Annotated in this window: 50 protein-coding genes, 16 tRNA genes and 1 rRNA gene (1 of these 67 running past the window's edge); 56 read left to right on the plus strand and 11 right to left on the minus strand. The window is 46.7% G+C overall.

Going from position 1 to position 57671, the window contains the following annotated elements; translation table 11 throughout:
* The 23 genes from rrf to BW931_RS00115 all read left to right on the plus strand — a co-directional run.
* Nucleotides 1-113: ribosomal RNA gene (gene rrf / locus BW931_RS00005) — 5S ribosomal RNA — on the plus strand; the annotation flags it as partial.
* Between the two features lie 11 nt (nucleotides 114-124).
* Nucleotides 125-199: transfer RNA gene (locus tag BW931_RS00010), tRNA-Asn, on the plus strand.
* 5 nt (nucleotides 200-204) lie between these two features.
* Nucleotides 205-296: transfer RNA gene (locus tag BW931_RS00015), tRNA-Ser, on the plus strand.
* Between the two features lies 1 nt (nucleotide 297).
* Nucleotides 298-372 (plus strand) — tRNA-Glu (locus tag BW931_RS00020).
* A gap of 10 nt (nucleotides 373-382) precedes the next feature.
* Nucleotides 383-458, plus strand: a tRNA-Val gene (locus tag BW931_RS00025).
* Nucleotides 459-478: 20 nt separating this feature from the next.
* Nucleotides 479-555 (plus strand) — tRNA-Met (locus tag BW931_RS00030).
* Between the two features lie 6 nt (nucleotides 556-561).
* Nucleotides 562-638: transfer RNA gene (locus tag BW931_RS00035), tRNA-Asp, on the plus strand.
* Nucleotides 639-653: 15 nt separating this feature from the next.
* Nucleotides 654-729 (plus strand) — tRNA-Phe (locus BW931_RS00040).
* A 5-nt stretch (nucleotides 730-734) separates the two neighbouring features.
* Nucleotides 735-810 (plus strand) — tRNA-Thr (locus tag BW931_RS00045).
* An 18-nt stretch (nucleotides 811-828) separates the two neighbouring features.
* A tRNA-Tyr gene (locus BW931_RS00050) sits at nucleotides 829-914 on the plus strand.
* Between the two features lie 5 nt (nucleotides 915-919).
* Nucleotides 920-990 (plus strand) — tRNA-Trp (locus tag BW931_RS00055).
* Nucleotides 991-1005: 15 nt separating this feature from the next.
* Nucleotides 1006-1081: transfer RNA gene (locus BW931_RS00060), tRNA-His, on the plus strand.
* 12 nt (nucleotides 1082-1093) lie between these two features.
* Nucleotides 1094-1168, plus strand: a tRNA-Gln gene (locus tag BW931_RS00065).
* A 1-nt stretch (nucleotide 1169) separates the two neighbouring features.
* Nucleotides 1170-1241 (plus strand) — tRNA-Gly (locus tag BW931_RS00070).
* A gap of 12 nt (nucleotides 1242-1253) precedes the next feature.
* Nucleotides 1254-1327: transfer RNA gene (locus tag BW931_RS00075), tRNA-Cys, on the plus strand.
* A 21-nt stretch (nucleotides 1328-1348) separates the two neighbouring features.
* A tRNA-Leu gene (locus tag BW931_RS00080) sits at nucleotides 1349-1431 on the plus strand.
* A 157-nt stretch (nucleotides 1432-1588) separates the two neighbouring features.
* Complete coding sequence (locus BW931_RS00085) at nucleotides 1589-2794, plus strand: ISL3 family transposase (RefSeq protein ID WP_076568978.1); 1206 nt, start codon at nucleotides 1589-1591, stop codon at nucleotides 2792-2794.
* 163 nt (nucleotides 2795-2957) lie between these two features.
* Nucleotides 2958-3407: a hemerythrin domain-containing protein gene (locus BW931_RS00090; RefSeq protein WP_076568980.1), complete on the plus strand. Its 450-nt coding sequence runs from the start codon at nucleotides 2958-2960 to the stop codon at nucleotides 3405-3407.
* Between the two features lie 103 nt (nucleotides 3408-3510).
* Nucleotides 3511-3584 (plus strand) — tRNA-Gly (locus BW931_RS00095).
* A 139-nt stretch (nucleotides 3585-3723) separates the two neighbouring features.
* Nucleotides 3724-5430, plus strand: a complete 1707-nt coding sequence (locus BW931_RS00100; protein ID WP_076568982.1) for an ABC-ATPase domain-containing protein — start codon at nucleotides 3724-3726, stop codon at nucleotides 5428-5430.
* Between the two features lie 21 nt (nucleotides 5431-5451).
* A complete protein-coding gene (gene queG, locus BW931_RS00105; RefSeq protein WP_076568984.1) occupies nucleotides 5452-6585 on the plus strand; it encodes a tRNA epoxyqueuosine(34) reductase QueG in 1134 nt (377 codons plus the stop codon).
* A 17-nt stretch (nucleotides 6586-6602) separates the two neighbouring features.
* On the plus strand, nucleotides 6603-7118 hold the full coding sequence (locus BW931_RS00110) for a methylated-DNA--[protein]-cysteine S-methyltransferase (RefSeq protein WP_076568986.1): 516 nt from the start codon (nucleotides 6603-6605) through the stop codon (nucleotides 7116-7118).
* 145 nt (nucleotides 7119-7263) lie between these two features.
* The gene (locus BW931_RS00115) at nucleotides 7264-7740 is read left to right on the plus strand and encodes a tRNA (cytidine(34)-2'-O)-methyltransferase (protein ID WP_008592170.1); all 477 of its coding nucleotides are present in this window, start codon (nucleotides 7264-7266) and stop codon (nucleotides 7738-7740) included.
* A gap of 243 nt (nucleotides 7741-7983) precedes the next feature.
* Here BW931_RS00115 and lipA read toward each other — a convergent pair whose 3' ends face one another.
* Both lipA and BW931_RS00125 read right to left on the minus strand, forming a co-directional pair.
* Entirely contained in the window at nucleotides 7984-8931 is a 948-nt protein-coding gene (gene lipA / locus BW931_RS00120) for a lipoyl synthase (RefSeq protein WP_008592171.1), read from the minus strand.
* A 14-nt stretch (nucleotides 8932-8945) separates the two neighbouring features.
* Nucleotides 8946-9764 carry a lipoate--protein ligase family protein gene (locus tag BW931_RS00125; RefSeq protein WP_076569608.1) on the minus strand — a complete coding sequence of 273 codons (819 nt, stop codon included), beginning with the start codon at nucleotides 9762-9764 and terminating at the stop codon, nucleotides 8946-8948.
* Between the two features lie 495 nt (nucleotides 9765-10259).
* Here BW931_RS00125 and BW931_RS00130 point away from each other — a divergent pair, with 495 nt between their 5' ends.
* The 15 genes from BW931_RS00130 to BW931_RS00200 all read left to right on the plus strand — a co-directional run bounded on the left by BW931_RS00130 (nucleotide 10260) and on the right by BW931_RS00200 (nucleotide 28261).
* Entirely contained in the window at nucleotides 10260-13070 is a 2811-nt protein-coding gene (locus BW931_RS00130) for a 2-oxoglutarate dehydrogenase E1 component (RefSeq protein ID WP_234972558.1), read from the plus strand.
* On the plus strand, nucleotides 13067-14383 hold the full coding sequence (odhB, locus tag BW931_RS00135) for a 2-oxoglutarate dehydrogenase complex dihydrolipoyllysine-residue succinyltransferase (protein WP_076568990.1): 1317 nt from the start codon (nucleotides 13067-13069) through the stop codon (nucleotides 14381-14383). The genes BW931_RS00130 and odhB overlap by 4 nt, the downstream gene beginning before the upstream one ends.
* 152 nt (nucleotides 14384-14535) lie before the next feature.
* A complete protein-coding gene (locus tag BW931_RS00140) occupies nucleotides 14536-16014 on the plus strand; it encodes a potassium/proton antiporter (protein ID WP_076568992.1) in 1479 nt (492 codons plus the stop codon).
* A 215-nt stretch (nucleotides 16015-16229) separates the two neighbouring features.
* On the plus strand, nucleotides 16230-17039 hold the full coding sequence (proC, locus tag BW931_RS00145) for a pyrroline-5-carboxylate reductase (RefSeq protein WP_040609862.1): 810 nt from the start codon (nucleotides 16230-16232) through the stop codon (nucleotides 17037-17039).
* Nucleotides 17040-17211: 172 nt separating this feature from the next.
* The gene (locus BW931_RS00150; protein WP_076568994.1) at nucleotides 17212-18150 is read left to right on the plus strand and encodes an ABC transporter substrate-binding protein; all 939 of its coding nucleotides are present in this window, start codon (nucleotides 17212-17214) and stop codon (nucleotides 18148-18150) included.
* 190 nt (nucleotides 18151-18340) lie between these two features.
* Nucleotides 18341-19336, plus strand: a complete 996-nt coding sequence (locus BW931_RS00155) for a FecCD family ABC transporter permease (RefSeq protein ID WP_076568996.1) — start codon at nucleotides 18341-18343, stop codon at nucleotides 19334-19336.
* Nucleotides 19333-20298 carry a FecCD family ABC transporter permease gene (locus BW931_RS00160; RefSeq protein WP_076568998.1) on the plus strand — a complete coding sequence of 322 codons (966 nt, stop codon included), beginning with the start codon at nucleotides 19333-19335 and terminating at the stop codon, nucleotides 20296-20298. The genes BW931_RS00155 and BW931_RS00160 overlap by 4 nt, the downstream gene beginning before the upstream one ends.
* A 133-nt stretch (nucleotides 20299-20431) precedes the next feature.
* Nucleotides 20432-21625, plus strand: coding sequence for a NupC/NupG family nucleoside CNT transporter (locus tag BW931_RS00165; protein ID WP_076569000.1), 1194 nt, complete (start codon nucleotides 20432-20434; stop codon nucleotides 21623-21625).
* Nucleotides 21626-21758: 133 nt separating this feature from the next.
* Nucleotides 21759-23189 (plus strand): aldehyde dehydrogenase family protein, encoded by a 1431-nt coding sequence (locus tag BW931_RS00170; RefSeq protein WP_076569002.1) that lies wholly within the window; start codon nucleotides 21759-21761, stop codon nucleotides 23187-23189.
* Nucleotides 23190-23373: 184 nt separating this feature from the next.
* Entirely contained in the window at nucleotides 23374-24447 is a 1074-nt protein-coding gene (locus BW931_RS00175; protein WP_076569004.1) for an undecaprenyldiphospho-muramoylpentapeptide beta-N-acetylglucosaminyltransferase, read from the plus strand.
* Between the two features lie 3 nt (nucleotides 24448-24450).
* The gene (locus BW931_RS00180) at nucleotides 24451-24795 is read left to right on the plus strand and encodes a hypothetical protein (RefSeq protein ID WP_008592195.1); all 345 of its coding nucleotides are present in this window, start codon (nucleotides 24451-24453) and stop codon (nucleotides 24793-24795) included.
* Nucleotides 24796-24810: 15 nt separating this feature from the next.
* Complete coding sequence (locus BW931_RS00185; protein ID WP_076569006.1) at nucleotides 24811-25635, plus strand: aldo/keto reductase; 825 nt, start codon at nucleotides 24811-24813, stop codon at nucleotides 25633-25635.
* Nucleotides 25636-25800: 165 nt separating this feature from the next.
* Nucleotides 25801-26601, plus strand: a complete 801-nt coding sequence (locus BW931_RS00190; protein WP_234972543.1) for a S1C family serine protease — start codon at nucleotides 25801-25803, stop codon at nucleotides 26599-26601.
* 215 nt (nucleotides 26602-26816) lie between these two features.
* On the plus strand, nucleotides 26817-27554 hold the full coding sequence (gene sigI / locus BW931_RS00195) for an RNA polymerase sigma-I factor (RefSeq protein ID WP_008592200.1): 738 nt from the start codon (nucleotides 26817-26819) through the stop codon (nucleotides 27552-27554).
* Entirely contained in the window at nucleotides 27551-28261 is a 711-nt protein-coding gene (locus BW931_RS00200) for an anti-sigma factor domain-containing protein (RefSeq protein WP_076569008.1), read from the plus strand. Before sigI ends, BW931_RS00200 begins: the two co-directional genes overlap by 4 nt.
* Before the next feature lie 154 nt (nucleotides 28262-28415).
* Here the strand turns inward: BW931_RS00200 and BW931_RS00205 are convergent, their stop codons facing one another.
* Nucleotides 28416-29138 (minus strand): SDR family oxidoreductase, encoded by a 723-nt coding sequence (locus BW931_RS00205; protein ID WP_076569010.1) that lies wholly within the window; start codon nucleotides 29136-29138, stop codon nucleotides 28416-28418.
* A gap of 280 nt (nucleotides 29139-29418) precedes the next feature.
* Here BW931_RS00205 and BW931_RS00210 point away from each other — a divergent pair, with 280 nt between their 5' ends.
* The 6 genes from BW931_RS00210 (at nucleotide 29419) to BW931_RS00235 (ending at nucleotide 35186) form a co-directional block, all read left to right on the plus strand.
* Nucleotides 29419-29883, plus strand: a complete 465-nt coding sequence (locus BW931_RS00210) for a hypothetical protein (protein ID WP_076569012.1) — start codon at nucleotides 29419-29421, stop codon at nucleotides 29881-29883.
* Between the two features lie 79 nt (nucleotides 29884-29962).
* On the plus strand, nucleotides 29963-30841 hold the full coding sequence (gene dat, locus BW931_RS00215; RefSeq protein ID WP_076569014.1) for a D-amino-acid transaminase: 879 nt from the start codon (nucleotides 29963-29965) through the stop codon (nucleotides 30839-30841).
* A 25-nt stretch (nucleotides 30842-30866) separates the two neighbouring features.
* Complete coding sequence (locus BW931_RS00220; RefSeq protein WP_076569016.1) at nucleotides 30867-31310, plus strand: hypothetical protein; 444 nt, start codon at nucleotides 30867-30869, stop codon at nucleotides 31308-31310.
* Nucleotides 31311-31496: 186 nt separating this feature from the next.
* Complete coding sequence (locus BW931_RS00225; RefSeq protein WP_008592206.1) at nucleotides 31497-32486, plus strand: TAXI family TRAP transporter solute-binding subunit; 990 nt, start codon at nucleotides 31497-31499, stop codon at nucleotides 32484-32486.
* A gap of 94 nt (nucleotides 32487-32580) precedes the next feature.
* Entirely contained in the window at nucleotides 32581-33090 is a 510-nt protein-coding gene (locus tag BW931_RS00230) for a DUF1850 domain-containing protein (protein WP_008592208.1), read from the plus strand.
* Nucleotides 33087-35186 carry a TRAP transporter permease gene (locus BW931_RS00235; protein ID WP_076569018.1) on the plus strand — a complete coding sequence of 700 codons (2100 nt, stop codon included), beginning with the start codon at nucleotides 33087-33089 and terminating at the stop codon, nucleotides 35184-35186. Before BW931_RS00230 ends, BW931_RS00235 begins: the two co-directional genes overlap by 4 nt.
* Before the next feature lie 43 nt (nucleotides 35187-35229).
* On the opposite strand, the gene BW931_RS00240 is transcribed toward BW931_RS00235, so the two are convergent.
* On the minus strand, nucleotides 35230-35862 hold the full coding sequence (locus BW931_RS00240) for a YczE/YyaS/YitT family protein (protein WP_076569020.1): 633 nt from the start codon (nucleotides 35860-35862) through the stop codon (nucleotides 35230-35232).
* A gap of 75 nt (nucleotides 35863-35937) precedes the next feature.
* Here BW931_RS00240 and BW931_RS00245 point away from each other — a divergent pair, with 75 nt between their 5' ends.
* Nucleotides 35938-36696: an SDR family NAD(P)-dependent oxidoreductase gene (locus tag BW931_RS00245; RefSeq protein ID WP_076569022.1), complete on the plus strand. Its 759-nt coding sequence runs from the start codon at nucleotides 35938-35940 to the stop codon at nucleotides 36694-36696.
* A 131-nt stretch (nucleotides 36697-36827) separates the two neighbouring features.
* On the opposite strand, the gene BW931_RS00250 is transcribed toward BW931_RS00245, so the two are convergent.
* The 3 genes from BW931_RS00250 to BW931_RS00260 form a co-directional block, all read right to left on the minus strand.
* Nucleotides 36828-37727, minus strand: a complete 900-nt coding sequence (locus BW931_RS00250) for a DMT family transporter (RefSeq protein WP_076569024.1) — start codon at nucleotides 37725-37727, stop codon at nucleotides 36828-36830.
* A 97-nt stretch (nucleotides 37728-37824) separates the two neighbouring features.
* Nucleotides 37825-39447 (minus strand): putative ABC transporter permease subunit, encoded by a 1623-nt coding sequence (locus BW931_RS00255; RefSeq protein WP_076569026.1) that lies wholly within the window; start codon nucleotides 39445-39447, stop codon nucleotides 37825-37827.
* Nucleotides 39440-40162, minus strand: a complete 723-nt coding sequence (locus BW931_RS00260; RefSeq protein ID WP_008592219.1) for an ABC transporter ATP-binding protein — start codon at nucleotides 40160-40162, stop codon at nucleotides 39440-39442. Before BW931_RS00260 ends, BW931_RS00255 begins: the two co-directional genes overlap by 8 nt.
* 141 nt (nucleotides 40163-40303) lie before the next feature.
* On the opposite strand from BW931_RS00260, the gene map reads away from it, so the two are divergent.
* Nucleotides 40304-41059, plus strand: coding sequence for a type I methionyl aminopeptidase (map, locus tag BW931_RS00265; protein WP_008592221.1), 756 nt, complete (start codon nucleotides 40304-40306; stop codon nucleotides 41057-41059).
* A 90-nt stretch (nucleotides 41060-41149) separates the two neighbouring features.
* On the opposite strand, the gene BW931_RS00270 is transcribed toward map, so the two are convergent.
* Both BW931_RS00270 and nhaC read right to left on the minus strand, forming a co-directional pair.
* Entirely contained in the window at nucleotides 41150-41350 is a 201-nt protein-coding gene (locus BW931_RS00270) for a cold-shock protein (protein ID WP_008592224.1), read from the minus strand.
* A 111-nt stretch (nucleotides 41351-41461) separates the two neighbouring features.
* Nucleotides 41462-42856, minus strand: coding sequence for a Na+/H+ antiporter NhaC (nhaC, locus tag BW931_RS00275; protein WP_076569029.1), 1395 nt, complete (start codon nucleotides 42854-42856; stop codon nucleotides 41462-41464).
* 202 nt (nucleotides 42857-43058) lie between these two features.
* On the opposite strand from nhaC, the gene BW931_RS00280 reads away from it, so the two are divergent.
* Together BW931_RS00280 and BW931_RS00285 are read left to right on the plus strand one after the other, a co-directional pair.
* Nucleotides 43059-43796 (plus strand): AzlC family ABC transporter permease, encoded by a 738-nt coding sequence (locus BW931_RS00280; protein WP_084193809.1) that lies wholly within the window; start codon nucleotides 43059-43061, stop codon nucleotides 43794-43796.
* A complete protein-coding gene (locus BW931_RS00285; RefSeq protein ID WP_076569031.1) occupies nucleotides 43793-44089 on the plus strand; it encodes an AzlD domain-containing protein in 297 nt (98 codons plus the stop codon). Before BW931_RS00280 ends, BW931_RS00285 begins: the two co-directional genes overlap by 4 nt.
* On the opposite strand, the gene BW931_RS00290 is transcribed toward BW931_RS00285, so the two are convergent.
* The gene (locus BW931_RS00290) at nucleotides 44086-44952 is read right to left on the minus strand and encodes a cation diffusion facilitator family transporter (RefSeq protein ID WP_076569033.1); all 867 of its coding nucleotides are present in this window, start codon (nucleotides 44950-44952) and stop codon (nucleotides 44086-44088) included. The two genes, BW931_RS00285 and BW931_RS00290, sit on opposite strands and share 4 nt — an antisense overlap.
* A 271-nt stretch (nucleotides 44953-45223) precedes the next feature.
* On the opposite strand from BW931_RS00290, the gene wrbA reads away from it, so the two are divergent.
* The 3 genes from wrbA to BW931_RS00305 all read left to right on the plus strand — a co-directional run bounded on the left by wrbA (nucleotide 45224) and on the right by BW931_RS00305 (nucleotide 47237).
* Complete coding sequence (gene wrbA, locus BW931_RS00295) at nucleotides 45224-45826, plus strand: NAD(P)H:quinone oxidoreductase (RefSeq protein ID WP_076569035.1); 603 nt, start codon at nucleotides 45224-45226, stop codon at nucleotides 45824-45826.
* Between the two features lie 155 nt (nucleotides 45827-45981).
* Nucleotides 45982-46224, plus strand: a complete 243-nt coding sequence (locus BW931_RS00300) for an IDEAL domain-containing protein (protein ID WP_076569037.1) — start codon at nucleotides 45982-45984, stop codon at nucleotides 46222-46224.
* Between the two features lie 140 nt (nucleotides 46225-46364).
* Complete coding sequence (locus BW931_RS00305) at nucleotides 46365-47237, plus strand: M15 family metallopeptidase (protein ID WP_076569039.1); 873 nt, start codon at nucleotides 46365-46367, stop codon at nucleotides 47235-47237.
* 54 nt (nucleotides 47238-47291) lie between these two features.
* On the opposite strand, the gene BW931_RS00310 is transcribed toward BW931_RS00305, so the two are convergent.
* Nucleotides 47292-47912, minus strand: a complete 621-nt coding sequence (locus BW931_RS00310; RefSeq protein WP_076569042.1) for an NAD(P)-dependent oxidoreductase — start codon at nucleotides 47910-47912, stop codon at nucleotides 47292-47294.
* A gap of 148 nt (nucleotides 47913-48060) precedes the next feature.
* Between BW931_RS00310 and fumC the strand changes: the two genes are divergently transcribed.
* The 5 genes from fumC to argJ form a co-directional block, all read left to right on the plus strand.
* Entirely contained in the window at nucleotides 48061-49452 is a 1392-nt protein-coding gene (gene fumC / locus BW931_RS00315) for a class II fumarate hydratase (RefSeq protein WP_076569044.1), read from the plus strand.
* A 328-nt stretch (nucleotides 49453-49780) separates the two neighbouring features.
* The gene (gltB, locus tag BW931_RS00320; protein ID WP_076569046.1) at nucleotides 49781-54424 is read left to right on the plus strand and encodes a glutamate synthase large subunit; all 4644 of its coding nucleotides are present in this window, start codon (nucleotides 49781-49783) and stop codon (nucleotides 54422-54424) included.
* Nucleotides 54393-55880 carry a glutamate synthase subunit beta gene (locus BW931_RS00325; RefSeq protein WP_076569048.1) on the plus strand — a complete coding sequence of 496 codons (1488 nt, stop codon included), beginning with the start codon at nucleotides 54393-54395 and terminating at the stop codon, nucleotides 55878-55880. Before gltB ends, BW931_RS00325 begins: the two co-directional genes overlap by 32 nt.
* A gap of 237 nt (nucleotides 55881-56117) precedes the next feature.
* Nucleotides 56118-57152 carry an N-acetyl-gamma-glutamyl-phosphate reductase gene (argC, locus tag BW931_RS00330; protein ID WP_076569051.1) on the plus strand — a complete coding sequence of 345 codons (1035 nt, stop codon included), beginning with the start codon at nucleotides 56118-56120 and terminating at the stop codon, nucleotides 57150-57152.
* Between the two features lie 26 nt (nucleotides 57153-57178).
* A protein-coding gene (argJ, locus tag BW931_RS00335) for a bifunctional glutamate N-acetyltransferase/amino-acid acetyltransferase ArgJ (protein WP_076569053.1) crosses the window boundary here: on the plus strand, nucleotides 57179-57671 show its 5' end (the start). 725 nt of this gene lie beyond the right edge of the window; only the first 493 of its 1218 coding nucleotides appear in the window; it begins with the start codon at nucleotides 57179-57181; the stop codon falls past the right edge of the window.

Genomic DNA, 57671 nt, shown 5'->3' on the forward strand with positions numbered 1-57671 from the left:
TGGTGGCAATAGCGAAGAGGTCACACCTGTTCCCATGCCGAACACAGAAGTTAAGTTCTTCCGCGCCGATGGTAGTCGGGGTTACCCCCCGCAAGAGTAGGGCGCTGCCAGGTCGTTTCAATATTCCACCGTAGCTCAGTGGTAGAGCAATCGGCTGTTAACCGATTTGTCGTAGGTTCGAATCCTACCGGTGGAGCCATTTCTGGAGAGATGTCCGAGTCTGGCTTAAGGAGCACGATTGGAACTCGTGTAGGCCCTTTCGGGTCTCGAGGGTTCGAATCCCTCTCTCTCCGCCATGGCCCGTTGGTCAAGTGGTTAAGACACCGCCCTTTCACGGCGGTAACACGGGTTCGAATCCCGTACGGGTCACCACTATTTCACTGGAGGATTAGCTCAGCTGGGAGAGCACTTGCCTTACAAGCAAGGGGTCGCAGGTTCGAGCCCTGCATCCTCCACCATAGAAGTTATACTTCAACATCGCGGGGTGGAGCAGTCTGGCAGCTCGTCGGGCTCATAACCCGGAGGTCGCAGGTTCAAATCCTGCCCCCGCAACCAAATTTTGGTCCGGTAGTTCAGTTGGTTAGAATGCCTGCCTGTCACGCAGGAGGTCGCGGGTTCGAGTCCCGTCCGGACCGCCATTAATACATAAAAGTGGCTCGGTAGCTCAGTCGGTAGAGCAACGGACTGAAAATCCGTGTGTCGGCGGTTCGATTCCGTCCCGAGCCACCACTTTTGCCGGCCTAGCTCAATTGGTAGAGCAACTGATTTGTAATCAGTAGGTTGGGGGTTCAAGTCCTCTGGCCGGCACCAGATACTTTAATAAAAAATGGAGGGATAGCGAAGTTGGCCAAACGCGGCGGACTGTAAATCCGCTCCCATCGGGTTCGCAGGTTCGAGTCCTGCTCCCTCCACCATTTTTAGGGGTATAGTTCAAAGGCAGAACAGCGGTCTCCAAAACCGCCGATGTGGGTTCGAGTCCTACTACCCCTGTTTTTTCAATCTATGGCGACTGTGGCGAAGTGGTTAACGCACCGGATTGTGGCTCCGGCATTCGTGGGTTCGATTCCCATCAGTCGCCCCATTTTTTTATTGTTGGGCTATGGCCAAGCGGTAAGGCAACGGTTTTTGGTACCGTCATGCGCTGGTTCGAATCCAGCTAGCCCAGCCATGCGAGAGTAGTTCAGTGGTAGAACACCACCTTGCCAAGGTGGGGGTCGCGGGTTCGAATCCCGTCTCTCGCTCTTTGAGGTTATGGCGGCATAGCCAAGTGGCAAGGCAGAGGACTGCAACTCCTTTATCACCGGTTCGAATCCGGTTGCCGCCTCCAAAAAATAAACATAAAAATCGTGGCGAAGTGGTGGAACTGGCAGACACGCAGCACTCAAAATGCTGTGCCTTCTGGGCGTGTGGGTTCGAATCCCACCTTCGCTATATATAATGAAAACTACCAGGATTCTGGTAGTTTTTTTGGCTCTACAATATTTGTTGGGGTATCAGAAAAATTCAGCATAAAAAAACACACAAGCTCCTTTATCTTTTACACTTGAATTGACGAGACCCAAGAAAAAGATAGGAGTTGTGTGTATATATGCATTCTACCATGATGATTCCAGGATTTGAAGGTGTGGAAGTGAGGAAAACGGAGGAACGGGACGGGTGTTTGTACCTTCACGTACAGATGCCGAAAAAAACCCACATTTGTCCTTCCTGTCGAGCTAGAACCCGTCGGGTTCATGACTATCGGGTACAAAAAGTGCAGCACCTTAAATGGTTTGAACGCCTGACCTACGTTTTCTATCGCAAACGACGGTATGCCTGTAATTGCGGAAAAAGATTCCCCGAACATACCTCTCTTGTCGAGCGGTACCAGCGCCATTCGAAAGAATGGAACCAGGCCTTCGGCTTCAGGCTCATCCATGGCAAGAACTTTAAAGACACAGCCTACCTGTTTCATACATCGCCCAATACAGCCGTCCGGCGCTTTGATCGTATCTCGGCGTCTCACCTGAAAGAAGTGGAGGAACTTCCTCGCGTGATTGCGATTGATGAATATAAGGGAGATACGGACCGGGGCAAGTATCAGGTCATCATCGCTAACGCGGATACCGGGGAACCGATTGATATCCTACCGGATCGGTCGGCCGAGACCGTAAAAGACTACCTGAAGAAGAAAAAGTCGAACGTAGAGTGTGTCGTCATGGACATGAGCTATGCCTTCAAGTCGGCGGTGAACAAAGCATTGAATAACCCCATTATCGTCGCCGACCGTTTTCACTTCTGCCGGTATATCAACTGGGCTGTAGACCGTGTAAGGAAAAGAGTCCAGAAGGACTTTCATGATTACGACCGGAGAAAGTGTAAGAGAATGAGGCATGTCTTTCACAAACCCTATGAGTCCCTGTCGGATAAACAGCGATGGTATCTGGAAAGATACCTCCATCTGTCTTCAGAATTGAAAGTGGCTTATCGATTAAAAGAGGCGTATCAAACGTGGTTTGAGGTAGCAAAACAAGGAGACATCAAGCAAGTGAAAGAGGACCTATATGCCTTTTATGACCTTGTGGCTTCCTCAGGGATGAAAGAATTCATGGCCGCGGTGGATACGTTCAGGAACTGGCAGACCGAAATCATGAATAGTTTTATGTTTGATTACAGCAATGGTTTCGTAGAAGGATTGAACAATCAGACGAAAGTGTTGAAACGGAATGCCTTCGGCTTTCGCCGGCACGACCGGTTACGGGCCCGCATTCTGATGCATCACCAATTCAAGCACTTAGGTAAAAACATAGGATAAAGGGGCGGAGGAAAGAACCTCCACCCCAACATTTGAAATAGAACCGTTTTTTTGTAATGAATACATAAAGTCAGTTCCCTTCTTCCAGAAGGCGGAAGTACGTATTACGGACAGATGATTTATTACCCGGATTTGTGGTATAAAGAGGGTAGGAGGGATAAAAATGAAACGACACGAAGCGTTAGTTCCTTTGTCGCACCACCATCACCATGGTCTTGTACTTGCTCAGAAGTTACAGAAAACAGAAGAAAAAGACAAGTTCAGAGAAATTATGAAGGATATTGAAGATTTCTGGGAAAATGATGGGGAAGCACACTTCAGGGAAGAAGAGGAAATCCTTCTCCCGCTGTACGCCTGCTATGCAGAGATAGAAGAGGATGAAGATATAGAGAAAATGCTTATCGATCATACAGTGATACGTGGACTTATCGTTAAACTGCGTAAGCTGGAGAGATTCGATTATAAAGTGTTTCAGGAATTGGGAGAGAAGCTTCATGATCACATTAGAATGGAAGAAAGGGTCATCTTTCCGAAAATAGAAAGTGCAGTTCCGGATAAAGAACTTTATAAAGTGGAAGGCAAGTTTCACATTGACAGTTACAGTGGTAAGTAACGCAACTTTCCAAGTTGCGTTTTTTTTGAATAAAAAGGTTGAAACCCTTTCTGGTCGTTGTTACAATGTAAACTATCCCTTGAAGTTGTCCTGACCTCTTCGGGCGGGTGTAGTTTAGTGGTAAAACCTCAGCCTTCCAAGCTGATGACGGGAGTTCGATTCTCCTCACCCGCTCCACTAGTGTTTGAAATTATGTTTTCATACCACGTGCCAACGCAGTGTTTCGTTAATGAATAACGAAGCATTGCGTTTTTTCATGATTGAAAATGGATACATACATATAGATGAGACAGATTTTATGAAAGGAAGTGTTATCATGCAACAGCTGAAAAAACATTTAAAAGAAATAGACGGGAAAAGTTACAAGGGATATAAACAGATCCAGGGGACTTATTCTTTCCGGGATTACAAGCTTCACATCGATTATGTGCAGGGAGACCCTTTTGCGGCCCCTTCCAAAATAAGAATAAGAGTTCCGGAAGCGAAACGTTCCATCAAAAAGGAGTGGACGACCTCCAGATCAAGAAGAGTTTATACGGAAGATACACTTACCCGATGCGTTTCAGAAACGGTGAAGAAGCATAAATCGAACGTGAAAGGTTCGGGGAAAAGCGGAGATGTAGGAATGGATCAGCCGGGTCAGGAAGTTCTTGAACGTACCGCGGTTATGATAGAACAGGATTCTACAGTGCTCTGTTTCACAGTAGGCCTGCCGGCAAATGGACGCCGTATTAACGGAAAGGAAGCTGAAAAACTTTTTTTCGAAGTCCTACCTGCGATAGTGGAACAGTCGATTATGTCTATAAAAGATGAGGAGATTGATCAGGCATGTGAACTTGCCGATCAGTACGACGCAATCCGTGAAGAAATGGAGAAAAATGACTGGGAAGCATTCATAGCGGACGGGTCTGTTCTCCCAAGGGAAAGCGGAATCAGCCAGCGACCGATGAAAAACGCAGTACCTTTTGAAAGTCCGGAAGAGAACCGGGTTTCCATCTCTTTGCCACATCGCAAAGAACCGCTCACAGGTATGGCAATCAAAAAAGGCATCACGCTGATAGTAGGGGGCGGCTATCACGGAAAAAGCACCCTGCTCCAGGCCATTGAGAGAGGGGTGTATCCTCATAAACAGGGAGATGGGCGCGAATATGTCATCACTGCTCCGGACGCCGTTAAAGTGAGAGCGGAAGATGGAAGGAAAGTTACAAACGTCGATATTTCCTCTTTCATTAAGAATCTACCGCACGGCACCGATACCTCCACTTTTACAACAGAGGATGCGAGCGGAAGTACATCGCAGGCTGCGAATGTGGTCGAGGCGCTTGAGACAGGTGCCGGAGCTCTATTGATAGACGAAGACACCAGTGCGACGAACTTTATGATCCGGGATGAACGTATGCAGGAACTTGTTGCTAAAGAGAAAGAGCCGATCACCCCTTTCATCGATAAAATCGAGCAGATGAGGGATGAGCTCGATGTCTCGACGATCCTCGTCATGGGTGGATCCGGTGAATATTTCCACGCTGCCGATCACGTGATAATGATGGATCAGTACATCCCGCATGATGTGACGGCCAGGGCCAGGGAAATAGCTTCCCGTTACCCGAGCGAACGTAAGAAAGAGGAATTTTCTTTCGGTTCCCTGCCGGCGCGGTCTTTTCTTCCGGCCACCATTCAGGCCCAGCGCGGGAAGAAGGAAAAAGTGCAGTCCAAGGGGATGTATCATATAATTATGGGAAGGCACGACATACGCATGGAAGGACTTGAGCAGCTCGTTGATGCTTCTCAGACGAGGTTCATCGCTGATCTGATCACCCATATGAATAAACAGGGTATGCTGAAGAAAAAAGAGACACTGAAAGAACTGGTAGATGCGATTGATAAACAGATTGATGCAGAAGGACTTTCCTTCGCCGCTCCTTTCAGGAATCAGCACCCCGGGGAACTGGCCAGACCGAGAAAGTTTGAAATTGCAGCCACCTTAAACAGAATCCGTACCGCAAAGGTGGAGGATCTAAGGTAAGGGAGAAGGAGGAGCGCACGTATGGATGCCGAACAATTAAAGAGGGAAACGATTGCCTACAGCAAGGAAATAGGAATCGATAAAATAGGTTTTGCCAGCGCAGACGTATTCGGCGAATTGAAATCCCGACTGATACGACAGGAACAGCTGGGATATCACTCGGGGTTCGAAAAGGGGAGTCCGGAAGAGCGTACGGAACCTGAACGCCTCCTTCCCTCTTCCCAATCTATCATTTCTATCGCGCTCGCCTATCCTTCAAAAATGGAAAATCCCCCTAAAAACGAGAAAGGGGCGCGACGCGGCCAGTTCGCCCGTGCTTCGTGGGGGGAGGATTACCACACGGTTTTACGCGAAAAACTGCAGCTGCTCGGTTCTTTTCTCCGTGAAAAGGTTCCTGAAGTTGAATTGAAACTGATGGTAGACACAGGGGAGCTGTCAGACCGTGCCGTAGCCGAGAGGGCAGGGATCGGGTTCAGCGGAAAAAACTGTGCGATAATCACCCCCGAGTTCGGTTCCTACGTTTATCTCGGTGAACTGGTGACAAATCTTCCGTTCGCTCCGGATGAGCCGATCCAGGAAGGATGTGGGGACTGTAATATTTGCGTAGATTCGTGTCCAACGGATGCCCTTGTCCAGGGCGGGCAGCTGAATGCCAATCGATGCATCGCTTTTCTGACCCAGACCAAAGGTTTTCTCGAAGATGAATACCGTACGAAAATAGGGAACAGAGTCTACGGTTGTGATACTTGTCAGACGGTTTGCCCGTTCAACCGCAAAAAAGATTTCCATCTTCACGAAGAGTTCGAGCCAGACCCGGAGAAAGTCAAACCTGTACTCCGCCCTATTCTTCGCATATCCAACCGGGAGTTCAAAGAAAAGTTCGGCAGAATGGCAGGATCGTGGCGCGGAAAGAAACCGATTCAGCGTAATGCTATTCTGGCTCTTGGTCATTACCGGGAGATAGAGGCGGTAGAGGACCTTGTATATCTTATGAAGAACGACCCCCGCCCTGTAATCAGGGGTACGGCTGCGTACAGTCTCGGAAAAATCGGAACGCCGGAATGTTTCGAGGAGCTCGAGGTGGCCAGAGGAGATGAGACTGATGAAAAAGTGAAAGAAGAAATGGAGAAAGGTTTAGCTTTTCAGGTGAATTGAAAAGGAGAAGTGAAGAAATGTTATTTTATCAGAAGGAAATGACCACTCCGCTCGGACCGATGCTCGCAACGGTCGATGAGGAGCGGCTGATCCGTCTGGACTACGGGTCCGCCTCCGAAAAAGGGGAACTTCATGAGAACCACATCCACTCCTTTATCGATAGATCTCCGGAGTTGATAGAAAAAGAAACAAAGCTGCTGCAGGAAACTGAGAGGCAGCTAAAGGAGTATTTTAACAGGGAAAGGTACTCGTTCAGCCTTCCTTATAAATTTTACGGTACCTCCTTTCAAAAGAATATTTGGGAAGCGCTCGTGATGGAAGTTCCGTACGGGGAGACCATCACTTATAAAGGTCTGGCGGAGAGCGCCGGTAACCGAAAAGCCGTACGTGCCGTAGGAGGAGCCATGAACAAAAACCCTTTTTCCATCGTAGTCCCGTGCCACCGAGTGGTAGGCCAGAACGGAAAAATGACCGGATATGGCGGGGGTGTTGATAAAAAAGTGTATCTGTTGAATCTCGAAACCACCCTTTAGCTGCGGGTGGTTTTACTGTTCAGAAATTTTTCCGGGACCTTCCAGTTGTTACGGCTGCTTGGTTCGTTACGGTCTCTTTAAGATAAATACACTTTTATGTGATATAATATCCGGGTTGACTAAAATAATTTCAGAGGTGAAACGGATGCCTAATCACGTGGTATTATTTCAGCCGGAAATCCCTGCAAACACCGGAAATATAGCCAGAACCTGTCTTGCTACGGACACTACTCTGCACCTCATACATCCGCTCGGATTTTCCACGGAGGACCGCATGGTGAAACGAGCGGGACTTGATTACTGGTATGACGTAACTATTTATCATTATGATTCCCTGGAGGAACTCTACGGAAAATTTCCGGAAGGCGACTATTATTATGTCGAAAACTTCGGAGGCAGTTCATTCGTGGAGATGGACTATACGGATACGGCGAAAGATCAGCTGTTCGTATTTGGAAGGGAAAGCGACGGAATTCCGCATGAACTGCTGGAAGGAATGGAAGACAGGTGCGTGCGCATACCTATGACAGATAAAGTGAGGTCACTGAATCTTGCGAATACTGTTTCTATTATGCTTTTCCACGTATTGCACGAGCAGGGGTTTCCCGGTCTTATAAAATAAGAGAAGAATGTGAGGCACTTGGCCCCTTTCTTCCGAACAAAAAAAGATCGCCTTTTGAGGGCGATCTCTTCAGTATATTACTTTGGAGCACCTGGCTTTTCGTCGCGTCCTGCAGCGAAAATAGACGTAAGAAAAGAAATGCTCACCATCATGATCAATGTCATTTTCATGTGTAGTTCCTCCTTCATATTCCGTTCAGGCTATTTTCATTATACATGAGTGAAATTCCAAAGGAAATACCATTTAGAAGTTTGTATTCGTTAACGGTTCCCCGGAGCTTTCTTCGTACCCTTTGGCATATTCCAATCTTTTTTGCACGGTCGTTTTGTTTACCTGTTCATCTGCGTGATAGGAGGAACGCACCAGTGGTCCCGCTTCACAGTGACTGAACCCTTTTTCTAAAGCTATTTGTTTTAACTCTTCGAACTCATCCGGATGGTAATATCTCTCTACGTTCAAGTGTTTTTTCGTCGGCTGCAGATACTGGCCGAGTGTGAGGATGTCCACGTTGTGCGCCCGTAGATCATCCATTGCTTCAATAAGTTCTTCCTTTGTCTCTCCAAGTCCGACCATAATACTTGATTTCGTAGGAGTGTTTGGCCGCATTTCCTTCACTCGACGAAGCAATTCGAGAGAACGGTCGTACATAGCAATAGCACGGACACGTTTCGTGAGCCGACGCACTGTTTCGATATTATGGTTAAAGATGTCCGGTTCCCCTGCGAGCAGAGTAGACAGGCTTTCGTAGTCACCTTTCATATCAGAAGGGAGGATTTCCACGGAACATCCTGGAACTCTTTTTCGGATGGCACGTACTGTTTCCCCGAAAACAGCCGCACCCCCATCTTTCAGGTCGTCACGTGCCACGGAAGTAACGACTACGTGTTTTAATCCCATGATTTCTACCGATTCCGCCACCCGCTCGGGTTCTCCCCAATCGAGCTCATTCGGGAGCCCGGTTTTGACGGCACAAAAACGGCACCCGCGCGTACATGTATCCCCGAGAATCATGAAAGTAGCAGTTTTCCGTTCACTCCAGCACTCATGAATATTCGGGCATCTCGCTTCTTCACAGACGGTGTTCAGTTTTTTATCTTTCATCAGTTTTTTCAGCTTCATATAGGACTGATTGGTGTTCAGCTTAATTTTCAGCCATTCGGGTTTTTTGATGTGTTCGTAACTTTTACTCATTGCTTCACTCCTTTTTAACGTTTAAAGTTCCATTCCTCGCTCATATATTTGGTTTCTGCTAAATATTCAACTTCCTCCCAGTCTTTCTTTGCCAGGTTTAAAGATTCGAAAGTTACATCCAACCCTTCTCGGAATCCCTGGAGAAAGGCGTCGTGGACGTGTTGTACAGTCACACGTTCACTTAAAGCCTCCTCAATACTGACAGCCTTATTATGAAAACTCTTTTTAGATCTCTGTTTTACTTTTTCATTAGGATAAATGAACATATCAAAAAGTTTTTCTTCATCTGTACGGATCGGTATAGAGCCGTGCTGGAGAAGAATCCCCTTTTGTCGGACCTGTGCACTTCCGGCAGCTTTTTTCCCTTCTACAGTCAGTTCGTACCAGGATGATTCTTCGAAGCATACTGCCGAAGACTCATTCATCCGTTTCTCCGGCATAGCATATTCTGCTTTTATCCCAAGTATCGAATAACCTTTCATGAGTCCCTTCGAAAGGACGAGGCAGGCTTCTTTAACTGTCTTTGGAATTCCGGGGTGACGTTCGTCTACGATGATGCTATATGTAAGTTCGTTATCATGGAGGACAGCCCGTCCGCCCGTAAGTCGCCTTACTATATCGACTTTGTGCTTATTTACACCTTCTTCACTTACTTTGTTCAGTGTTTTTTGAAAATAGCCTACAGAAAGACCGGCAGGACTCCAAGTGTAAAAGCGCAGTACAGGCGGGATTCTTTTCTCCCGGTGCCATTCCATCAATTTCTCGTCCAGAGCCATGTTCATCGCAGGTGTCAAATCAGGAGTATAAAGAAACTTCCATGTTTCCAACCTAATTACCTCCCTTCGTTTAAGATAGTAAACGATTTGAGTGTAGCAGGTCATGGAATGTTTGTCAAAAGAAGGAAAAAGACAAAAAACGTGTACATTCATTTGCTATGTAAACTATTTTTTAAGATGTACAGGTATATATTCAGAAATTCGGTTTGAAAGTTGACACGGTAGTTTTTAAGAGTATTTATTTCTATATAAAATCCTCATACATTCAAAAGGAAAAAGAATGTTGTTAAATAGTAGAGGATAATTACTCAATTCGTGTGCATATCCATCTTTTCTTGTTATAATGATAGATGGAATAAAAGAGTATGTATGAAAGTCAGAAAAAAAGAAAATGTCAACAGCTATTGAACGTTACCATGTACAGTTCTATAATAGAGTTTGAATTTGCAAACGTTTACGTTTCATACATCATCGAAGACTAATTTGGGGGTAATTTTCGTGTCGAATACAGAATCCAAAGTATCTTTTTGGTCTAACTTCCATGGTCCCAACATGGGATACATAGAAGAGCAATATGAACGTTTTCAGGAAGATGAAAATGCAGTCGACGCTTCTATGAAAGAACTTTTTGAAAAGCACGGGGCGCCTGTAGAATCGGAGCGGCCTGCTGCCGAATCCTCCGGTGGAAACGTCCCTTCTGCCCAGGATGTAAGCAAAATTGCTGCTGCTTTGAAACTGGTGGAAGCAATCCGTCGAGATGGTCATCTTTCCGCCGATATTTATGCGGTAGGAGGATTTGATCGCCCCGACACCGAATTACTCGAACCGGAAACTTACGGTATCTCTAAAGAAGATCTTGAACAGCTCCCGGCCGAATGGATCTGGCCTGAGGCTAACGTTAAACTCAATAATGCGTGGCAGGCGATCGAAACACTGAAAGAAAGGTATGCAGGTACGCTTTCCTTCGAATATGAACACGTGCATAACGAAAGGGAAAGGTCCTGGTTAAAGGAAAGAATCGAATCGGGTTCTTACAGTGTCAACCTGTCCACGGAAGAACGGAAGCAACTTTTGTATCGCCTGATAGAAGTCGAGAATTTCGAACAGTTTCTCGGTAAGACTTTCGTGGCTCAGAAGAGGTTTTCCATCGAAGGCATGGATGCCATGGTACCTATGCTGGATAAAATCGTCCAGTCAGCAGCAGTCGACCATATTCAGCACGTTATGCTTGGAATGGCGCACCGCGGCCGTCTGAACGTACTGGCTCACGTACTTGGAAAACCTTATGAAAAAATCTTTTCGGAATTTAATCACTCCCCGGAAAAGGAACTTATGCCTTCGGAAGGATCACAGGGAATCAACTACGGATGGACCGGAGATGTGAAATATCATTTCGGTGCCAAACGAGAAGTGAAAAACGGGGATGACAGTCACGCCACGCGCGTAACGTTAAGCCATAACCCTTCTCACCTTGAGTTTGTAAATCCGATAGTACAGGGCTTCACAAGAGCTGCTCAGGATTACCGGGAGGAGCGCGGTAATTCAGTAATTGATGAAGATGCGGCTCTTGGCGTGCTTATTCACGGAGATGCTGCTTTTATAGGGGAAGGTGTCGTAGCCGAAACCTTAAACTTGAGTGACCTTGAAGGGTACCGTTCTGGAGGGACGGTGCATATTATTGCGAATAATCTTGTTGGCTTCACTACGAACCGGAAAGACGGAAGGTCCACCCGTTATGCCAGTGACCTGGCCAAAGGGTTTGAAATTCCTATCATGCACGTAAATGCTGACGATCCGGAAGCGTGCCTCTCCGCGATTGCTCTTGCATACGAATATCGCCAGACTTTCCATAAAGACGTATTAATCGATCTTGTCGGTTACCGGCGTTATGGTCATAACGAAATAGACGAGCCACGGGCTACCCAACCCCGTCTTTATAGTGAAATAGATGAACATCCTACCATCGCCAATGTGTACGGAGAGAATCTATTGAATCAGGGGGTTATCCAGGACGGAGAGCTTGATGAGTATAAAGAAAAAGCGACTTCGAACCTGAGAGACATTTATAACAGTATGAAAGAAGAAGAGACATACGAACCGGACGTCCAGGGTCGCCCGCAGGGAGTGGAACGGTCTCTCGAGGAGTTTGAAACCGTAGTGGACCTTGATCGTCTGAAAACGCTCAACAAGCAGATGCTTGAGCGCCCTGAAGGCTTCAACGGGTTCAAGAAACTCGAAAAAATCCTGAACAAACGTGAGAATATGCTTGAAGAAGGAAATAAAGTAGACTGGGCTACAGCAGAAGCACTGGCGTTCGCCTCTATCCTTGAAGAGGGTCAGCCGATCCGGGTCACCGGTCAGGACACGGAACGTGGGACATTTGCCCACCGGCACATGGTTCTTCATGATGTGGAAACCGGAGAAACTTATTGCCCGCTACACGGTATTGAACAGGCGAAAGCTTCGTTTGATATATTCAACAGTCCCCTGTCGGAAGCCGGAGTGCTCGGTTTTGAATACGGGTACAGCGTACATTCCCAGGAAACCCTGGTCGTATGGGAAGCACAGTTCGGTGATTTCGCGAACGCGGGTCAGGTGATTTTCGATCAGTTTGTTTCTTCCGGACGCGCGAAGTGGAACGAACAGTCGAATATGGTATTCCTGCTTCCGCACGGTTATGAAGGACAGGGGCCTGAACACTCCAGTGCCCGTCTGGAACGTTTCCTGCAGATGTCAGCTGAAAACAACTGGACAGTCGCAAACGTGACGTCAGCCGCCCAATACTTCCATCTTCTCAGAAGGCAGTCAGCCATCAGTTGTAAAGAGGAAGAAAGGCCGCTTGTGCTGATGACGCCGAAAAGTCTGTTGCGTAATCAGCGTGTGGCTTCAGAAGCGAAAGAATTTACGGACAGCGGCTTCCACCCTCTTGTTCGTCAGCCCGGACTGACGAAGACGAAGAAAAAAGACAAATCTAAAGTGAAAACACTGCTTCTCGGAAGCGGTAAAATCATGGTGGATATCGAAGATCGTACTGAACAGGAAGAAAGTTCTTTTGAAACAATTGATGCGGTCCGCGTCGAACAGATTTATCCGTTCCCGGATCAGAAACTGAAAGAGATTATGAAGGAATATCCTAACTTGAAAGAACTCGTATGGGTACAGGAAGAACCGCAAAATATGGGAAGCTGGTATTTTGTCGAAGGCATTCTTTACAACCTGCTCGAGGAAGGTCAGATACACCGTTACGTGGGACGCCCTCATCGTGCATCACCTTCAGTGGGGGAACCTAATATTCATAAAACTGAACAGAACCGCATAATCAAGGAAGCTCTTCAAATCTCTAAAGGAGGCAACTCACAATGAAGGAAATAAAAGTACCAGAACTGGCAGAATCAATTACGGAGGGGACTATAGCCGAATGGCTCGTGAATAAAGGGGACCAGGTGGAAAAAGGCGATCCTGTTCTCGAGCTTGAAACCGACAAAGTCAACGTCGAGGTGAACGCGGATACCGGCGGTGTCATTACCGAACTCCTGAAAGAAGCAGGTGATGACGTAGAAGTCGGGGACGTAATTGCGAAAGTTGATGAAACCGGGGAAGCCTCCGGAAAAGAAGATGATTCTTCCGGGGAAGATGCTTCCGAAGAGAAAACAGAAGAGAAGCCAGACGAAGGCAAACAGGAAGCAAAAGAGGAGAAAACAGAAGATAAGAAAGAAGAAAAAGAAGACAAGAAAGAAAAATCTTCCGATGATGACTCGAAGAAAGAAGATATCATCGCTACCCCGGCTGCCCGCAAACGGGCCAGAGAACTTGGTATCGATTTAAGCGAGATTTCTGCACGTGACCCTTACGGCCGCGTACGTCCGGAAGATGTAGACGAACATGCAAATGACAGTTCGAAAGAGGAGAAGAAACAGACTTCCAGCGGCTCGTCTTCCGATAAAAAAGAAAAAGAATCGAAAGAAGAGTTCAGTAAGCCGGTAGAGCGCGAGAAAATGTCCCGCCGCCGCCAGACTATTGCAAAACGTCTGGTGGAAGTTCAGCAGGAATCTGCGATGCTCACCACTTTCAACGAAGTGGATATGACCAATATCATGAACTTGCGTAAAGAACGGAAAGAAGCATTCCAGGATAAACATGGAGTGAAACTTGGGTTTATGTCCTTCTTTACGAAAGCTGCAGTTGGTGCCCTTAAAGAATTCCCGCTGCTTAATGCGGAAATCCAGGGCAAAGAAGTAGTGAAAAAGAAATTCTATGATATCGGAATGGCTGTTTCCACAGATGAAGGTCTGGTCGTCCCTGTCGTACGTGATGCGGATCGCGTCGGTTTCGCAGGCATCGAAAGCGAAATCATCCGTTTGGCTGAGATGGCCCGTAATAAAGAACTCGGTCTTGATGATCTTCAAGGCGGATCTTTCACGATCACAAACGGCGGTATTTTCGGTTCCATGCTTTCTACACCTATCCTGAACTCCCCACAGGTAGGGATTCTCGGGCTTCACAATATTGAAAAGCGTCCGAAAGTAATGCCGGACGATTCCATTGAAGCCAGACCGATGATGTATATTGCGCTTTCCTACGACCATCGTATCGTTGATGGTAAGGAAGCAGTGCAATTCCTTCGTCGTATTAAAGAAATGATTGAAGACCCATATGATCTTCTGCTCGAAGGTTAATAAAACAGCACTACAAAAAGGCGGCCGGTTTCAAAAGGCCGCCTTTTTGTATCTGAGAAACTTCTGTAATGGAAGAAGAGTGAGCGTCCTGCGAACGATACCAGAGAAAAATTGGTATAATAAAAAAAACGAAATCTCTGGAGGCTCCATAAATGATACAGGAAATTTTAGAATCCAATCAGTTTCTTTTTTTGATAGCACTGCTTCTGATTGTCAGTGTGGTAGTTACGAAATTTTCAAGCCGTCTCGGCGTGCCTTCACTGGTTTTATTTATAGCTGTAGGAATGATTGTTGGAAGTGACGGTCTTCAACTCGTGTATTTTAATAATGCCGAAGTTGCCCAGTTAATCGGGGTAATGGCTCTTGTAGTCATTTTGTTCGAGGGTGGTATGCAGACGGAGTGGCGGGAAATCAGACCGGTGGCCGCACCGTCTGTCATGCTTGCTACAGTCGGCGTGCTGATAACCACTGCCATTGTAGCTGTAACAGCGAAATACATTATCGATTTACCATGGCTCGAAGCCTTTCTGTTAGGGTCCATCGTAGGTTCCACGGATGCTGCAGCCGTATTCGCCGTGCTGAAAGGAAAAAACATCAAAGATAAAGTATCCTCCACGCTTGAAGCGGAATCGGGGACTAATGATCCTATGGCCGTCTTCCTGACGGTCACGTTCATACAACTTCTTTCTCTGGAGGAGTCCAACATTTGGACAGCCGTGGGTTCTTTTTTCTGGCAGATGGGTGCCGGTCTTCTGACAGGAATTATTATCGGATACGTGGCGAGCCTCTCCCTGAATAAAATAAACCTCGACTCAAGTGGTTTGTATCCGTTGTTTGCTTTGGGTTTTGCATTCCTCGCCTACAGTACGAGTTCACTTATTGAATCGAGCGGCTTGCTCGCAGTCTATGTAAGTGCTGTTGTAATCGGCCACGGTGAGCTCGCCTATCGATACTCCATTCTCCGTTTCCATGAAGGGTTCGGCTGGATGGCGCAGATTTTGATGTTCGTCCTGCTTGGGCTGTTTGTTTCCCCTTCGGAGGTGTTTACAGGCAACGTTATGTGGAGCGGGGTGCTTACAGCATTTGTACTGATATTTATCGCCCGGCCCGCCGCGGTATTTTCGATGCTCGGCTTTTTCAGATTTTCGACTAAGGAAATGCTGTTTCTGTCGTGGGCGGGACTAAGAGGAGCTGTACCAATCGTACTGGCGATATTCCCTATGCTCGCAGGAATCGGTCACAGCCAGACTATTTTTAATATCGTTTTCTTCATTGTTCTGATTTCAGCTCTGCTGCAGGGTTCGACTATTATGCAGGTGGCAGAGAAATTCAAATTGGTTTCAGAGAGGAGAATCAATCCTATCCATTCTCTCGAGGTGATATCCATGGGGAAAGCGAACGTGGAGATGCTGGAATTTGAAGTAACAGACCAGAACCAGATCGCCGGGGAGACGCTTGAAGATTTATCTTTGCCTGACAGGGCTTTGATTAACGCTATTATAAGAGACGGGGATATGATTACCCCTTACGGTCAGACAACAATTATGCCGGGAGACACGTTGTACATTCTCGTAGCCCGGAAAGTGAAGAAACAGCTGAAGAAACGTCTGCAGGCTTTAAAAGAAAATTGAACATAAGTAAGAGCCAGGTGTAGAAGGGTACCTGGCTCGATTGCAGTGGTTATGATATTTGGGGTGAAGCGTTATGATATGATTACGTATTTTATTATAAAGCAGGTCTTCAGCTTTGTAAACCCTTTCTCAGGAAATATAACCTTTTTCGTTAATGAGATTGTGAACGTGGACAGATTTCGTTAAAATGAAAACCATTAAAGGAGGCGATTGATTTGGTAAAGAACATTGGTTTTATAGGATGTGGCAGCATGGGGCAGGCAATGATCCAGGGGATGATCCGTTCCGGGAGCGTCTCTATCGATCAGATTTCTGCGACTGCAATAACCGAGGAGACTATCGATTTCGTAAGCGGGGAAATCGGTATACGGATTTCTGATGACAACAAACGTCTGGCTGCGGATAGTGATATCCTGTTCCTGGCTGTGAAACCTTATGTTTATCAGGGGGTAATCGAACAGATCAAATCGGAACTTTCTGAAGATACTATTATAGTTACAATCGCCCCCGGCATAAACTTAGAAACGATGAGGAAGTATCTTGGCAAAAACGTCAAGGTAATTCGCTCCATGCCTAACACACCTTCTTTAGTAGGGGAAGGGATGAGTGTATTGTGCCCTAATGAACTGGTTACAGAGACGGAACTGAATGCTGTTCTCGATCTTTATGAGAGCTTCGGGAAGGCGGAGGTTATTAAAGAAAATCTCATGGATGCTGTACCTGCCGTAAGCGGGTCTTCTCCGGCATTTGTCTATATGTTCATTGAAGCTATGGCCGATACGGCGGTACAACAGGGGTTTCCAAGAGATAAGGCCTATAAAATGGCTGCTCAGTCCGTGAGCGGAGCGGCAAAAATGATTCTTGAAACAGGAGAGCACCCGGGCAAACTGAAAGACGATGTTTGTACGCCCGGGGGAGTCACCATCGAGGGCGTCACCGCTCTTGAAAAACACGGTCTTCGCAAGGCTGTAATCGAAGCGATGAATGCTACGACAGAACGTTCCGGATATTTATCGAAACAGTAAACCCTGTTTTCGGCACCGGGGGAAAACAGAGTCTCCTGCTTTAAATAAACATTATAATTACTGTCTGAATTGTAGCTACTGTTTATTAAAGTGAAAAATATCTTTACAACAGGGGGTGGAGCGCATAAGATAATAGTGATAATGATTTTCAATTAAGGTCAGGAGTGAAGTAATGAAACGTTATGCAGTACTTATAAGCATGTTTGCTTTTGTTATATTTTTAGCGGCTTGCGGAGGAAATGAAGAGGATTCTTCCGGGGAATCGCAGGAGGATAAGAAAGAAACGCGAACGATTAAACATGAAATGGGCGAAACCGAAATTACAGGAACGCCGGAGAAAGTAGTGGCTCTGGAGTTTTCCTTTGTGGATAACCTTGCTTCTCTCGGTATCACCCCGGCGGGGATCGCAGATGATGAGGATCCGGAACGTATCATAGACCCCGTTAAAGAAAAAATAGGAGACTACACTTCGGTAGGTACGAGAAAGCAGCCTTCCCTCGAAGTGATCAGTTCTCTCCAGCCGGATTTGATCATAGCCGATTATGAAAGACATCAGGATATTTATGATCAGCTTTCGGAAATTGCACCGACGATTGTCCTGCCTTCCCTTTCAGCGGATTATGCAGGCATTATCGACAGTTTCGAAACGGTTGCAAAAGCTGTGGGGAAAGAGCAGAAGGGGGAGGAAGTTCTGAAAGAGCATAAAAACAGAATGGAAGAACTCCGCTCTCAGGTCCCGGAAGACGAATCAAGGACAGTTTTACCTGCCGTAGTGGCCGACAGCGGCTATTTCGCTCACAATTTCGAATCATATACCGGCTCCCTTCTTGAATCCATCGGCCTCGAAAACGCGATTCAGAGTGGAGACGACAGATATAATAAAATAAACCTGGAACAAATTGTAGAAGTCGATCCGGATGTGATGTTCCATATGGTGACCGGAGATAAGACAGTAGTGGACGAATGGAAAGAAAACGATCTGTACGGAAAAGTAAGTGCAGTAAAAGAAGACCAGGTGTACGAGGTGGACCGTAATATGTGGTCAAGATTCCGTGGGTTAATCTCCTCCGAGAAAATTCTGGAAGACGCTATCAACCACTTATATGAGTGATTTCTGAAAGAACGGACGTCATACTCCGTTCTTTCTTGTTTTACATTAATTTACCTGCTCCGGTAAAACCGGAGTATAGTAAAGGAATCGAAACAGCCCGGCTCCTTTGCTATACTCGTATGCAGAGGTGCCTGTGTTTTAAATCGGGGTATGTTTGAATTCCATGTCTTCTCGAATAGGAAGGATAGTTATGAAGAAGTCCAATCGTAAAATTATCATTACCGTACTTGCAGGCCTGCTGCTGTTGACAGTTTCTGTTTATTTCAGTCTCAGTATAGGAGCTTATACGGTATCCATGTCGGATTTAATAGGAGGGGTGACGGGAGGATCATCGACCGAAGCTGCAGAAGTCGTACGAACATTAAGGCTTCCGAGGGCTCTCGTAGCTGTACTGATAGGAGCGGGTCTTGCAGTAGCCGGGGCCATCATGCAGGCGATGACGAATAACCCTTTGGCCTCCCCTCAGATTTTCGGGGTGAATGCCGGAGGATCTCTGCTCGTCGTACTCGCCGTCGTGCTGTTCCCTGACTTCTCTCCTTCCGAAATCGTTTATTTTGCCTTCATCGGTGCAGCCCTTGGAGGAGGTCTTGTGTTTTTTACAGCTTCCTCGGGAGGTATGACCCCCGTTAAACTGGCTCTTGCCGGAATTACCATTCATATGTTTCTTACCTCCCTGATCGAATCCGTAGTGATTTTTAACGAAACCTCCACTGAAGATGTATTATTCTGGCTGGCAGGAGGAGTGGACGGTACTGATTGGGGGGATGTACAGTTGCTCCTTGTATGGGTAGGATCAGGACTGGCAGCAGCCATGCTGTTATCTCCTTCCTTTACGATTATGAGTCTCGGCGAAGAAGTGGCGAGAGGGCTTGGACAGCGGGTTGTTTGGATGAGAATGGCCGCTTCACTCATTGTAGTACTTCTTGCGGGTGCAGCAGTGTCTATTGCAGGTCCTATAGGGTTTGTCGGTCTCATCATTCCTCACATCGCCCGGAAGCTCGTGGGTACCGATTACAAAATTGTGCTGCCGGTCTGTGCGCTGTTCGGGGGAATTCTTCTGTCTGTTTCGGACGTTCTGTCAAGGTTCATCGCCTTTCCGGCCGAATCCCCTGTAGGAATCGTTACGGCATTGATCGGTGCTCCCTTTTTCTTATATTTGGCACAAAAAGGAGGGCAGACAACATGAAGAACAGATCTCCTTTTCTTATCATCAGTGTACTGGCTGCGGGAGTTCTTGTTGCCGGTATCCTCTCCGCAGGGGTAGGAGCCGTTTATGTCTCACCTGCTGCCATCTTTAGCGGGGAGCAGTCATTTCTGTTCATGAACTTCAGAGTCCCCCGCCTTGTTATAGCACTGCTTGTCGGTGCCGGCCTGGGCATATCCGGCGCGATTTTACAGGCGGTTATCCGTAATCCGCTTGCTTCTCCTGACGTCATAGGTATTACGAAAGGGGCAGGCTTTGCAGCAGCGTCCACCATCATACTCTTTCCCGGGCTCCCTCCGCAGGCGGTACCGGTTGCGGCGTTTCTCGGTGCGGGGATCGTGACGGCAGGTCTTTACCTGTTCGCTTTTCGGCAACGGGTGCAACCGGCTACGCTTGCGCTTGTGGGAATAGCTCTGGGGGCCATTTTTCAGGCCGGCATCCAGTTTTTGACCGTACGGTATCCGGTAGAGACGAATGTGGCCCTCGTATGGCTGACCGGAAGTCTGTGGGGTAAAGACTGGAGCGACATATGGATGCTTCTTCCCTGGATAATTATATTCTCCGGGATAGCGATGTTTCTTACCGGGAAAATGGACATTTTACAACTGGGGGATGACGTGGCTGAGGGCCTCGGGGAAAGTGTAAAAGCAGCACGCATTGTTCTTCTTCTTGTGTCCGTTGTGCTTGCAGGTGTGTCAGTGGCTATTGTAGGGACCCTCGGTTTCGTAGGGCTGGTAGCACCGCACATAGCGAGACAGCTGGTCGGGAATAAACATATCGTACTTTTGCCTGCCTCCGCACTGACGGGAATGATTCTTCTTCTAGTCGCCGACGGGCTCGGGAGGGGACTGGTCCCTCCTACGGAAATTCCTGCAGGGATTTTTACAGCTGTCATAGGAGCTCCATACTTTCTGTATCTTTTAAGAAAAATGCAGAAAACGTAAGTGAAATTAGAATATTTTTTCTATTTGCAGGATTCTTGCATGACGTCTGACAACCTGTTACAATCCATATGTAAGCGTTATATGAAAATGTTTTCACTGCTTTTTTTTATAAAATATTAAGGGGGACGCATCTGTGGTCAGTTTTCTTCTGAGCTTGGCATCCATCGCTGTCGTGATCGGCATTGCTTTTTTAATGTCCAATGATAAGAAAAACATTAATTTCATCGGTGTCGGTACAATGCTTATGGCTCAACTAGTTACTACGTTTTTCATGTTCCAGACTCCGTGGGGAGAAGCGCTCATCAAGGGAATTTCGGCGGTTTTCAATAAACTGATAGAGTTCGGGACAGAAGGGGTCAATTTTATTCTTGGAGGAGTGGCAGTCGAAGAAGGCGGTTCCGTATTTTTCTTCAACGTACTTCTGCTGATTGTATTTTTCTCGACTCTCCTTTCCGTTTTGACACATCTGAAAATTCTTCCGTTTATCATCAAATATCTTGGTTTAGGTCTTTCGTTTATTACACGTCTTCCGAAAGTAGAGTCGTTCAACGCGGTGAACAGTATCTTCTTCGGCCAGTCGGAAGCGATTATTGCAATCAAATCCCAGTTTCAGCGACTGAACAATAACCGCCTTTATATTGTCAGTGCTTCAGCGATGGGATCTGTTTCCGCCTCGATCGTCGGAGCTTATCTGAACATACTGCCTGAGCAGTTCGTACTTGTCGCTCTGCCGCTAAACATGTTCAGCGCATTGATTGTAGCTTCTATTATCGCACCGGTTAAGGTGCCGAAAGAAGAGGACGAGGTGGATATCCAGGATGTTTCTCAGTCCAAAAGTATTTTTGAAGCGATGGGGAACGGGGCGCTCGATGGCGGAAAGATTGCACTTATCGTCGGGGCCATGCTTATCGCCTTCATCGCTTCCCTCGAACTTGTGAACTATGCTATATCTGCCATATTTGCAGGCGTTACGTTACAGGAGATTCTTGGTTATATATTTGCTCCTATCGGGTTCCTTATGGGTATCCCGGCTTCTGAAACCGTACAATCGGGTGCGATTATGGGTACGAAGATCATTACAAACGAATTTGTCGCTATGCTTCAGTTCGAACAGATGCTTAGTGAAGTCTCCGATAAAACAGTGGGAGTCGTCACCGTCTTCCTTACCAGTTTCGCTAACTTCTCCTCCATAGGTATCATTGCAGGTACAGTGCAGGGAATTGATGCTAAAAAAGGTGCGGAAGTTTCCAGTTTCGGTATGAAACTCCTTATCGGTGCCACACTCGGCTCCATTCTTTCCGGTACGATGGCCGGTATATTCCTTTAAGACGAAGGACCTGACTGCTTCATTCAGCAGTCAGGTTTTTTTGTGTACAACTTTGCTTCGCTAATAAATTGTTTATTGTGAAAAAAATAGGAAATACTGTGAGAAAGCCTTATTTAGGAAAAGGAGTGGAAATATGGAGGACGTTAAACTTTATATTGATGGACAATGGGTGGATACGGAAGAAAAAGCGGAAGTACTGGATAAATATTCGATGGAGCCGTATGCAAGTGTCCCACAGGCTTCCGAGAAAGAAGTCGACCAGGCTGTGAAAGCGGCAGAGGACGCCTATAATGAAGGTCCGCTCCCACCTTATGAACGGTTCAAAATATTGAAGAAGGTAAGCGAATTGATGCAGGAAAGAAAAGAAGATCTGGCCCTGACGATCACAAAGGAAGCCGGGAAGCCCCTGAAACAGGCCCGGACAGAAATTGACCGTGCGACGCAGACGGTGGAATTATCAGCAGAAGAAGCGAAGCGTATCAGCGGAGAAGGTGTACCGGTGGAAGCATCTCCCGGGTCTGAGAATCGCATGGCTTTTACAATCAGGGTGCCGGTAGGGGTCGTAGGTGCGATAAGTCCTTTCAACTTCCCGATGAACCTCGTCTGTCACAAAATAGCTCCGGCGATTGCAGCGGGTAATGCGGTAGTACTTAAACCGGCCAGTAAAACCCCGGTGACCGCTCTTAAACTCGCCTCCCTGTTCCATGAGGCAGGTCTCAGGAAAGGCTTATTCAACGTTGTTATCGGGTCGGGATCAACTGTAGGGAATCAGATGATGCAGGATGAGAAAATCTCCCTTTACACATTCACCGGAAGTTCCAAAGTCGGTCTGAAACTGAAACAGAATACAGGAATGAATAAACTCATTCTTGAACTTGGTAACAACTCTCCTGTCATTATAGATAAGCACGCAGATATTGATAAAGCGGCTGAGAATACCGCAGCTAAAAGTTATGCATTCGCAGGTCAGACGTGTATTTCGGTCCAGCGTCTGTATGTGCACGAAGAAGTGAAAAAAGAGTTCGAAAATAAATTCATCCAAGCTCTCAAGAAATTAAAAGTCGGAGATCCGAATGATCCGGATACCGATGTAGGTCCTATGATAGGCGAGAAGGAAGCCGAGGCAGCGGTGGAATGGATAGAAGAGGCGAAATCGGGTGGAGCGACTGTTCTCCATGGAGGTACAAGAAAAGGATCACTTCTTGAACCTACCGTGCTCACCGACGTTGACGAGTCGATGAAAGTGGTAAGTGAGGAAGTTTTTGCTCCGGTCGTAAGTATTTTGTCCTTCTCCAACCTTAAAGAAGGTGTAAAAGAGGTGAATAAATCGAAATACGGTCTGCAGGGAGGAATCTTTACCCAGAATGTCAACAATGCTTTCTATGCTGCAAGAAACGTGCAGGTAGGCGGATTTATGATAAATGATTCTTCCCAGTATCGTGTCGATCTGATGCCTTATGGAGGCGTGAAAGAAAGCGGCTGGGGTAAAGAAGGTCCTAAATATACTATCGAAGATATGACAGAAGAGCGTCTGGTCGTAATGAACCTTGACGATCCTTCCTGAAGTGTTTATCGAAAGCTGCCCCCCCGGGCAGCTTTTTTATGTGGAAAATCGATGAGTGAGGGTTGTCTGTCGACTGTAATTTCTTTTTTGTATACGGTAAGATATGATTAAATGAGGGTGGCAGTGATGCGTGAATCAATCAGCAGTGCTGGGCTACGATTTTTAAAAGAAGGGGAAGATACATATGAAAAGAATGCTGTTCACAGGCGGGGGGACCGCCGGGCACGTAATCGTGAATACGGCACTGATTCCTGCCGTACAGAAAAAAGGATATGAAATTGATTATATAGGTTCGTACAATGGAATAGAGAAAGAACTGATACAGCCTATGGAGGGAGTAGACTACCACAGTATTTCGACAGGCAAGCTGAGAAGGTACATGTCGAAAGAAAATTTTAAAGATCCGTTCAAAGTGGCGAAGGGGACTTTTCAGGCGCTGTCGGTTTTAAAAAGAAAGAAACCGGGAGTCATTTTCTCGAAAGGCGGATTTGTCAGCGTACCTGTAGTACTTGCTGCCAAGCTCGCGCGAGTACCGGTTTTGATTCATGAATCGGACTACACCCCCGGACTTGCCAACAAATTGTCTTTTCCTTTTGCAGACAGAATTCTTACAACATTCCCGGAAACGATGAAGCATGTACCGGAGAAGAAGTCGGAATATATCGGCGCGATTATCAGGGAGGAACTTTTTCTCGGAGACGCCGATGCCGCCAGAGAGATGACCGGTTTCTCCGACGATAAACCTGTCCTTCTCGTAATGGGAGGGAGTACTGGATCCGAGACGATAAACACGGCTATACGGGACAACCTCGATCAGCTTCTTCTGAACTACAACATCATTCATCTGTGCGGAAAGGGCCACAGGGAGGAAGCTTATAACGTAAAAGGTTATATACAGTATGAGTATGTCAAAGATGAACTGAAGGATTTACTGAAACTGGCTGACCTCGTCGTCTCCCGCGCCGGGGCTAATGCAATTTTTGAATTCGTGGCATTGAAAAAACCTATGCTTCTCATCCCTCTCTCCCGCAAGGTGAGCAGGGGAGATCAGATTCTGAACGCCCAATCTTTTGAACGTCAGGGGTTTGCCCATAGTCTTGAAGAGGAACAGGTTACGAAGAAAAGCTTTCTGGAAGCCGTAAGAAAGCTGGACGAAGATCAGGAGCAGTTGAAAACACATATGGAAAAATATGAGGTGGAAAAATCGAAGGAGCACGTCATCGAGCTGCTGGAGCAGTATGAGAAAAGAAAGGGGTAAGTTATGACACATGCCTGTCGGTACTGCCAAAAACCGATCCGTGACCGGGATGAGCTCGTGACCGCCGCAAAATGGTTCAGTATACGTCCGTACCACTACATCTGTTACGATCAGGCGGCCCGGGAAGTAGAAAGGATCGGCGACAATGAAAAACCATTGAACAATATGCCGAACACTATTATCTCGATCATTATGCTGGCGGTCAGTATATTTTTTCTTGCCGGTTCAGCTCTTGGTTCCATCGGTGATCTGCTCGGAGTGCTGACTTTGTATCCACCATTGATGAGAATTCTTTCCTATGTGAGATATGAACATCCGCTTCCGGTATTTCTGGAAAACAAACGTTAGAAGGAGGAAGAAATGATGAATTTGGAATCCACAGTTACATTGTCAAATGGAGTGAAAATCCCTCAGCTGGGTCTGGGTGTTTATAAAGTGGCACAGGAAGAGGCGAAAGAAACTGTTTCCACAGCCCTTGATCTCGGATACCGCCATATTGACACTGCCTCTTTTTATGGAAATGAAAGGGAAGTGGGGAGTGCTATCGCAGAGTCGAATATCCCGAGAGAAGAGATTTTTGTAACGACGAAGGTGTGGAACGATGAGCAGGGTTACGCAGAAACGATTAAAGCTTTTGAGCGCAGCCTTGATAAATTACAAACGGATTATGTCGATTTATACCTCATTCACTGGCCGGTTCCCGGTAAATTTCAGGATACGTGGAAAGCTCTTGAAGACCTCTATAATCAGGGACGTGCGAGAGCGATAGGCGTCTGTAATTTTCAGGAACATCACCTGGAAAAACTGTTGGAGACGGCGGAAGTAACGCCGGTCGTCGACCAGGTGGAGTTTCACCCGCGCCTTTATCAGAAAGACCTGCTTGACTTCTGTTCTGCAAAAGATATAAAGCTGGAAGCTTGGGCTCCTCTCGGAAGAGCCAGATATTTGGATTCTCCCGTACTGCAATCATTGGCTGAGAAGCATAATAAAACGCCTGCTCAGATTATTATCCGCTGGGGGCTTCAGCACGGAATCGTCACTATTCCGAAATCCACCAGACGCAAACGTCAAAAAGAGAACGCCGACGTTTTCGATTTTGAACTAAGTCCCGAAGATATAAATGAAATTGATGAAATGGATCGGAATGAACGTCAGGGGAAACATCCGGATGAATTTCCATATGATTGACGTTCCCTGAACAATATAGCAGTTATACAAGACGCGTGGATCGAGATAGAATCGATCTGCGCGTCTGTTTTTATAGTAAAAGACGAAATATTTCCCGGGGAATAACCGGAAATGTTCAAAAGATGACTTCAGTGATAAAATTAACGTAAGAATCGAGGTGAGCCCGTGAGCTGGAGAGACGATGAGCAGATGGATGAAGATTTGAAAGAGAACCTGAATGAAGAAGAAATGGCAGAACTGATTGAAGAAGAAAATTCCTTCCCTCGCAAGGAACGTACAGAAAAAAGAAAAAACAGGAACCCTTTCTCGAAGTGGCTGATTATATTAATAGCTTTTTTCATGTTTTTAAGCGTAATCAGTGCCATTCCCCGTACGTTTTCCATCCCGGCTATAGACTTCCTTATTACTTCGGCCAAGTTATACACTGATGAAGACGTTCGTCAATACAAAGAATCTGTGGTAGTGGTGGAAGCGGGGGAAAAGAAAGGGACAGGCTTCTCTTACACGTCCGACGGGGAAATACTTACCAACCATCACGTAATAGAAGGGGAAAAAAGAATCTCGGTTTCTTTTGAAGAAGAAGGCCTTTATTCAGCGGAGGTCGTAGAAGAATATGAAAAAATAGACCTCGCTGTTCTGAAAGTATCAGGTAAGAACCTGCCTCATCTCGAACTTGCGGACCGGGCACAATTTCAGGGGGATCCGCCTATCCGATTTATCGGGAACCCGCTGCGGTTTATAAGGATTGCGAACGAAGGGGAAATCATAGGGATGAAAGAACTTGAGGGCTGGGAAGAAAAAGTGCTGGTGCTGGATGCCCCTGTGTACCGGGGGAATTCCGGGAGTCCGGTTATCAATGAGGAAGGGAAAGTCACAGGAATCGTATTTGCAACGTTGCAGACGGACGACCATGGAAAAGTGGGTCTGGCAGTCCCGGTGGATCATTTTCATGAAGTGAACAGATAATAGTCATTATTGTTTGCAACAGAATTTTAAAAAAATGTAATCAGTGTGTTCTCGCTTACACTCCCGTCGTTTAGTAAAATAGTTTCATCAAGTTGTGAATCGCACGACTTAGTAACGAATATACATTTGTTGAATCGATGAAACAATTCTAATAAAACGCTTCCACAGTATTAGTGGTTGTAACGAAAACATTTAACAGCCGGGGGTGAAGAAGGTTGAGCGTACATCTGTTTACGAATAAAGAGTCCGCCCTGGAGACACAGGTGACTGCGGCCCAGTTCGGGGATGAGGAGATAAGACATGAACTCATCTCCAAATATCAACCTTTCGTTGCCAAGTGTGTCTCGGAAGTGTGCAAGAAATATATCAGTCCTTCCCGGGATGATGAATTCAGCATAGGGCTTATAGCATTCAATGATGCGATCGATTCCTATGTCATAGATAAAGGTGCTGCTTTCCTTTCTTTTGCAAAGCTGGTCATCAAACGGAGGGTAATCGATTACATCCGTCAGCAGACCTCCCCTATAATAATGACTTCTATAAATAATCTGAATGACCAAGAAGAAAAAACGGAAAGCCCTGCTGAAGTACAGATTTCGAGAGAAAAATTCGAAGTGGAAACGGAAGCGTGGTACCGGAGAACGGAAATCGAAGAATTTCAGCAGCAGCTTCGTCATTTCCGTCTGTCTTTCAAGGAACTGACAGAAGTTGCCCCAAGACACAGAGATGCAAGAGAATCTGCCCTCAAAGTAGCGCATATTGTTTTTCATAACGAGGAGTTACGTACTAAAGTATTAAGTAAAGGCCGTTTGCCGATCAAAGAATTGAGTGACAAAGTCACTGTAAGTAAAAAGACGTTAGAGCGGAATCGCAAGTATATTATTTCTCTTGTGCTTATACTGTCAGGTGACTACGTATATCTGAAAGATTATCTGAAGGGGGTAGATGTGTGAAGAAGGGAGTAGTCCTTGAACATAAAGTACGTTCGACTATTGTGTTCACCAGCGAAGGCGAGTTTGTGAAAGCCAGGAAAATCCCTGATGCAAAAGTGGGGGAAGAAGCTTTTTACGAAAAGAAACCCGGCTTTTCACTCAACTGGATGCCTCCTAAAAAGTTCAGTGCTTTTGCGATTGTTCTGGCTTTTCTTCTCGCTTTTGTACCTGCTTATTTATGGTATGGAAATGATAAAACCTATGCTTACGTGAATATAGACATTAATCCGAGCTTCGAGGCGAAGATAAATCGGGAGCTTGAGGTTATCTCGTTGGAAGCTGCTGATGATGAAGCTCAGGTTATTATAAAAAACATGGAAGAATGGGAAGGGAAAAAGCTGGCTGCCGTAACTTCCCAGTTATGTGAAGCTGTCAACGGTGACGGTGCTTCCGGAGAAGAAAATGTACTTTTAGGTATTTCTTATTTAACAGGGAAGGAAGAGCTGGAGATCAGTAAAAATGTAAGGCAATTTCTCGCTCAGGAAGAGGAAGCTTACGAGGCTGCTGTGTATACAGTGCCGTACAAGTGGAAGGAAGAAGCCGAAAAAGTCGGGAAAACTGTGAATTCTTTAGTCAATGAACGAATTACCGCAAGTGAAGAGGTTACTGAGATTGAAGATGATGTGAAAGATGTGATTCGGATGTTTTTCGAGTCGAAGAAAGATTGAGCAGCTGTAGAGAGGTTTCTCAGGAAGACGATTCGTATCGATGTATTAAAACGTTCGTTATAATAAAAGATGAGTAAAGAAGCAGCCAATAGAAGCAGTGTAATACTGCTTCTGCTGACTGCTTCTTTTGTTTAAGGACCGGGTGCATATACACTTACGGTCTTGGATAATCCTGGGCTAGTGGATGGATATGCATTTCGTCTACCTGCATATGTTTCGGGGCAGAAGCCATGTGCAGTAGTCCTGCAGCTACATCATCAGCTTTCAACCAGTCTTTTTTCTCCGGGTCACCTTCTGTACCTCCGGCAAAATTCGTATCCGTCATGCCGGGGTTAATCGTCCCGACCCGTATACCAAAAGGTTTTAATTCCTGAGCGACGGATCCCATGAAACCCTGCACGGCATATTTGGTGGCAGTATACAATGACCCGTTCTCGGGTATCGAATAACGGGAGACATCGGAAGCTACAGTCAGAATGGTACCTGATTGCTGTTTCTTCATTTGTGGGATGACAGATTTAGTAGCCAGGAATACGCCCTGTACGTTCACCTCGAACATTTTTTTCCATTCTTCGAGTGTGATATCCTCCAGAGCCTGAAATTTTCCCACGCCGGCATTGTTGATGAGTACATCTACACGACCATACGTATTGATTGTGGAATGGATGATCTGTTCCATCGCACCTTCCCTGGTGACATCGCTTACCAGAGCAACTACGTCATTGAAGCCGGCCTCTTCAAGAGATTTTTTCGTATCATATATATCTTCGGAACTTCCGGTTACAGTGAGCCGCGCTCCGGCTTTGGCGAAATGGAAAGCTGCGGCCCGGCCTATACCGCGTGAAGCACCAGTGATTACAACGATTTCATTCTTCATATAAAGATCCTCCTCTGCAGGTTGTAAGTTTGGATAGATGATGACCAGTTGAAGTGTCGCTTCACCTGATTACGCTGCTATTATTTTCGTCATTTTCCGGAAAAGAATCAACCCCTGACTGATTCCCCGGAAAAAGAGGGGATACCCTCCTATTTAACAGAATATCATATGATTGGAAACAACATGTTCAATTTCTTAAAAGAATAGCGTTCAGGTAAAGAAAGTTTTTTTCCTCCTGTGCTATAATGAGTAAAGTTTGAACTGTAGGGAGAGATTCGCTTTGGCTATGAAAGAGAGAACCTGGTTAAGGCTGACGGTGAGTGGCATTTTTTTATTGGCATTTTTAATATTGCTGAGTATTGTCACTATGGAAAAGACTTCTGTGCAGAGAGTGTATGTTACCTTAAGTGAAGTGACGGGGGTAATGACTCTTGTTACGGCAGTTACTGCTGTAACAAAAGATAAGCGGAGAAAATGGATGTTCATAGGAACTGTTTCTTTTCTTGTCACCTGGGCAATGCTGGCTGTTGCGTATGAAATCAGTCTTGATGAAGATACATCCGCCGGCTGGCTGTGGTTTTTTCTTTATTACGTAATAGCCCTGGTTACTATAATTATTCTGAAAAAAGGTGTACGGGAAACGCCGGGGAAAGAACTGCTTTTCCCTGTTACTTTGCTTTTCTTTACAGGAATCCAGCTTGTGTACGTTTTCGCTGTACATATTTTTTGGAATCTTCCCTTCTGAGCAGGGGAACAACGAACGGATCAGACGATACGGACGGGTCCTGGTGGATCGTCCCTAAAGATTGACAGGAGGTTTATATATGAGTTTATACGATTGGATTCTGACCGGAAAAGAGTTCGTGGAAAAGAACGACCTGAGTTATCCCTTCGAAGAAAGAGGCCTTCAGTTCGGTGATGGAGTGTACGAAGTTATCCGGATTTATGAGGGGGAATACTATCTTATCGAAGAGCATGTCGAACGTCTGTACCGTTCTGCAGCAGCAATCAAAATAGACGTACCTTTTCAGAAACAGGAATTATACGCTCACTTGCATGAACTTCTGAATAAAAACAGTGTACGTAATGATGCAACGATGTATCTCCAGCTTACGAGAGGTTCAGCTCCGAGAGACCACGCATTCCCCCTCAACACCGAAGCTAATCTGTATGCGTATGTGAAAGATTTCGCCCGCAACACTGACTCGCTGGAAGAAGGCGCCCCTGCCATTACTATGGAAGATATACGGTGGGAATGGTGTTATATTAAAAGTCTGAATCTGCTTCCGAACGTTCTCGCCAAACAAAACGCCAAGGAACTGGGCGCAAAAGAAGCGATTCTTCATAAAGACGGAATCGTTACGGAAGGAAGTTCCTCAAATATTTACCTGGTGCGGAACGGTAAGGTATATACCCACCCCGCAACGAAACGTATCCTCGGCGGATGCGTGCGCATGAAAATAGAGGAGTTCTGCAAGGAAGCGGACATTCCGTTTATAGAAGAAGCTTTCAGGATGGAAGACTTCGAAGGCGCGGACGAGGTATTTATGACGAGCAGTACTTCGGAGGTACAGCCCCTGACTAAGGTTGATGAGGTGACAATCGGCAATGGCCGGCCTGGTCCGGTAACGAGGAAGCTGCAGGCTGCTTACGAAAAAGATGCGGGAATTACGGGAACGGCAGCGATTTTTTCAAAAGAATAATACTTTCAGAAAAGGCGGGAACACAATGAGTTATCATTCTATAGATGTTTCAAAGGAACAGCTTCGTACAATGGTGGCTTCCATGTTTCTTTCCACATGGATAGTCAATTATCCGAGACAGGAACTGAACGAAGAGTTCGAAGATGTGCGGAATCTTGTGCTGGCTGAATACTACAAAGATTCCATGCAGGAAGAAGTGGAATACCAGCCCCATGCGGACGTTTATGAGCTGAATCAGGAAACGGAAAATAAGTGGATGGAACGCTACGTGCAGGAATATGATGAACATAGTTTCTGGGATCAGCTTATTGAAAAAATGAGCCAGAAAGAAATGATCGATGCCTTTGGGGAGGAAATAATGAATCGCCCGCTGAAGGAAGAAGAAGTGGAAAAACAATTAGAAATAGAAGCGAAAGTGGAAGAGAAACTGGAGAAGAACGGGTTATGGGCTTTAACGTGGGAAGATTGATGACATAAAGTCCGACAAAGCGGGTGACAAAGATGTGAAAAAATTCTTTTCACCCGCACTACTTTCGTGTAGAATATATTTTGGTCCCGAATCTTATTTTTGCTGCAACGTACTGAAAGAACGGTTTCAAACTTATCATACGAACGATGAATAAGTTCACATACTACAATTACAGGAGGTAATTTTATGAAAAAAGGGTTTTTATTATTCCTATTGTTGGGAACGCTTTCTCTTGTGCTGGCTGCTTGTGGCGGCGGTACTTCGAGTAGCGATGAAGGAAGTTCCGATAACGGTGAAGGGGGCGAAAGCGGAGATACAGAGTTCGTGCAGATCCTCACAGGCGGAACGCAGGGTACATATTACCCGCTTGGAGGAGCATTTGCGAATATCCTGACCAGTGAAATAGATAATCTGGAAGCAAACGCTACGTCTACAGGGGCTTCCGTGGAAAATATGAAATCCATGCGTGACGGCGACGGCCAGCTCGCATTCACTCAGACAGACATCGCTTCTTACGCAAAGAACGGAGAAGTTATGTTTGATGAAAAGATTGAAAATCTTCAGGCTATCGGTACTCTTTACCCTGAAACTATCCAAATCGTAACGACGGCTGATACAGGAATAGAATCAGTGGAAGACCTTGAAGGCAAAGTTGTTTCCGTAGGGGCGGTCGGTTCCGGAACTCATGCGAACGCAGAGAACATTCTGGACATTCACGGTCTTTCAATTGAAGACGATATCGAAGCCCGCGACCTTGCTTTCGATGACTCTACGTCCGGAATCCAGGATGGGACGATTGATGCGGCATTCATTACATCCGGTACACCGACGGGTGCCGTAGAAAGTCTGGCGGCTACTTCCGATGTCAACATCGTTCCTGTGGAACAGGATAAAGTCAAAGAACTGATTGACGAGTACGGGTACTATGCTCAGGACGAAATTCCTGAAGGTACTTACGGACTTGAAAAAGCGGTAAGCACGGTAGCTGTTCAGGCTATGCTTGTAACTGATTCCAACTTAAGTGAAGATCTCGTCTATAATATGACAAAAGCTATTTTCGAAAACACAGATCAGGTTCAGCATGCCAAAGGGGAGCAGATTACTGCCGAGAGTGCTCAGGAAGGTGTAGGTATCGATCTTCACCCCGGAGCGAAAAAATATTTTGATGAACAGTAAGAAAAGCCTATAGCAGGGAAAAGGAAAGGGACTGTCAGACAGGATACTGTCCGGCACAGTCCCTTTTCGTCTCTGACAAGAGGACAGGGATACTATGAAAAAATGGATAGTCGCAGTGCTGACTGTCTTGGCAGTCGGTATCCTGCTGGCCTGGATATTCATTCCTTGCCGCTACGTACTTACTGTAACTACGATGCCCGGGGAAGAAAGAGTATATTTTTTGCCTGTATCCGAAAACGATCATTTTCAGCTTCAATTCATCCACTCTGTTCACTTGTCCAGGGTGGTGGAAGAGTATGAAATGAAAGGCCGTTCTTTAAAGCCGGTCCGGCTTATATACGAGGACACGGCGATCGGCATGCCTTCCAATGCAGGGGAAGGGGAGTCGTTTGAAATGAAGAACGGGAAATATTACATCACAAATCTTCAGGGTTCGCATTCCAGTTTAGACCTGAACATAGGTCAGGTGAAGGCGGAACATACTATTAACTATCATGATAATTCTTATTTACTTAAAGATTCCATTGAGGCGGGAAGCTGGGTGCGTATCGCCCCTGCATACGTCTCTAATCTGGAAGTGTGGAGAGGAGTGAAGCTGCAATGAGTGAAACTAACGAATCAGTGGAAAAACAGAAAGAAGTTATGGAAAAGTACGACCCCGAGTCCGGCGTCCGGGAACTCACCGGGAAGATAGCTAAAATAGTATTTATTTTACTACTTTCTTTTTCCGTATTTCAGTTACTTACATCCACCGTCTACCAGGTGCAGGCTCAGATTCTCCGTTCTGTACACGTAGGCTTCGGTCTTGTACTGATTTTTCTGTTGTACCCCGCTACTAAGAAGAATAGAAGCAAAGGGAAAATTGCGTGGTACGATATAGGCCTCGCCATTCTCGGAGGCGGAGTAGGTTTATACTGGCCGCTGTTTTATGAAGATATCGTCCTCCGGGCCGGCGACATGACCCAGCTTGATTTTTACGTGGGAGCTTTGGCGATAGTGCTTGTGCTTGAAGCGACGAGGAGAGCCGTGGGTATACCTATTACGGTTATTGCGGCACTTTTCCTCGCTTACGCGTACTGGGGTCGCCAGATGCCGAGTTTTCTCGTACACAGAGGGGTGGACCTCGATAATCTCGTGCAGTCCATGTTCTTTACTACAGAGGGTATTCTCGGTACACCAATCGCCGTCTCCTCCACGTTCATCTTTTTATTCCTGTTGTTCGGTGCTTTCCTCGTCAAGACGGGAGTAGGTCAGTATTTCAATGACCTGGCTGTTGCTCTGGCAGGTAAAAGAACGGGGGGGCCTGCGAAAGTTGCGATTTTCTCCAGTGCCCTGCAGGGGACGATAAGCGGAAGTTCCGTGGCGAACGTGGTTACGTCCGGATCTTTCACTATCCCGATGATGAAAAAACTCGGGTACCGCCGGGAATTTGCCGGGGGAGTGGAAGCGGCTGCTTCGACAGGAGGACAGCTCATGCCTCCGATCATGGGTGCAGCGGCTTTCCTTATGATCGAATTTATCGGAATCGACTACTGGTCGATTGCTAAAGCGGCTCTCATACCAGCAATTCTGTATTTTACAGGTATCTGGATTATGACCCACTTCGAAGCTAAAAGAACGGGACTGAGCGGCTTGCCGGATGAAGATATTCCGGATAAAAAAGAAGTGCTGAAAAAGCTTTACCTATTGCTGCCGATTGTGGCTATCGTCGTCTTTCTGGCAAGCGGGGTAAGCGTTATGCGTTCCGCCCTTTACGGCATACTGACTGTCATACTGGTAGGTCTGCTGCGGGAGGAGAAATTCAGGAAAATTTACGTCGCTACCTTTGCCGCAGGCTTTGTCGGTTTCGGCATTTACGGCTTTCTGCAAGGCGGATTCTCTATCCTTGACTCCATTATTGCCGGCACGCTCGTAACGATTATAGTGAGCTACCTTTTCGACGGAAATCTCAAGGATACGATTGATGCTCTCGTAAGTGGTGCCAGAACGGCTCTTGGAGTTGTAGCGGCCACGGCGGCGGCAGGTATTATCGTAGGAGTGGTAACGAAAACGGGACTCGGGCTGAAACTTGCCAACAGTCTTGTCACTCTTGCGGACGGTCAGATTCTGATTACGCTTTTCTTTACGATGATTGCCGCTATTATACTTGGTATGGGCTCGCCGACAACGGCTAACTATGTCATCACCTCCACGATTGCAGCTCCGGCTGTCATTCTTCTTGGGGTGCAGGATCTGGCAGCTCACCTGTTCGTTTTCTACTTCGGCATTATAGCGGATATCACTCCGCCTGTAGCGCTTGCGGCGTTCGCAGCTTCCGGTGTTGCGTCTTCCGAACCGATACGAACCGGGCTGAACGCAGCGAAGCTTGCCATTGCCGCATTCATCATCCCGTACATGTTCGTACTTTCACCGGAACTGTTGATGATCGACACGAACGTCGGGGAAGTATCATGGATTCTGTTCACAGCCATAACCGGAATGATGGCTATAGGCGCCGGGCTGGTCGGATACTGGTTCAGAAAAGTGGAATGGTACGAACGGATACCGGCAGTTCTCGGAGGACTCACACTCATTTATCCGGGACTTTGGAGCGACATTATCGGGTTGAGCATATTTGTTATCCTGCTTGCTCTTCAATTCCTCGTTAAAAAAGATGGACTTGGCGTACCGGTTGTGAAAACGACCAGTCAGGGCGTCTGACACAATCAGGTAAAACGAAATAAAAAAGCAAGAGGCGCAGAAATTATTCTGCGTCTCTTGCTTTTTGAGCATCGGACCATAGAAAAGCGACGGGTCGTGCCAGAGGGAAAGTCCATTGAATGAGAGGGCCGAGCAGGAAAACGACCATTAAAGTGCCGATTCCGACCGGACCGCCGAGAAAATATCCGGTGAGGGCCATAGCCCCTTCCATAAGATTACGAACGACCCCTTTGGACTGGTTCGTCCGATTGTTCATCACCATCATGAAATGGTCCAGCGGGATTCTCGGGAACGGGGTACGTAAGTAAAAGGAGATTCCTACGGCCGTGGCAAGGATACCAAGTGCAAAGATACCGGCCTGAGAGTACCAGGCATCAGGATTTACGTTTTCCAAAGTTCCGTAAAGGAAAAAGTCCAGTGTACGCCCACGGATAATACTTGGTATGAGAGATTCATATTGAGGACGTTTTTTTTCTAAAATCGCATTGACGATTAAAAGAATAGTGAATGCGATAATCATAAACGTTCCAACAGTGACAGGGGTATGATACGATAAACCTACAGCTATGCTGTCGCCGGGACCGGCCCCGAGGTTTGATTTAATGATGAGGGCAAGACCGAGACTCGAGACGAGCAGACCGGCCGAATATATGAGAGCTAATAACAAGTAAACCATAGAAGACTCCTTTAACATAAGCTGATAATAGCATACTTATTTGAAGGAAGATTGTAAAGAAAAGAGGGAAAAACTGTGAAATTCATTATTATTACAGGGGACTCGAAAGGTCTTGGAGAAGCAGTGGCAAAACGATGGATGGAAGATGGGGTGTCGGTGATCGGCATTTCACGTACGTATAACGGAACGTTAAAAGAAACTGCCGACAGCTGCGGGGTCTCCTATCGTCATTACGAATGTGATCTTACAGATGAAGCGGCTACGAATAATACGCTTGCGGCAGTACACAATTATCTGCAGAGAGAAGACGTGGAAGCACTTACGCTTCTTAATAATGCAGGGATGGTGGGGCCGATTGAAAAAGTCGGAGCTCTTGATATACCAGCCGTAGATCGGCACATACGTTTGAACGTCTCCGTACCTGTTCTGCTTGCCAATTATATTCTTGGATTGGCGAATGAGTGGGAAGTGCCTTTAACACTTGTGAATATCACCTCAGGAGCAGCCGGGAAGACGACGGAAGGCTGGAGCGTGTACAGTGCCGGAAAAGCCGCTATTGATCGATTTACTGCCATTACAGCTAAAGAACAGGAACAGAAGAGTCATACGATCCTCGCCTACAGTCCCGGGGTAATGGATACGGATATGCAGGAAGAAATACGTTCTGCATCCGAGGATTCATTTAAAGATGTAGAAAAGTTCCGGGAACTGAAAGAGAAGGGTGAATTGACTTCTCCTGAACGGGTGGCTGAAGTTCTCCGTAATCTCCTTAAAGAGGAACCGGTACAAAACGGCGAAGTCTATAAACTCTATGATTACATTGATAAATATTAAAAAGAATCCAAAGAAACAATAAAACAGAGACAAAAGACCGGACATTGGATTGTCCGGTCTTTTGTCTCTGTTACTTCCGCAAGGATAAAAGAACATCGTACAGCTTTTCCGGGGGCCACAGCCTGCCGGGATCAGGAAGACCTGAATGCTTTCTTTTCTTCCTGCCGGGCGAGCTGTTTTTTATCTATATGGTTATTTTTTAGGAACATATAGAACGAAGCGCTGAATATAATGACGTAGCCGATAACGCTCCATAATGTAGGAATCTGTCCGAACAGTACAATGCTGAGCAGGGCGGAATATACCACAGTGGAGTAGAAGAATATAGAAATTTCACTGGCCGGGGCGAATTTGTAGGCCAGCGTAACTCCGAATTGGCCCACCGTTGCGAATGCGCCGGCAAGCAAAAGAAAAATCCACTGTTGTACACTCATCGGTTCGTAAAAGAATATTGTAAAAGGGAGAAGCAGCACAGTAGTAAAGAAGGAGAAGTAGAAGACCACCGTATAATGTTTCTCCTTATTTCCAAGTACCCGCAGCATAGTATAAGCTCCGGCAGCAAAAACCGCTCCCAGCACCCCGATAATGTAAGGAAGGACCTGGACAGAAAATTCCGGCTGGATGATGAACAGCGTTCCCAGGAAAGCGATGATAATAGAAACAATCTGATACTTCCGTGCATGTTCCTTAAGAAAGATGCCGGAGAAAATAATAAGAATGAACGGACTCAGTTTGTTCAGCATTTCCGCATCCGAAAGGACGAGATGATCGATAGCGTAGAAATTCATTACAATCCCTACTGCTCCAAGTGAGGAGCGGGAAAGAAGCAGTTTCTGGTTCTCCCGTTTTCCGAAAATCCTGTCTTTGTGCTTTAGCACGAATCCAAGTGTTATGGCAGCTGCCACTATATTTCGGAAGAAAGCCTTCTGCACAGTGGGGAGGTCCCCGGAAAGTTTAACGAAAGCCCCCATCATAGAAAAACCGAGCGCTGATATAAGCAATAATAATATCCCTTTATTCCGGTCAGACATAATTCTTCCTCCTCTTTCTTTAACCCTTTCCAAAAAATTCACTTTCCCTATCCTATTATAAATAGAAGGGGAAAGGAAGAGATTTGCTTTAAGGATGTCAGTCTCTGTTTACGAAAGAAGGAAGAATTTTCTGCTTTACTATTTTCCAACCTGTCCAGGCATAAAGGGAGAAGCTCGACAGCCCGAAAAGAAAAGCTATTGCGGGATTCTGCATTACCGGTACCTTCCACATGAGGAGAAGTACCGGAATGGTGAATACTGCTGTCACAATCAGCAGAAGAAGGTTGATGAACCGGTGCTGAAATACTTCTTCTTCACTCTCCCATGTGAGTTTCGGTTCGTTCATGTCCAGAGCTGTGGCGATAATGGATATTGACAAGATCAGCACATAGGATAGAACCAGCCAACCGGCCCAGAGAGGAAAAGGTAAAGAGAACACAAATCCGATGGTCAAAGCGAACAGAGTGAATGCTGAGGCAGGGATGATGAAAGCCACCAGCAGTTTACTTTTTAAAAGTTCGGTAAACGGAATCGGAAAAGACCGAAATTCATAAAGAGTTTTTCCTTCCCTGGAGAAAGAGCTGGTACCTGCTGTACTCGTAGCTCCGATAAGAGCGGAAAAAGCGAGCAGGAGAGGGAGGATGACGTTGGTCTCCAGCCCGGCTGCCCCTTCTGTCCAGGATGAAAAAGAACTGCCGCCGTCGACAAATGGAAAGATGAGCAATAATAATGGAGCAAAGAACTGGTGACCGAGAATCTGGGTAACGTAAACGGGAGTACGCACAATCGTTTTGATGTCCCTGCGGGCGAGTGAGTGGAACATACTTTTCCTTCGGGCGACATTTCTTTTGGATGAAGAGGAACGCACCCCTCCACTCAGGCCGCGAACCCCTTTAAAATAGAGCGTATCACTGAAATAAAGAAATAAGAACGTCCCTGAGGCCGTCATGATAAGGAGGCCGGTAAGAGCAAGGATGCCGCTTACGCTGAAGGGGGAAGCGAGTGCCATGGCGGCAAGCTTTGCGTTCGGTACCCAGCCCGTCAGTGCGGCAAGAAGTTCACCGTCGCCGATCACGGCAGAAAGACTGCCGTCGTCCCCTGGAGAATCCTGTCTGACAAGCACGTTAACGGCCAGAATGAGCGCAAAAGAAAGCAGACCTCCGATTGCTTTGGCCCGGTCTTTATATCTGGATATGTTAATGAAACGCATGACGAACATGAGTAAAGAGCTCACGAGCAGAAACGGAAGAATCGGAAATATCGTCCATATAATAAAAGCGTAAAGAAAAAATAGAAACCCGCTTCCTGCCTGAAGCATGTACATAAGCAGAAAAGGAGCGGTTATGACAGTATTCCATACATAACCCCGCAGAAGTGGGGAAGCGGATTTCCCTATAATAATCTGAGAAGGCTTCAACGGCAGTGGTAGGTATCCCTCTATGCTGTCTGAAAGATAAAATGTATTTATAGCCGGTATGAAGGTGGTGACAATAAGAAGGCCAGTGGCAACAAGGAAAATCAGCCCCAGCAGTGCCGGCTCATTCCCGGAAACGGAAAGGATTGAGAACGTCTCCTTAAAAAGAGTGTACGTAAGATTGTAAACCAGTACAGCTATCGGTATAGCAAGTACGAAAAGGAGCACTCTGAGGGCACTGCCCTTTCCTTTTCGAAAAAATTCCATTTTAACGATGATGTTCATAAGGAGGTAAGCTTTATGCATCGTTCGTCAGCTCCAGAAATAGGCTTTCCAGGTTTCTTCCTTCCTGGAATTCCTGCCTCATATCACTCATTTCCCCCTGAAAGCGCAGGCTTCCCTCATCGATGATGGCCACTTCGTCACACAGCTGTTCTACGACTTCGAGTACGTGAGAGGAGAAAAAAACGATTTTTCCTGCGTCCGCCTGTTCTCTCATAAGTTCTTTCAGGGCATTTGCCGATTTCGGATCCAGTCCTGTGAGCGGCTCATCAAGAATCCATACATCCGGCTGGTGAATAAGCACTCCGAGCAGCACAACCTTTTGTCTCATTCCATGGGAATAAGTATGGAGCTTATCCTCCAGAGCTTCGTTTAGCTGAAGGAGAGAGGCATAGCGGGCGAGTCGCTCTTCTCTTACTTCTTCCGGGACATCATAAACATCGGCAATGAATTCCAGGTACTCTCTTCCTTTTAACCGCAGAAAGGAGTCGGACGTATCCGGGACGTAACCGAATTGTCGTTTAGCTTCGAGCGCGTCTTTTTCAATATCTTTTCCGTTAATGGAAATACTCCCCTCGTCTACAGGAAGTATACCGGTGATCATTTTAATCGTGGTGGATTTGCCTGCCCCGTTCGGTCCGAGGAACCCGAAGATCTTCCCTGGGGTCACCCGTAAATCAAGGTTATGTACAGCCGTTTTCCCGGCATATCGTTTAGTTACATTGTGTAATTCAAGCACGGAAAGCTCCTTTCTTTTTTACTGTAATACGAATTCAGGGTGTGACGGTTTCAATTCGAGTGCTGATATTATAATATAAGTAATGGAATAATTGTTCAAAACATAAAATGACGGATCGATACAGGAGAAAGGATGGAAAAGATGATTAAACGGAAAAGTAAAAGAGAAATTGAAAAGATGAAAGAAGCAGGAGAGCTTCTCGCTTCTGTCCACAAAGAATTGCGCTCCTTCATCAAACCGGGTGTAACTACCATGGAAATCGAGCAGTTCGTGGAACGCTACCTGGACAAGCATGGAGCCACCGGAGAACAAAAAGGCTACCAGGGTTATGAGTACACCACCTGTGCTAGTATCAACGACGAAATTTGTCACGGTTTTCCCAGAAAGGAAAAACTGGAAGAAGGGGACATCGTTACGGTGGACATGGTGGTCAAACTGAACGGATTCCTCGCTGATTCGGCGTGGACTCATCCCGTGGGTGAAATCAGCGAGGAAGCACGGAAACTTATGGATGTATCCAAAACTTCCCTATATAGAGGGATAGAAGCTGCGCAGGTCGGCAACCGCATCGGAGATATCGGCCACGCTATCCAGTCTTATGCGGAAGGGGAAGGATATTCCGTAGTCCGGGAGTTTACGGGCCACGGCATCGGAGAAACTATACACGAAGATCCTTATATACCGCACTTCGGTGAAGCGGGTAAAGGAGCCCGTCTGAAGGATGGTATGGTGATTACCATTGAACCGATGATCAACGTCGGCGACTGGCAGAGTAAAATGGATGATAATCAGTGGACCGCAAGAACGGTCGACGGGTCGCTATCGGCGCAATATGAACACACTATCGCAATTACAAAAGAAGGGCCGTTCATTCTTACGGCCCAGGAAGATGAGTAGTTCCCGGGTTTTGGGGGGCACATAAAGCGTACAGGGAGGACCTGTACGCTTTTATTATACCAATAAAAAAGAAAACTGCTTCAGCAGCAGTTATTTTTGGACCCTGGAGGCCTGAGGGCCCCGGCGTCCTTCCTCTATTTCGAATGTAACCGGCTGTCCCTGCTTCAACGTTTTGTACCCTTCTTCGTCAATCGCAGAAAAATGGACAAAAACCTCTTCATTTCCGTCTTCAGTTTCGATAAAACCGAACCCTCTGTCATCGCTGAACCACTTCACGCGTCCTTTGATCATGACAAGCCCCCTTTATTCCGCTGAATTGTATTTAGTTTACCACTATATGCGTATGAAATAAATGCGACCTTTCATTATTTTACAAAAACATAAAAAACGGAAGTCTCCCTGTCAGGAAACTTCCATTTTTGCTTCAGACTTTTTTGACAGGGTTTTGCCGGTGAAACCCGAAATAATTGTAAGAAGCGGGGACAGGAGACAGAAAAAAGCGAACGGCAGATACTCAAGGACCGGTACGCCAAGCACACCGGCCATAAATACTCCACATACACTCCAGGGAACGAGAGGGTTGATCACCGTCCCGGCATCCTCCAGGGTGCGGGAGAGGTTCTTCCTGGCAAGGCCGACTCTGTCGTACACATCCTGGAAAGCTTCTCCAGTCAGCAGAATCGAAAGGTACTGTTCCCCAACCGTAACGTTGATTCCGATAGCCGTAAAAGCGGTGGCGATCGTAGCTGATCGCACGGACTGCAGCCCTTTCTGCGCACTTTGGAGAATGCTCGGTATTATCCCCGTAGTGAAGAAAAGACCACCGAGAGCAAGGGCAAGGATGACGATGGAGATGGTGAAGAACATTCCGTTCATGCCACCTCTTGAGAGCATATCCGTCAGCCCTTCGTTTTGTGTTTCAATCTCAAAACCGCTAAACCAGGAACTGAGTACTGCACCCCACTCCATCGTTCCCCGTAAGCCTGCAATGATGGTAGCTGTAATACTCGTGACCGAGAGAGAAACGAAAGCCGGACGTTTGGTAACAGTGAACAGGACGAGAACAGCGAGAGGAATCCAGGAACTCCAGTGGATCAGGCCGGTACTTAACAGCCCTTCTTCAAAAGGAGATAAAGTGGCTCCGCGGCTGCTTCCCGGAGAAAGAAAAGCAAAAAGGATAAAAGTGATGATGAACGCCGGTACAGTAGTCCACATCATGTTTTTTATGTGATCGAACAGATCGACTTTCACTACGGTGGAGGACAGGTTGGTCGTATCGGACAGAGGAGACATTTTGTCTCCGAAAAATGCACCCGAGACGATAGCGCCGGCCATAACTGCCAAAGAAAGGTCAGTAGTCTGTGCAGCTCCCATAAAAGCTACCCCGACCGTAGCAGCTGTAGTGAACGAACTGCCGAGAGCCACTCCTGTAAAGGCGGTGATGGTAAATACTAAAGCGTAGATGAACGGACCGCCTGTCAGAGAGAAGGCGACACTCATTAGAGCAGGAATAGTTCCGCTCGCCATCCAGCTGGCTATTAAAATACCGATAACGAAAAAGAGCAATACAGCCGGCATTCCGGATTGAGCTCCCTGTACCATCCCATGCTGTAATTGATCAAAGCGGAATTTCCTCACCGTACCGTAGGCTAAAAGAATAAGAATCCCGATGAGAATAGGAGTGTGAGGAGTGCTTTCCAGACTGATAATGAAAAAACTGATGACTGAAATTATAAAAAGAAGGACAATGACGGACTCAGTCAGACCCGGTAATTTTTTAGGCTGTAAGTATAACACTGAAAAAACCTCCTGATGATTGATCGATTGCTTTTATGCTTAGACGCTTTTGTGTATTGAAGTATATGAATTTACTATAGAGCAGGTGCGAAGCTGTGTCAACGAAGGAGAAAGAAAATGAGGAAAAGGAAAAATCACTCTAACTATTCACCCCGGATATAATGTATAATATTAGAAAATATTACTGAAATGGAGGGATGATGTGGCGGAGGTTAGTGAAAGAATCACCATTTCCGGCAGAGGAAAAATGTTCAGAAAAGGTTTCGTCGCCGGATCACCGATCATTTTTGGATACATACCTATTGCCCTTACTTACGGGGTGCTTGCTTATCAGTCGGGTCTTACTCTTTTTGAACTGACGTTCATGAGTGCGGCTGTGTTTGCCGGAGCCGCGCAATTTCTCGGAGTTTCGATGGTAGCGGCGGGGGTAAGCGCTGCAGAAATTATTATAGCCGTGTTCGTATTGAACTTCCGCCATTTTGTTATGAGTCTTTCTTTTGTAAACCAGATGAAAGCTCATGCGAAGAAGCGGAAACTTCCCCTAACATTATTTTTGACCGATGAAACATTTGCTATTTCTTCCATTCATAAGAAAGAGGCGAAAGAACCTCATGCGTTCTGGTTTTACGGTGGAGTAATGATGGCTGCATACAGCGCTTGGGTACTTGGTTCCCTTGCCGGGGGTCTTCTCGGCAATGTCATGCCGAAAGCACTCAGTGACAGCATGGGTATCGCTCTTTACGCTATGTTTATCGGGCTCCTCGTACCTTCATTGAAGACCTCCATAGCCGTCGGAGGTATAGCCGGGGCAGCCATGATTATCAACAGTACAGCTCAGTGGGCAGGACTTACTGCCGGGTGGTCCATCGTCATAGGGACGATTCTGGGAGGACTGCTCGGTGTATTTCTCCTGCCTGATGAAGAGGAGGAAGAAGAATGATCCTTTGGATGATTTTAGGAATGAGTGTCGTTACTCTGGTGCCAAGGTTCGCTCCGGTTTTCATCATGGATAGACTTGAGCTGCCTCCGTGGGGGAGAAGATGGCTTGCAGCTATCCCCTACGCAGCGCTCGGAGCGCTTATTATCCCGGGGATATTCACGGTGATAGACGGCAAGCCCTGGGCAGGCATGGCCGGCGGGGCGGCAGCCGTCCTTGCAGCCTGGCTGCGTGCCCCGATAATGGTCACGGTGCTGATTGCAATTATAACGGTACTTTTAATCAGCCATCTTTAACCGTGATATGGTTCCGTATGAATATGAGCGTAAGAAATGTGATGATTTTTTTCGAGAAGTATTTCTATCTCATCCGTAATATCATGGGCTTTCTGGACGGTGATGTCCGGAGATACGAGAATGATTACGTCGACGAGCGTTTCATTACCCTGGAGACGGGCTTTGACGTCAGCCACCTTGTTCACTTCGGGGTGGGACGAGATAGTCGATTTGATTTCATGAAGTTCATCTTCATCGAACCCGTCCGTTAACAGGTGAGTCGCGTCCGTGAAAATATCCCACGACGTTTTTAAAATAACGGCGCCGACGATGACAGCTGCAGCTGGATCCATCCAGAGCATGCCGGACATCGTACCGAAAATACCCACTGCGGCTCCGATACTCACAAGAGCGTCCGATCGGTTGTCCTGGGCTGCGGCGTATAAAGCCCGGCTGCTTACCTGGCGTGACAATCGGAGGTTGAAACGGTACACACCGTACATAATGACCGCTCCTGCAATCGCTGTCCACCCCGTGAGCAGGGACGGTTCTCCAAACTGACGATTGACGATCGTTTCGCCTGCCCCGAAAAGTACTTGAATACCGATAGTAGCCATAATGAAGGCAGCAATCAGAGAAGAAATGGTTTCAGCCCTGGAGTGGCCGTAGTGGTGATCGCTGTCCGGAGGTTTCCGGGAGATGCGCAGGCCGATCAGCACAGCCAATGAGGCGATTATGTCCGTTGTATTATTTAATCCGTCTGCCCGTAAGGCATCGGACGATCCGACCTGTGCTATGATCAGTTTCGATATCGATAATACGACATAAGCGATAATGCTGACCCAGGCACCTGTTTCTCCTTTTTTCCACTGGTTGTTTTCCATCGATTATCTCTCTCCTTACCATCCTTCTATCATAGCAAATATACCACAGGCAGGCTAACAGCATTAAAGAAAGAGGAAAAGGCGAAATTGAAGCAATATTGACAACAATATAAAATTTCGCAAGGGAGAGCAGTGTGGGATTAAAAGATTCTTCGTCTAAATAGTTTTAAGTTGAGATAATTAGGTTATTGTAAGTAGTGTGGTCGGAACAGTGCGTGGCTCGTCCCCGGTGCTGATACCGACGAAAATATCGCTGGGAGGTATTATTTTTATGGCAATTAAGCTGGCTGTTATTTATTACAGTTCTACAGGTACGAACTATCAGATGGCTAAGTGGGCAAAAGAGGAAGCCGAGAAAGAAGGAGCGGAAGTTAAGCTCGTGCGTGCTCCTGAACTTGCTCCTATGGCTGCTATTGAAAAGAACCCTGCTTGGAAAGAACATTACGAAGCTACGAAAGACGTAGTCCCTGAAGCGAAAGTGGAAGATCTGGAATGGGCAGATGCGTTTGTTTTCAGTTCACCGACACGTTTCGGAAGCGTACCTGCACAACTGAAACAATTCTTTGATATGGCAGGTGGCCTATGGGCTCAAGGAAAACTTGTCAACAAAGTGGCTACAGCCATGTCTTCCGCTCAAAACCCTCACGGAGGACAGGAAGCGACTATTCTGAACATTTATACCACTATGTATCACTGGGGTGCTATCGTCGTACCTACAGGTTACTCGGACGATACGATTTTCGCAGCAGGCGGAAATCCGTATGGAACAAGTGTAAGTGTAGATGGCGAAGGCAATATGAAAGAAGATGTCGAAGGAGCGGTACGCCACCAGGCTAAACGTACCGTGCAGATTGCAGAAAAAATTAAACAGTAAAATAACCAGACAGTGCCGGCAGGAAAAGATTTCTGCCGGCCTTTTTATGTTTCAAAAGAGAGAAAGCGGGTATATTATAATTAAATATTCAGAAAATTGTTGCTAAATCATCTGTTATCTTGCATAATGGAAAAAAGGATTGAGGGGGTAATCTCATGAGGAAGCAAAAGAGTGTATACGTTCTTCGACGGTTCCCGGCATACAAAGGAAAAAATATTACTGCAAAACGAGAGTTGTCCTACGGTATTAAGCTGGCTTCCCGGTTATTTCTGGACCAGATGGTATATGAATTCAACAAAAACCGCCTGGATGCCGCTATAAACGAAGCTATTGACAATGATGACAGAGCTGCTTTCGAGCGACTATCCGTACATTATCAGCCCTACACCTGGGAATAACATAAGTTCGGTCAACGAAAAGTGTACCTGCAACGAGTGGGTACGCTTTTTGTTATGTTTCAGAAGCGGTTATACAGGCGAATGGTTTTCATGATATAGTGGGTAAGGATATTTTTTATAAAAAGGCGGGTACATAAAATATGAAAAAATCTGTAGTGGCGGCAATTATAGGCTTGGGACTTCTGCTTGCCGGTTGTGCCGGTGAAAATACTGCGGAAGATAACGGGGCAGAACCGGAGAAGTCCGGAGAGGAACAGACGAGCAGTAAAGGAAGTACTGACCAAAAGGACAGTAGTGGCGATAGTCAGGCAGGAAACGGTAATAAAGAGGAAACGGGTCAGGACGATAGCGATGAAAATGAAAGCGGAGGAAACAAAGAGACAGGTAAGAGCCGGAAAACCTCAGAAGATGGAAGTATGATCGAAGTAGAGGAGCCTGAAAGAATTGATGTAATAGTTAATAAGCAGAGAAAGCTGCCGGAAGGGTACGAAACTCCGAACCTGACCGTGCCGGATGTTCCGTTCTCTTTTGAAGAGTTTCATCCGAAAAAGCAGATGAGGAAAAAGGCAGCTGTGGCTCTCGAAGAGTTGTTCCAGGCAGCAGAAGAGGACGGTTTGGAACCTGTCGCTGCTTCCGGCTACCGTTCTTATGAACGACAGAAAGCGATTTACGAAAACTCCGTAGCGGAAAATGGAAGAGAATATGCGAATCGTTATTCCGCTAAGCCGGGGACGAGCGAGCACCAGACCGGGCTTGCCATGGACGTAACGTCTGCTGAAATGGGTTTCGGACTTGATGAGTCTTTCGTAAATACAGAAGAAGGTCAGTGGCTGAAGGAAAATGCGCACCGTTTCGGCTTCGTCATTCGTTATCCCGAGGGCAAGTCGGATATCACCGGGTACGCCTATGAACCCTGGCATCTGCGTTTTGTAGGAAAAGAGCTGGCGGGTAAAGTGCACGCGGAGAATGTGACGCTTGAAGAATATTTTGGGCTGTATCCTGCCAATCAGTGATAATATGGATTTAAAAACTCCCGGGCTTCTCGCGTCCGGGAGTTTTTCTTTCGGTCAGAGTGCCAGTCCGACACGCTTATTTTTATAGTCGGGAGAAATTATTTCGCGGACGGCGACCTCCGCTACATCAGGGACCGGAGCTCTTTTACCGTTTTCGGGTAAATAATCAGCTTCTTCACGGAGAGGACCCCCCGATTCTTCATCCGGCAGGTAAGTCGGACAAAGAATCGTCCAGCTCCTGTCACTGTTTTCAAATTCCCGGTAAACTTTTTCATGCTCTTTTGCAGCGAACGTAATTCTCCGTTTCGACTCGTCTGTCTGATATCTCAGCTTACCTTCTTCCGTCCGGCTGTTCAAAATGCCCGCCGTACCAATCGTAACTATGCGAGGAATATTGTATTCCTTCATTATTTCGAGGCAGGTCGGAGTGAACTCCGATAACGTCGTCGTTTTATCGGTTCCAAGAGCACTGAACACCACATCTGCATGTTCCAGAGTTTTCCGGAGGGCTTCCGGGTCCAGTACGTTCCCCTCTATACGGTTTATATCGTCATTGAGCAGACCGGAAGCTTTCTTGCTGTCTCTGACGAGAGCGGACACAGTGTGCTGCTCAGCAAGTTTATTTGCAACTCTGTGGCCTACTCTCCCTGTCGCTCCAAGTATTGCTATGTGCATATGTATTCCTCCTTCTTGTTCTATCATTCCCGATCCAAATGCAAATTAAGCGGTTTTCCAAGTTTTTGCGGAGTTTGCATCAAAAAGGTGATAGTTCGATTGAAAGTTGATACAATTAAATGGAACCATTTTAAGGAGGGATCATCAAGTGGAATATCGTATTGAAAAAGACACATTAGGGGAAATGAAAGTACCGAAAGATAAATACTGGGCGGCCCAGACGCAACGGAGTAAAGAAAATTTTCCGATCGGTGACGAAAAAATGCCGAAAGAAATCATTGAAGGATTCGCTATCCTGAAAAAAAGTGCAGCCCGCGCGAACGAAGAACTCGGTCTTCTGGAGAAAGACAAAGCGGATGCTATCGCATATGCAGCAGATAAAATTACGGCAGGCGAACTGGACGACCACTTTCCACTCGTCGTGTGGCAGACCGGAAGCGGAACGCAGTCCAACATGAACGTAAACGAAGTCATCGCATACGTCGGCAGTGAATGGCTTGAAAAAGAAGGAAAAGAAACCCGTCTTCATCCGAATGATGACGTGAATAAATCCCAGAGTTCCAACGACACGTATCCTACAGCGATGCACATTGCAGCTGTACGTAAAGTGGAAGATGTGCTGCTCCCGTCTTCGGAACAGTTAAAGAAGACATTGAAAGAAAAAATGGAAGCGTTTAATGACATCGTTAAAATCGGCCGGACTCACCTTCAGGATGCCACTCCTCTGACCCTTGGCCAGGAAATAAGCGGATGGCACAGAATGCTTGAGAAAACGGAAAAGATGCTGACTGAAAGCATTACATACGTAAAAGAACTGGCCATCGGGGGAACAGCGGTCGGCACAGGTCTGAACGCTCATGTGGACTTTTCCGAAAAAGTCGTTTCCTATATCAACAAGGATACGGGGAAAGATTTTATTTCGGCACCTAATAAATTTCATTCCCTTACCTCTCATGATGAACTCGTACATGCGCACGGAGCTGTAAAAGCACTGGCAGCGGATATGATGAAAATCGCCAATGACGTTCGCTGGCTCGGCAGCGGACCACGTTCGGGTATCGGGGAAATTACGATTCCGGCTAACGAGCCGGGGAGTTCTATAATGCCCGGAAAAGTCAACCCGACTCAAAGTGAGGCAGTAACGATGGTTGCAGCCCAGGTTATGGGAAATGATGCGACTATCGGTTTTGCAGCAAGCCAGGGTAACTTCGAGCTGAACGTTTTCAAACCTGTAATTGCCTATAACTTCCTTCAGTCGTCCCAAATTCTTGCAGACAGTATAAAGAGTTTCGACGAACGCTGTGTACAGGGACTGGAACCGAATATAGAGAAAATCGAAGAATATCTTCGCGATTCGCTCATGCTTGTAACAGCTCTTAACCCGCACATTGGATACGAAAATGCTGCGAAAATAGCGAAAACTGCTTTCGAAAAGAATCAGAATCTGAAAGAAACGGCAGTAGAGCTCGATTTACTGACAGAAGAGCAGTTTGAGGAATATGTTAAACCTGAAGAAATGACGAAACCGAACGCAAAATAAACGGGGGAATAGAGAATTACAGAAGCCTGAGAAGGGAGCGGTCCCTTCTCAGGTTTTTTTATAATGAATAATTCATATCTTTTTGAATAAACATTAATGATTATGGATAATTATTTCTTTTAATTATTAACAGAAACAGAAAGTTTATATTTTTTTAAAATAAAATGTCAACGTTTACAAAGTTGTCGTAACAGCGATCCATTAATTGGATAAAAATTAACCCGCGTGCAAAATTCCGTATTTTATACTATAATTATGCAACACTACTGTAAGCATAATTTTCTTAATTTTCAAAAATAAATAATCGTTCATCAGGAGGTTTTAAAACATGGAAAAAAGAGGATACCCTGCTGCCCAGGGATTATACCATCCGGATTTTGAACACGAAGCCTGCGGTATCGGAATGATAGCGAACATAAACGGTTCGAAATCCCACGATATCGTAAATAACGCGGTTACCATTCTTTGTAACCTGGAACACCGCGGGGGACAGGGAGCGGATGTCAGTACAGGAGACGGCGCAGGAATTATGACCCAGATCCCCCATTCTTTCTTCGAGAAACAATGCGAAAAAGAGGATATATATTTACCGGAAGCCGGGAAATATGGGGTCGGGATGGTTTTTCTTCCGAGAGACCGTAATTCCCGTCAGGAAGCCAAAAAGATTTTTGAAGGACTGGTAGAGAAAGAAGGACAGAAATTCCTGGGATGGAGGTCTGTGCCGATTAATGCTTCTTTCGTCGGTGATAACGCTAAAACGACCATGCCTTACATTTCACAATTGTTTATTGAACCGGATGATACTATCGAAAGTCGCATAGAATTTGAAAGGAAGCTTTACGTTATTCGGAAGCAGGCATTGAAAGCTTTGGAGAAAAACGATAAATTCAAAGAATTCTATATGTGCAGCCTATCCACGACCACTATCGTCTACAAAGGCATGTTGATCCCCGAACAGCTTGACTCTTTCTATATTGATTTGAATCACCCCACATTTAAAACTGCTTTCGCCATGGTCCACTCACGTTTCAGTACAAATACTTTCCCCTCGTGGAAAAGATCCCACCCGAATCGCTATACTATTCATAACGGGGAGTTCAATACGCTGCGCGGAAACGTAAACTGGATGCGGGCCCGCGAAAAAATGTCTCAATCAGAAGCATTCAACGATGAGGAACTTAAAAAAGCTTTGCCCGTCATTGATGAGGACGGGAGTGATTCTTCTATGTTCGATAATGCCCTTGAATTTATGTATTTATCAGGAAGATCGCTGGCGCATTCCGCGATGATGATGATTCCTGAACCGTGGGCCAACGACGAGACGATCCACCCGAAGAAACGGGATTTTTATGAATACCATAGCACTCTTATGGAACCATGGGACGGTCCTGCGGCCGTCTGTTATACAGACGGCAGACAGATAGGGGCCTGCCTCGATCGGAACGGCCTTCGCCCGGCCAGATATTACGTTACCAAAGACGGAATGATTGTGCTCGGCTCTGAAGTGGGGGCACTCGATATCTTTGCTGATGATATCGAATACAAAGGCCGTCTCCATCCCGGTAAGATGCTTTTGGTTGACCTCGAGGAGGGCCGGATTATTCCGGATGAGGAGATTAAATTAGGCATAGCTGAAGAGGAACCGTACGGAAAGTGGCTCAAAGAGAATAAATACGATTTATCCGATTTTCCGGAACTCGAAGCCGACGCGCCGCAAATTACCGGAGATGATCTGATCTCCTGGCAGCTGGCTTTCGGTTACACGACAGAGGAGCTCAATAAGATCATCAAGCCTCTGGTTCTTGACCGGAAAGATCCGGTAGGTTCGATGGGATATGATTCCCCTCTCGCTGTCCTTTCGAAAAAACCACAGCTGCTTTACAACTATTTTAAACAACTTTTCGCCCAGGTGACCAATCCGGCTATCGATGCAATAAGGGAGAAAGTTATTACGATGACGGAGACGACCATCGGAAAAGAAGGAAGCGTCGTGAATCCGAAGCCGGAAAGCTGTCGACATCTGAAACTCGATACCCCGGTACTGACGAATGAGCAGCTTTGGAAAATCGAAAATCAGAACATAGAAGGGTTTGAAAGCGGGAAGTTGTCCCTTCTTTTTGAAAAGGATGGCCGGGATCGCGAAATGGAAAAAGCCCTGGAACGGCTGTTCAAAGAAGCGGACAAAGAAGTGGAGAAAGGCACGACCTTTCTTATTTTGTCGGACAGGGGTGTGAACAGAGACTATGTAGCCATTCCGGCCCTGCTTGCCGTTTCAGGACTGCACCATCACCTCATTCGCGAGGGCGTCCGTACTAAAGTCAGTTTAATACTTGAATCGGCAGAACCGAGAGAAGTCCACCATTTCGCTACCCTGCTCGGGTACGGGGCGGAAGCTGTAAATCCTTATCTTTCTTATGAGACGCTCCGTGATCTGGTGGCACGCGGGGAGATTCCGGATCGCAGCTACGACCGGAGTGTTCTCGACTACGTAAGCAGTGTTACGGATGGAATCGTCAAAGTACTTTCGAAAATAGGTATATCCACTATTCAGAGCTACCGTGGTGCTCAGATTTTCGAAGCGGCAGGCATCAGTTCGGACGTGATAGATAAGTATTTCACGAGAACAGCTTCCCGGCTCGGGGGCATCGGACTGGAAACTATAGAGCAGGAAGTGCGCATGCGTCACGACCGGGGCTTTGAAGCCGAGCGGCTGCAGTCGAAGATGCTGGACCCGGGAGATGAATTCCAGTACAGAATGAACGGGGAAGATCATCAATACAACCCCCAGACCATTCATACCCTGCAACGGGCAGCCAGAACCAATGATTATAAACTGTTTAAGAAATACACGAAGATGCTCACGGACGAAACGAATAATCTGCAGTCCCTCCGCGGGCTCATCAAGTTCAAGGATCGTGCATCAGTTCCTCTCGATGAAGTGGAGCCGGTGGAAGAAATTGTGAAACGGTTCAAAACAGGAGCGATTTCCTACGGTTCCATTTCACAGGAGGCCCATGAAGCTCTGGCTGTAGCCATGAACAAACTGGGAGGTCGGAGCAATACAGGAGAAGGCGGAGAATCACCTGACCGGTTCCTCCCGGATAAAGACGGGATCTCAAGGCGCAGTGCCATTAAACAGGTGGCTTCCGGCCGTTTCGGAGTAACGAGTCACTACCTGGTGAATGCGGACGAAATTCAGATCAAAGTATCTCAGGGCGCAAAACCTGGAGAAGGGGGGCATTTGCCCGGGAAGAAAGTGTACCCGTGGATTGCGGAAGTGAGGGGCGCGACTCCCGGGGTGGAATTGATTTCTCCTCCTCCTCACCATGACATTTATTCGATCGAAGATTTAGCGGAACTGATCCATAACCTGAAAAACGCGAATCCGGAAGCACGCATCAGTGTCAAACTGGTATCGGCCGTAGGAGTAGGCACGATAGCTGCCGGTGTGGCCAAGGGCCGGGCTGACCTTGTACTGATCAGCGGCTATGACGGGGGCACAGGCGCCGCTCCCCGGACGAGTATCAAACATGCAGGGATGCCTTGGGAAATCGGAGTTGCAGAAACTCACCAGACTCTCCTTCTGGACGGACTCAGGGACCGGATTACAGTGGAGACGGACGGTAAATTGATGACGGGACGTGATGTCGTCACGGCCGCTCTTTTAGGAGCGGAAGAGTACGGATTTTCCACAGCACCTCTCGTAGTTCTCGGCTGTATTATGATGCGTGTCTGTCACCTGGATACCTGCCCGGTCGGAGTGGCCACCCAAAATCCGGAGCTACGGAAGAAGTTTATAGGGGATGCTGATCACGTCGCGAATTTCATGCGTTTCATAGCAGAAGAAGCAAGAGAAATTATGGCAGAGCTCGGTTTCCGGACGGTGAATGAAATGATCGGTCGTAATGACGTTCTCGAAAGGAAAGCGGATGTGGACCACTGGAAAGCCAAAGACGTGGACTTATCAGCTCTTCTTTATCGACCGGAAACAGGATCGAACGTCGGCCACTATTCTCAGGTGGAACAGGATCACGGACTCGAGAAATCTCTTGATGTCCAGGAACTGATTCCCCTTTGTAAGGAAGCGATCGATAATGGAACACCGGTGAAAGGCACAGGATCGATACGTAACATCCACCGGGTGGCCGGAACGATACTCGGCAGTGAAATTTCGAAAAAGTATGGAGAAGAAGGTCTTCCGGAAGATACGATTCAGCTGAAATTCAAAGGCTCGGCCGGTCAGAGTTTCGGAGCCTTCATCCCGAGAGGACTTACGATGCGCCTGGTCGGAGATGCAAATGATTACGTCGGAAAAGGTCTCTCCGGCGGGAAAATCATCGTTCACCCTTCCCCGCGTTCTACGTTCAAAGCGGAAGATAACATTATAGCTGGAAACGTCTGCTTTTATGGTGCTTCCGGAGGCGAAGCATATATCAGCGGGAAGGCGGGAGAACGCTTCGCCGTGCGTAACAGTGGAGCCCATCTCGTAGTCGAAGGTGTGGGGGATCATGGCTGTGAATATATGACAGGAGGAAGGGTAGCCGTACTCGGGGAGACAGGGAGGAACTTTGCCGCAGGTATGTCCGGCGGAATCGCCTATGTACTGGACGAAGACGGAAGTTTCAGCACTAAACTTAATAAAGAGCTTGTACTTTCGGAACAGATACAGGAAGAGACGGAGAAGCAGGAACTTTATGAGATGATCGAAGCCCATGCAGGCTATACCCGGAGTGAGAAAGGGCAGCGGATTCTTGATAACTGGGAGGAAACACTTCCTAAATTCAAACGCGTCGTTCCAGTAGCATTTCTTGAAATGAGGAGCAGAATCGAAACATTCAGGAACGAAGGGAACGATAAATTCGAAGCGGAAATGAAAGCATTTGAAGCCAGCCAGAAAAAAGAAGAAGAACAGCTGGAGAATAAACAGGAGGAGGCTAAAGATGGGGAAACCGACAGGGTTTATGGAGTATGAGCGCCGGGGGCGCCCGGAGCGGGACCCGAAGGAAAGGGTAAAGGACTGGGAGGACTACACGCTTCCCATGCCGGATGAAGAAGCGCAACGGGAAGGGGCACGCTGCATGGACTGCGGTGTGCCTACCTGTCACACCGGTACGGAAATGGTCGGAGGAACCTCAGGCTGTCCCGTCTATCACTATATTCCGGAATGGAACGATCTTGTATACCGGGGGCAGTGGAAAGAAGCACTGATGAAAGCTCACGAGCAGAACAACTTCCCTGAATTCACCGGTATCGCCTGTCCGGCTCCGTGTGAAGGGGCATGCGTGCTGGGTCTGAATGAGAATCCCGTAGCCATAAGATCGGTGGAGAGGTCCATCGTTGAGAAGGGGTTTGCAAACGGATGGATTACCGCGGAACCACCCGAAAAGCGTACCGGTAAGAAAGTGGCAGTTGTAGGGTCCGGACCGGCGGGGTTAACCGTCGCCGACCAGCTGAACAAAGCGGGACATACAGTCACAGTATACGAGCGTGACGATCGTCCCGGCGGCCTGCTTACGTACGGCATACCGGAGATGAAACTATCGTATGAAGTGGTACTGCGTCGTATAAAACTTATGGAAGAAGAAGGGGTGCGCTTTGTAACGAATGCAAATATAGGCAGAGATATCCCTTCCAGCCAGCTGGAAGAGGAAAACGACGCGGTTGTATTATGCGGTGGCGCAGCTAATCACAGAAATATTGACGTAGAAGGGCGTAACCTTGAAGGTGTACATTTTGCGATGGACTTTCTTCATGCAAACACCAAAAGTCTGCTTGACTCACATCACGAGAACGGAGAATATATCTCCGCCGAAGGGAAGAATGTGATTGTAATCGGCGGTGGTGACACCGGAACCGATTGTATCGCCACGTCCATGAGACATAACTGCAAGTCACTCGTGCAGTTCGATATATATGATAAGAAACCCGGGAATAGAGATGAAGCGGTGAACCCGTGGCCGCAATATCCGGTGATTCATCGTATCGAATACGGGCAAAAAGAAGCGGAGGCAGTTTTCGGAGACGATCCGAGAGCTTACGCCGTCCAGACGAAGAAGTTTGTCGGAGATGAACATGGTCGTATTAAAGAAGTGCATACTATCAACGTTAAACTTAAATTCGATGAACAGGGGAACAAATATCGTGAAGAAATTCCCGGCACCGAGAAGGTTTGGCAGGCAGATCTCGTATTGCTGGCTATCGGTTTTACAGGACCTGAACAGGAACTGGTGGAAGAAATGGGGATTGAAACGACCCGAAAGACGAATGTTAAAGCTGACCTTCATACGTACCTGACAAACAAAGAAGGAGTTTTTGCAGCAGGGGACATGCGGCGCGGGCAGAGTCTGATTGTCTGGGCCATCAACGAAGGAAGAGCTGCTGCAGATGCCTGTGATAAATATCTGATGGAGGTGCCGGAGACAGTATAAGCCGTTCTTTTATTATCACTCTTGTATAACAGCCCCTCCTGGAAAGCGGAGAACATCGTCCGGTTTCCAGGAGGGGCTTTTTTGTATATCTTCTGTACTATTTAAAGACTTATTCAGTATATTCTTTTTGCGCCAAAATTTTGATAACTATATTGACATTTTCATTAAAAAAGATATTATTGGTATAAATATACGTTATAATTAATAATTATTCATTAACGGAGGGGGAATTACAGCTTGGTACACGCAGGTATCGCCGGAGCTACCGGCTATGGTGGCGTAGAATTGTTCCGGCTTCTGGCCAATCATAAGGATATAAAAAACATAAGTCTTTATTCTTCTTCGGAGGCAGGTTCTCCGTACGCTTCTTTAATGCCTCAGCTGTCCGAGTGGTTCAGTGATGAGCTTAAACCTATAGAAACGGAACGGATGAAAGAGGAACTGGATGTACTGTTTCTCGCTACACCCGCAGGAGTATCGAGAGACCTGACGCCCTTGTTCCAGGGCAGCGGGGTAAAGGTGATTGATTTGTCGGGGGACTTACGTTTGCAGAACCCGGCGGATTATGAAAAGTGGTATAAAAAAACTCCTGCTCCCGGACAGTTACTCGACGAAGCTGTGTACGGTCTGCCGGAAACGAATGGCGAAAAGATAAGGGAGGCGGATATTCTAGCTAACCCCGGGTGCTATCCTACAGCGGTGCTTCTTGGGCTCGCCCCTCTAGCCGATATCGGGTTGCTGGAGAAAAAATCTCTCATTATAGATGCTAAATCCGGTATTTCGGGAGCAGGAAAGTCTCCGAACGAAAAGACAATTTATACGAATACAGAAGAGAACTTCAGAGTTTACAAAGTGAATGAACACCAGCACATACCTGAAATTGAGCAGCAGCTTAAGAGATGGAGCGGGAGATCGGAGGCAGTTTCGTTCACTCCCCATCTCGTACCCATGACGAGAGGTATTATGGCGACGATGTATGTCGATGTCTCATTACATGAACATCCGGAATCGTGGATGGATCTTTACAGAACTTTTTATGCCAACAGTCCTTTCGTTCGGGTCAGGGATGAATTCCCGGCAACGAAAGATGTGTACGGCTCAAACTTCTGTGATATGCATGTGGAACTGGACGAGAGGACAGGTCGGTTAACGATAGTGTCCGTTATAGATAACCTCGTTAAAGGAGCTTCGGGTCAGGCGATACAAAACATGAATATTATGCTCGGATTCGAAGAGACGAGAGGTTTGAAGTTGTTTCCTTTATATCCATAAATAAAAAATAGAAAGGAGTTGGGAGGTTGATCGATACAGCGTTAAACGTAGAAAAGATAGAAAATGGAACAGTAGCCACGCCAAAAGGGTTCACAGCCGGAGGAGCCCATACAGGTTTAAGAAAAACGAGAAAAGACATGGGGGTGATTGTCAGTGATGTGCCGGCTGTCAGTACCGCCGTTTACACCCGGAGTCACTTTCAGGCTGCGCCATTACAGGTGACGAGAGAAAGTCTGGAAGATGGCATGCTTCAGGCAGTAGTCGTGAACAGTGCAGTAGCGAACGCCTGTACAGGTGCCCGGGGAGTGGCCAATGCGTTTCAGATGAGACGGTGGCTGGCAGAACGTCACGGCCTTCCGGAATCTTCGGTAGCCGTCTCTTCCACCGGTGTCATCGGGAAACAGCTGCCTATGGATATTATTAAAAAGGGCTGTTTTGAAGTAGACCCGGATTCGGAAGGAGGGGAAGACTTCGCTTCCTCGATTCTCACTACTGATAAGAAGACGAAATCTGTCTGTT

Source organism: Salimicrobium salexigens, assembly GCF_900156705.1.
GTDB lineage: Bacteria > Bacillota > Bacilli > Bacillales > Halobacillaceae > Salimicrobium > Salimicrobium album.

Bases quoted from the DNA above. Each gene is read 5' to 3' on its own strand.
- BW931_RS00130 (WP_234972558.1), top strand. From the start codon at position 10,260: ATGGGATACATAGAAGAGCAATATGAACGTTTTCAGGAAGATGAAAAT.
- BW931_RS00270 (WP_008592224.1), bottom strand. From the start codon at position 41,350: ATGATCAAAGGACGCGTGAAGTGGTTCAGCGATGACAGAGGGTTCGGT.
- BW931_RS00325 (WP_076569048.1), top strand. From the start codon at position 54,393: ATGGGGAAACCGACAGGGTTTATGGAGTATGAGCGCCGGGGGCGCCCG.
- odhB (WP_076568990.1), top strand. From the start codon at position 13,067: ATGAAGGAAATAAAAGTACCAGAACTGGCAGAATCAATTACGGAGGGG.
- BW931_RS00205 (WP_076569010.1), bottom strand. From the start codon at position 29,138: ATGAAGAATGAAATCGTTGTAATCACTGGTGCTTCACGCGGTATAGGC.
- gltB (WP_076569046.1), top strand. From the start codon at position 49,781: ATGGAAAAAAGAGGATACCCTGCTGCCCAGGGATTATACCATCCGGAT.
- BW931_RS00250 (WP_076569024.1), bottom strand. From the start codon at position 37,727: ATGTCTGACCGGAATAAAGGGATATTATTATTGCTTATATCAGCGCTC.
- BW931_RS00140 (WP_076568992.1), top strand. From the start codon at position 14,536: ATGATACAGGAAATTTTAGAATCCAATCAGTTTCTTTTTTTGATAGCA.
- BW931_RS00240 (WP_076569020.1), bottom strand. From the start codon at position 35,862: ATGGTTTACTTGTTATTAGCTCTCATATATTCGGCCGGTCTGCTCGTC.
- BW931_RS00255 (WP_076569026.1), bottom strand. From the start codon at position 39,447: ATGCATAAAGCTTACCTCCTTATGAACATCATCGTTAAAATGGAATTT.
- BW931_RS00100 (WP_076568982.1), top strand. From the start codon at position 3,724: ATGCAACAGCTGAAAAAACATTTAAAAGAAATAGACGGGAAAAGTTAC.
- BW931_RS00290 (WP_076569033.1), bottom strand. From the start codon at position 44,952: ATGGAAAACAACCAGTGGAAAAAAGGAGAAACAGGTGCCTGGGTCAGC.
- BW931_RS00220 (WP_076569016.1), top strand. From the start codon at position 30,867: ATGAGTTATCATTCTATAGATGTTTCAAAGGAACAGCTTCGTACAATG.
- BW931_RS00110 (WP_076568986.1), top strand. From the start codon at position 6,603: ATGTTATTTTATCAGAAGGAAATGACCACTCCGCTCGGACCGATGCTC.
- BW931_RS00310 (WP_076569042.1), bottom strand. From the start codon at position 47,912: ATGCACATAGCAATACTTGGAGCGACAGGGAGAGTAGGCCACAGAGTT.
- BW931_RS00285 (WP_076569031.1), top strand. From the start codon at position 43,793: ATGATCCTTTGGATGATTTTAGGAATGAGTGTCGTTACTCTGGTGCCA.
- BW931_RS00180 (WP_008592195.1), top strand. From the start codon at position 24,451: ATGACACATGCCTGTCGGTACTGCCAAAAACCGATCCGTGACCGGGAT.
- BW931_RS00230 (WP_008592208.1), top strand. From the start codon at position 32,581: ATGAAAAAATGGATAGTCGCAGTGCTGACTGTCTTGGCAGTCGGTATC.
- BW931_RS00170 (WP_076569002.1), top strand. From the start codon at position 21,759: ATGGAGGACGTTAAACTTTATATTGATGGACAATGGGTGGATACGGAA.
- BW931_RS00090 (WP_076568980.1), top strand. From the start codon at position 2,958: ATGAAACGACACGAAGCGTTAGTTCCTTTGTCGCACCACCATCACCAT.
- BW931_RS00305 (WP_076569039.1), top strand. From the start codon at position 46,365: ATGAAAAAATCTGTAGTGGCGGCAATTATAGGCTTGGGACTTCTGCTT.
- lipA (WP_008592171.1), bottom strand. From the start codon at position 8,931: ATGAGTAAAAGTTACGAACACATCAAAAAACCCGAATGGCTGAAAATT.
- BW931_RS00160 (WP_076568998.1), top strand. From the start codon at position 19,333: ATGAAGAACAGATCTCCTTTTCTTATCATCAGTGTACTGGCTGCGGGA.
- BW931_RS00225 (WP_008592206.1), top strand. From the start codon at position 31,497: ATGAAAAAAGGGTTTTTATTATTCCTATTGTTGGGAACGCTTTCTCTT.
- BW931_RS00185 (WP_076569006.1), top strand. From the start codon at position 24,811: ATGAATTTGGAATCCACAGTTACATTGTCAAATGGAGTGAAAATCCCT.
- BW931_RS00150 (WP_076568994.1), top strand. From the start codon at position 17,212: ATGAAACGTTATGCAGTACTTATAAGCATGTTTGCTTTTGTTATATTT.
- BW931_RS00235 (WP_076569018.1), top strand. From the start codon at position 33,087: ATGAGTGAAACTAACGAATCAGTGGAAAAACAGAAAGAAGTTATGGAA.
- BW931_RS00085 (WP_076568978.1), top strand. From the start codon at position 1,589: ATGCATTCTACCATGATGATTCCAGGATTTGAAGGTGTGGAAGTGAGG.
- BW931_RS00175 (WP_076569004.1), top strand. From the start codon at position 23,374: ATGAAAAGAATGCTGTTCACAGGCGGGGGGACCGCCGGGCACGTAATC.
- wrbA (WP_076569035.1), top strand. From the start codon at position 45,224: ATGGCAATTAAGCTGGCTGTTATTTATTACAGTTCTACAGGTACGAAC.
- BW931_RS00155 (WP_076568996.1), top strand. From the start codon at position 18,341: ATGAAGAAGTCCAATCGTAAAATTATCATTACCGTACTTGCAGGCCTG.
- map (WP_008592221.1), top strand. From the start codon at position 40,304: ATGATTAAACGGAAAAGTAAAAGAGAAATTGAAAAGATGAAAGAAGCA.
- BW931_RS00115 (WP_008592170.1), top strand. From the start codon at position 7,264: ATGCCTAATCACGTGGTATTATTTCAGCCGGAAATCCCTGCAAACACC.
- dat (WP_076569014.1), top strand. From the start codon at position 29,963: ATGAGTTTATACGATTGGATTCTGACCGGAAAAGAGTTCGTGGAAAAG.
- BW931_RS00300 (WP_076569037.1), top strand. From the start codon at position 45,982: ATGAGGAAGCAAAAGAGTGTATACGTTCTTCGACGGTTCCCGGCATAC.
- queG (WP_076568984.1), top strand. From the start codon at position 5,452: ATGGATGCCGAACAATTAAAGAGGGAAACGATTGCCTACAGCAAGGAA.